Below are 52,572 nucleotides of genomic sequence, written 5' to 3' on the forward strand. Positions count from 1 at the left end.
CAGCACTACCAGGCCGACCTTCGGCAGCAGCGCATCGATCTTTTGAAAGCCCAGAAAGCGCACCCGGTCCTTCAGACCGAGGTTCTCGGCCAGCGCCAGGCATTCCTCGGCATAGGCCGGATCTTCATCGGCGGGGCCGGCGATCCAGCCTTCGGCCTCGGGCATCAGGCTGACAACGGTGCGCATGGCGCGGATGAAGGTCTTGACGTCCTTGATCGGCACCACGCGGCCGATCAGGCACAGCACCGGCGGCACGCCCGAGACCGCTTCGGTGCGCTGCGCGCGCAGTGCCGACAAGCGCGGCAGGTCGATGCCGTTCGGTACCGATTGCGTGCGCGCTTGCCGTGCGCCGTCGCGGATCTGCCGCTGCCGGTTCGCCTCATACAGCGAGATGATGCGGTCCGACGCGTCGTAGCAGGCCGCGCCCAGCGCTTCGAAAAAGCGGATCCACAAATCGCGGAAATACGAAAGCTGCGACGCATCCTTCTCGAACACGCCGCGGTTGTCGGCGATCCATTCGCTCTGGAACAGGTCGATCTTGCGTTCCTTGGTGTAGATGCCGTGCTCGGACAGCAGCAGCGGCCGGCCGGTCGCCATCTTCAGCATCGCGCCGAGAAAGCCGGCATAGCCGGTGGACACGGTGTGGTAGCAGCGCGCCGGGATCAGCTCGCGCGCAATGCGCGACAACAGCCATACCGGCGCATGCATGATGCGCACCGTCCAGAAGTAATCGACGAAGGAAGGATCGGTGCAGTGCTGCCGGTATTGCCGGGTCACGTAATCCCAGGATTCGGCGCTGCGCAGAAACGCGTCCTTTTCCAGCGGCTGGCCGGGCGCGAGCAGCGGCATCAGCTCGGCCAGCGCCGCGGCCGGGGCGCTGCCGGCATGCGGCGCGGCGCGCAGCGTCTGATGCACGCGCTCGACCAGCGCGAAGGCTTCGGCGCTGCCGCGCATGGGCTTGGGCTTCTTGCCCGCGCCTTCGGGTTCATGCAGGTAATGGTCTTCGAAATGCACCACGTTGTCCGGCAGCGCATAGCGCGCGCCGGCATAGTCGCTGCGGCGGCTGCCGAGAAAGCAGATGCCGAAACGGATCTCGGGAAAGGCGCGCACGATCTGGTTGACCCAGCTCGATACGCCGCCGGCAACAAACGGAAAGGTGCCTTCGAGCAGCAGCATCACGTCGCAGTCGGACGCGCGGCGCTGCAGCTCTGGCGAAGAAGCGCTCATGATTCGGTGTCTCTCGGAGTGTCAGTGCCGCGCCAGTAGCGCCGCATCGCCGCCACTGCGGGCAGCGTCGCGTCCGGCGGCAATTCGTTGAACATGCGCCGCACTTCGTCGTGCCGGCCCTGCAGAAAGCGCAGTTCGGCAACCCAGGGCGCCAGGCGCGCATGCGCGAAGCCGGCTGCCTCGGCGCGCTCGAGCGCCGCCTGCGCGGCATCGATGTTCCTGGCCTGCAGCTCCAGCCGCGCCAGCATGAACCACAGGCCGGCATCGTCCTGGCTGATGCGATGCGCCGTGCCGATGTGGCTTCGCACCTGGTCGGCGGCGAAGCGGCGCATGTCGCCCTGCACCAGGTCCTGGTAGATCAATTCGAAATACAGCTCGGCGATGCGCTTGTGGCCGGCATGGCGTTCGGTGTCGTCGCGCGCGGCATCGACAGTCAGCTGCGCTTCGCGAATGCGCGCCATCACCGCCTTTTCCTTGTTGTCGAGGATGCCGTAGGCCAAGAGGCGGATGTCATCGGCCGGGTCGGCCAGCAGCTTGCGCAGCAGTTCGCCGGTGGCATGCGCCGGCGTGTCCTGCAGCGCCACCAGCGCCTTCATGCGCTGGTCCAGGGGCGCCGCCGCATTGCCGAGCTGCGCGCGCACCTGGCCGCCGCGAAAGCCGGTGCCCTCGTGGTTGCGGTGCGTGGTGAAGCGCGGCGCTTCGACGCTGGCGTAATCGCGCTCGCGCGAGAAGGCCGGCAGCCACACGCCAAGCACCATGCCGAACAGGCCGCACACCAGGCTGGCCAGCGGCATGAAGAAATTGCAGGAGAACAGGAACAGCAGCACCCAGCGCCGCGGCTCGGCATAGCGGCGCGGCAAGAGCGCAAGAATCGCCGGCGCGATCAGCAGGCAGGCCGCGCCGTGCAGCGCGAAGTAGGCCAAGAGCGTGGACAGCCGCGCATCGCGCCCGACCAGCAGCGCGATCGATGCGGCTTCGAAGCCAATGGCGGGAAGAGCCAGTTTAGGCGCCACAGCGTTCCACCAGCAGCGCAAGTTCGTGCTCGGGCGCGTCGTCGCCGAGCATCGCAATGTGCGGCACCACGTGGCCGGACAGGAAGTCCACGCCATGCTGCGCATGCAGCGCAATCTCGATGCGGCGCAGATAGCCTTCCACCGCGGCTTCACCGGCCAGCGGCAGCAGCGTGATGATGATGCGGCGGTCGGATCGCTCCAGTTCCCAAGCAATGTCCACGCCGCGGCGGGTGCGCCGCACCAGTTCGTACATGTCGCGGCCCGGATCGCTCTTCTCGAACACCAGCGCCACCAGCGCCGACGCAATGTCGACCTCGGCACGGATACGCGACAGGCGCACCAGGTCCAACGCCAGCGCCGGCGGGCAGGATGGCACCAGCGCATGGACGCCGCGCACTGCCGCGCCGGCTTCGACGCCGTCGGCGTAATAACCGATCAGCACCGTCAACAGCTTCAGCAAGTCGTCGTTCAGCGCGAAGAAAGGCAGGCGCTCGACCACCAAGAGGCCGATGGCCGCGCCGCGCGACGGCGCCAGCGGCGCGCAGATCAGGTAGCGGCTGGCGCCGCGGCCTTCCGGCGTCAGGCCTTCGCTCTGCACATGCGACAGCGCTTGCCGCTCGATCGCAAAGCGCAGCAGCGGATCGTCCAGCGCCAGCGCATCGGGCGCGCCGATGGCCGCTGCCGGCGCCGGCAGCGGCCGTCCGGCGGCATCGAGCGCATGCACCGCGGCGATTTCGAGCTGGCAGCTCTGGGCCAGCAATTGCAGGAAGTCCTGCACCGCAGGCAAGCCTTCGGCGCCGGCCTTCAGGCTGTTGTCGCGCAGCCGCTGCAGGGTTTCGCGCAGCGTCAGCGGCCGGGTCAGCAGGTCCTGCTCCAGGCGCTCGTGCGACAGGCGCAGCAGGAAGTGGTTCTTGGTCAGCGTATTCAGGCGCTCGTCGAGATAGGCATTCACCGCGCGCAGGCGGCGGTTGCGCGCATTCCAGACGTCGGAGAACTGGCCGCAGACCAGCACCAGCGCCAGGCCGCCGAGGAAATACGCGTTCGGGAACGCGGCCAGCGGATCGGCATGCGACAGGCCATAACTGGGAAAGGCGAACCATGCCGCCAGGATCAGCAGCGCCGAGAACACGCCGGCGCCGCTGCCGTAGCGCATGGCCACCAGCGCCGGCATCAGCCAGACCCAGGGGAAGGACGCGGCCAGGCCGAACGGGTCGGACGGCGTCATCCAGACGGCGAAGGCCAGCCAGGCGTAGCACAGCAGGATCGCTTCGAGCGCGGCCCCGGCCCAGCCGGACGTGCCTTCCACGCCGCCGCGCCGGAACAGCCGGCGCGCAAGGCTGGAAAATCCCGCGCTCCTTCTCGGGATGGCGATGGACGGGGCCGCGGGCGTACGCATCACGCGGCCTTGCGCGGCAGGGCGAGGATGGGGCCGAGCAGCTTGCGGATGAGTTGCTGCGCCACCGCCGACAGCGCCTCGCGGCTCCATCCGGTGCGCGCGCCGGTCGCGGCCCACAGCACATCGCCGCTGGCCACGTCGAGCACCTGCAGCGTCACGCCGGCGGCCGGCTCGCCATCGACGCCGACCTTGTAGCGCCATTCATCGACGCTGCCGGTCAATGCATAGCGCACGCCGGCCTTGCGCGCCCAGGCCAGCGCGGCTTCCTGGGTCTTGCGCTCGCCCGGCTCGAACAGGGTCTCGGTGGCGATGCCGGCCGGATAGCGCTTCAGCGTTGCGGCGCCTTCGGCGCGCAACAGGTTCTCGGCGATCGCTTCGGCGCGCAGGCCGGCCTGCGGCGTCTCGGTGTGATTGGCAAACGGCAGCACCGCCCACTGGGCGTTGGCGTCGAGCTGCGGCGCGCGGCCGACATCGACGGTGGAGCAGCCGGCGAAGAAAGCGAGGAAAGCCAGGGAGGCGAGGATGGCGAGGAAGCGTGGCATCGGATGTCTCATCGTTGTGCAGTATGGGCGGTGGGGAATCAGTAGAAGGCGTCGTATTTCAGGCCGATTTCGCGGCTGCCCTGCTGGGCGGCCGGCGTGGCGGCGGTGCGGTCCAGATAGAGGCGCAGCATGTCGCCGCCGAGCACGCTGCCGGCCGCGCCGCCGCGCAGCTCATAGCCGTGGCCGGTGACAGTGTTGGTCGAGATGCCGACGGCGCCATACGGCCGCCACGCGCGGTGATAGCCGGCCTCGGCATTCGCGCCCGTGGCCAGCAGCAGGCCGACAGTGCGCGAGCCCTGCGGCAGCAGCGTCGTGGCCGGATCGGCGCCGGCGGGCAGGATGCTGGCGATCTGCGCGTCGAAGTTGCCGTTGGCGGCGAAGCGGTTGCCCGACAGGTAGGCCGACAGCGTGATGTCCGGGTAATCGATGCGCAGCCGCTGGCCGGCTTCGAGGCGCCAGCTGCGGCCGCTGCCCAGCGCCGCGCCGCCCTGCGACAGGAAGCGCTGCCAGCCTAGGTCCATGCGCAGGTAGGCGCGGCTGGTGAGCGCATAGGTGGCCGAGGCTTCGACCAGATGGCGCATGCCGCCGACCATCAGCGGCACCGATTCGATCGCCGCCTGGTTGACGCCGATGGCGCCCGAGACCTGCAGGTCGCGCAGCGGCGCGGCTTCGGCCGCGAGCTTCGCGCCCGTGGTGCCGGCCAGCGCCTGGCGCCGCTGCAGCGTGGCCGAGATGCTGCCGGTGTCGATGCTGCGCGTGACGGTGAGCGCGAGGCGGCGGTCCAGCGAGGGTGGATCGAGCAGCTGTGCGCCATCGTCGCTGCGCTGGCGCTTTTCGGAAAGCGCCATGGAAAAGCGCAGCCCGGGCGTGACCTGGGTGGCGGCGTCGATGCGGGTTTCGGTGGTGACGAGCGGCGATTCGCTGCGATGCACGGTGCCCACCGACAGCTTCGGTCCGTTCTCGGTCGTCAGTTCCACCAGGCGCTGATGCAATTGCTCATCGTCCGGCAGGCGCGCGAGCTGGTCGAAGGCCAGCGTCTGCGCCAGCGCCGGGCGCTGCGCGCGGCGCGCGGCATCGATGCGGTCGTACATCGGCAGCCAGTCGGCAAGATTGTCGAGCAGGCGGTTCAGGCTGTTGCGGTCGTCGTCCTGCAGCGCCAGCGACAGTTCGGCATACAGCGGGCGCGCCACCTGGCCGGCATAGCGCGCGGCCAGCCAGGCGCGGGCCAGGTCGCTGCCATCCGCATTCAGCGCATACGACAGCGCGACTTCGCGCGCGCCGGCGGCAAGCCGCGCGTCTTCGGTTTTCGTGCCGGCGGCAAGCAGCGTGGCGACATCGGCGAGTCTGGCGGTACCGGCAGTACTACCGGCACTACCCGCACCGGAGCCGCGCGCCTCATGCGCCATTTCCCGGTCCAGCCGCTCGATCAGTTCGCGCGGGTTCTGCGCCGGCGCTGCGATGTCGGCACCCTTGCCGGCGGCCTGCTGCGCGGCGATCTGCGCAGCGTCGGCACGCAGCAGCATCTGCATCACCCGCCACGCGCCTTCGCCGCCGGCGAACTGCGGCGCCAGCGAGGCCAGCCGCTCGCGCATCGCTTCGAACTGGCCAGGACGCAGGCGCGCGATCGTCTGCGGATCGCGGAGCAGGTCCCAGGCCTGGCGGCGGATGCGCCAGGCAAGCTCAGTGCGCGAATTCGCTTCCAGGCATTCGGCATAGGCCATCAGCCAGAGCACATCGTTGCGGCGCGATTTGAGGTCGAAGCGGCTGAACCAGCGCAGCGCCTCGTCCTGGCGGTTGAGGCTCATCGCGGCGGCGGCAAAGGCTTCCCACAGCGCGGGGCTGCGCACGGCTTGCGGCGACCACTGCCGCAACGCTTCTTTCAGCGGCTCGGTGTCGCGCAGCGCGATCAGCACCCAGACCAGCGCGGCGCGCGCTTCGACATTGGCCGGATCGATGACGAGCGCGGCGCGCAGATCGGTGCGCGCGCCGGGCAGGTCTTCGCCGCTCTGTTTCAATGCCGCGCGCTGAATCAGGAAAGCGGCGCGTTTTTCCAGCGCGGCCTGCTGCTGCGGCGACAGCCGCGCCAGGAAAGCGCGCGCCGCATTGCGCTCAGACAGGGTAGCCCACAGCGACAGCGCCTCTTCGGCCAGCGCCGGCTCGCCGCCGCGCAGATAGGCATCGGCAGCCAGCGCGGCGGCATCGCGCGGCCGGTCGTGCTGCCACAGCGCGATGAGGTTCGACACATCCGCCGGCGACTGCAAACCGGCCGCGACCAGCGCGCGATAGCCGCGTTCGGCGTCGTTGTCGCGGCCCAGCAGGCGCGCGAGTTCAGCGTAATTTTTCCAGTACAGCGCATCGTCGGCCGCAGCCGCGCCGCGCGCGGCTTCCAGCGCAGCGAAGGCCGGCTCGAGTTCGCCGCGGCGGAAATGCAGGTTGGCGATCTTCAGCGCATAGCCGGTGCGCGGGCCGAAGGCGCGCTGCAGGCCTTCCACGGTGGCCAGCGCATCGGCATCGCGCCCGGCGCGTTCCTGTATGTCGGCCAGCAGCGTCATTTCGCGTTCGCGCTCGGCGGCGGGAAGGCCGCCTCGGGCCAGCCGCTGCTGCAGCCGGGCGATCGCCCTGCCCGGCTCGCCGGACAATTCATCCAGCGCCAGCAGCCGGTTGAGCCAGTTCAATCCCATCGGCTCGCGCGCAAGCTTATGTTCCAGCGCTTCACGCAAGGCGGGACCATCGAACAGGCTGTCCGACAGGCGCAGCGCCGCATCCCAGGACGCTTCCTCGCCGCTCATGCGCGCATGCGCGAGCCAGGCATCCAGCGCCTCGCGCGGCGCGCCACTCCATTCCGAGACCTCAGCCAGTCGTTTGCGCCACAATGCCGATTGCGGCCGCTGCCGCGCCGCCGACTGCGCCACCCGCAGCGCATCGGCCAGGTTGCGGTTGGACAGGAAGATGTCATAGCCGAGGCTGTAGGCCTCCTCGTCGAACGCCAGGCCGGGTCCGTTGCCAGGTGCGGCATCGGCAATGCGCATGACACGTGCGCCAACTGCCTGCGTATTTCCATGCGGGCGTTCGCCATGCCAGGCCACGAGCCGCATGCCTTCCCATGCCCGCATGCGCTCCATCAGCGTCAATTCCAGGAAGCGCTTCGCATAGCGCTCGGCGATGTCGGGACGGTTCGCCGAGCGCGCCAGCCGGGCCAGGAATTTCAGCACGTCGGTGTCGGCGGCAAGCGGGCCGAGGCGGTGCTCAGCCTCATCCAGCGCCTGCTGCAGCAGGCCGCCGGATTGCAGGATCTTCAGCGCGGCGAGGAAATCTTCGCGACGCTCGGCGAGATCACTGGCACGCTCCATCGCCAGAAAGCGCAGCCGCGCGCTGCTGGCGTAATCGCCCACGCCGAGCGCGCCGCGCGCCGCATCCCGGTAAGCCACCGCCGGCAGCGTCGCGTCCAGCTGCGCCAGCCGCGCAAAGGCTGCGCGCGCCAGCGCCGGTTCGGCATCGGCCAGCGCATGCGTGCCGAGCGTGGCGAGCCGATGCGGGCCCAGCGGTTCCTCCAGCAGCGCAGCGAGGCGCTGGCGCAGGCGCGCCTGCGCAGCCTCGCGCGCCGGCGAATCCGGCGCCGCGGCGTAGTAGCGCTCCTCGGCCAGGGCCAGCCGTATCCACGGCGCTTCGCGGCGAATTGCCGGATCGTCCTTGGCCTGCGGCGCATCGAGCAGGCGCTCGGCGCTGTCGCTGTCGCCGGCCTGTGCCAGCTTTTTGACGAGCTGCAGCCGCATCTCGCCGGCTGATGGATCGGCCTTGACGAACACTTTCAGATATTCGATCGCCAGTGCGCCCGATCCCGCAGCGCTGTCCGCCGCCGCAAGCCGATGCTCGAGCGCGCGATGCGGATAGACGAGCGCCAGCCCCAGGCCGACCGTCAGGCCGAAGCCGACGATGGTCCATGGCGAGAACAGCTTCTGCCGTTCACTGGGCGCATCGAATGCGTGCCAGGTACCGTGTCGCTTGGACGGTGTTGGGGGCGCCGAACTCATAGTGGTCAATGGGATTGGCGTCACTATCCTTCGCGGCGGTGACGAAACGCCCGGAAATCGGGGTCGGAGCAAGCGGCTTGCCATCGATGTCGAGGCTGCAGGACTTGCCGGCGATGGCCAACAGGCCGGGGCCGTTGGCGGCGAGCGCGAAGCGCAGCTCGCGGCCGTCTGCGCTGCGGCGCAGGTCGGCAATGGCGCCGTTGGCTTCGGCGATGTAGGGCAACGCTGCAGGCTGGCCCTTTGCCACCGGCGGCGCCAGGCGGACTTCGCCGGCGGCCAGCGTCAGATAGCGCGCATTCGGGCCCGCCGTGAAGCCGGCCAGGCCCTGGCTTTTCGCCAGGTCGGGCAGCGGCGCATCGGGAGCCAGCCGCAGCGTGCGCAAATCGGCGCCGGCGCGCACGATCAGCTCGCCGCTGGCGATGTCTCGCGCGATGGTCGCGTCTTCAAAATCCAGCACCTTGCGGATGTACTGCGACGCATACACGCGCGTGGTCGGCTGGGCGCTGGCCCAGTCGTAAATACGATGCAGCGCCGCGATCGAGCCCGGCTTGCTGGCCGAGTAGACGTGGTAATAGATGTCGATCGGCTTGAAGCGGTAGGGCTCGCCGGTGAGCTGGTAGGTCTCGATCACGCGCTCGAAGCCGTAGAACGGGCCGGTCCAGTTGTTGGTGTAGACGTTCTCGTTCTGATGCGGCGCGAACACCTGGTACCAGCCTTCCTTGCGCACGCCCTGCCCGGCGATCTCGGTCCAGCTGTTGCGGCTCCTCGTGATCAGGGTGTCGCCGCCGTTTAGGTTCAGCAAGCCCTCGCGCCAGGATGCGGCGATCGCCTCGGCCGGCGGCACGCAGTCGCCGGTCCAGAAGAAGATGTCGGTGCGCTTGCCCGGCGGCAGCAGCCGATTGATGTAGTCGGCCGAGCCGCGCAGCTCGCGCTGCAGATCCAGGGTGTAGCCGGGCACCTTGAGCCGATAGGTCGGGCCGCGGTCGGCCAGCGCCTGGGCCCAGTCGAACGGATGCGAATACGAATGGCTGGCCGGCTCGACCTGCGGCAGCGCGAAGATGCGGCGCGCGATCGCCTCGGTCGCCTGCGACGATGCCGGATAGACGCCGCTGGCCGACAGTTCGCCCTCGATCACCGACACCGTGGTAGGCAGGCGGTAGCGCTCGAGGAATTCCTTCAGCATCACCTCCGACGCAAACGGCGCGCCCGGAATCTCGGCGCGCGAGGCGAAGCCGTCGCCATCCACATGCGACATCAGCATGCGCCGCCCGCCCTCGGTGGTGACGTCCGGCACCGGCAGCGCCTGCAGCGCCAGCGCGGAGCGCAAGAAGCGCATCGGCTCGACCACCCAGCGCTGGGATTCGATCGCATCGAGTTCCAGCACCGTGAACGGCGCCAGCACATAGCCGCCCCAGGCGGTGAAGGCGGCGGCGTCGAAGTAATGTTTGTCGGCATCCGTCAGACGCAACAGGCTGCGACCGCCGCTGTCGTCGGCCAGGCGCAGCGGGATCACCGCGCTGCGGTCCGGCAGCACCGGCGCTTCGAAACCCATGATGGCCGCGTCGCGCGTGGCGATCGTCAGGCGCGCGCCGTCGGTCGCTTCCTGCGCCAGACCGAGCGACGGCGGCAGGTCCGCGCCCGGCGGCAGCGCGAAGTTGCCGAACACGGCGGCGCGCATGCCGCGCGCGGTCTGGCGCGCCAGCCAGGGCGCGAATTCCGGATGGCTGGTGCCGGCGCGGAACCAGGCGACGATGCCGGCATAGCGGCCTTCGAGGATGCCTTCGGGCAGCGCTTCCTTCGACAGATCGACGATGTCGTAGGCCAGGCCGAGGTAATTGAGCTGGATGCCGAGAAAGCGCTGTGCGCCGGTGCGTGCCAGGTCAAGGCCGTAGCTGTCGGTAATCAGCAGCGCGCGCCGCGGCAGCACTTCGATCGCACCCACGCCCATCGACGCCAGGCCGCCGTCGGCGACCCAGGGGATGAAGCCGTCGGCGCGGATGCGGCGCGCGGTCTCGCGCGCGGCGTCGCGGGCATGCGGCGCGGCCGGGTCGACATAGTCGATTGCCACGGCCGGCAGGTGATAGGTGTCGCGCACGGTGCGCAGTTGCGCGGCCAGCCAGTCATGGTCGGCCTGCGGCACCGGGCGGTAGCTGTCGGAAGCGGCGTCGTAACCGGCGACCAGCGATTCGGCGGCGACCGCGTCGATGAGCGATGCCACGCGCGGCAACAGCTCGAAGCCGCGATTGGTCATCAGCCGCGCGTCGGGATAGCGGCGCTTGAATTCAGTGATCAGCGCGACCAGCGCATCGGTTTGCGCGCGGCGCTCGGCATCGGTCTTCGCGAACAAGCCATAGGAATCGAGCGTGTCGAGGAAGAAGCCGCGCCAGCCGGCCTGCCACAGCGGCGCGACGATGGCATCGAGAAAGAAATCGCGCCAGCCGGGCGCGGTCTGGTCGATCACCCGGCTGCCCCAGGCGGCATTGCCGCCGCGCAGGCTGCCCTTAGGCAAGCGCGCGTAATACGGCCGGTCGGCGCGCACTTCGCCGACCGAGACATAGGCAAACAATTGATGGCTGGCTCCCGCCGCGTTGCGCGCGCTGCGGCGCGGGTCGGCCACATGCGCCGGTTCGACCACGGCGATATCGAAAGCGGCCAGCTCGGCCAGCGGCGGATGGTCGCCGTAATAAAAGGCCACCGTCGGCCGCGGCGCGGACGTAATTGCCGGCTGCGCCATGGACGCGCGCATGCCTGCCAGCAGCAGGCATGTCAGACAAAGCGCGCGGAACAGGAGATTGAGCAATCGATGGCGTCCAGGAATGTCGGCAGGCTTGCACCGGCGCACGGCATCCGCGGCTTCGGATCAGCGATCCGGGATGGCGAAAGCCAATATTGAATTTTTGAAACTAGGTGTTTTTAAGTGCGTTTAACGCTCAGGATTATACTTTCTACTTGGAAAGTTATGCGTGCTGTACCGAGCTTTTGCAAGCGATGTTGCAGCACTGCCGCAGAAAACAGACACATTCTTTCATTCGGGCATCAAGTCCTGTGCCATCATGGCAAGGTTTTTCCTCTCCGGCCCGCGATGCGGGTCCGCGCCTTTTCCCCTTGCTTCCCCTTGCTTCCCCTTGCTTCCCCTTGCTTCCCCATTGATTGCAGCCATTGCCGCATTGGCGTGCTGCGCGCAGAAAGGAGCCCAAGCAATGTCTTCCGATATGCCATCGCATCCGGCCACGCCATCCTTGCCGCTGCAAACCGTGACCCAACGCATCCTGCTGTTGCGCGGTCAGAAGTGCTGCTCGACACCGACCTGCCGGCGCTGTATGGCGTGACGACGAAGCGCTTGAACGAGCAGATCAAGCGTAACCTGGAGCGTTTTCCCGCCGACTTCATGTTTCGCTTGGATGCCACGGAGTTCGAAAACTTGAGGTCGCAATTTGCGACCTCAAGTGCCGAGCCGACGCAACATGGCGGCCGTCGCTACCTGCCGCTGGCCTTCACCGAACACGGCGCGATCATGGCCGCCACGGTGCTCAACACGCCGCGCGCCACCGAAGTCGCGGTGTACGTGGTGCGCGCCTTCGTACAACTGCGCGAAGCGCTGCATACACACCGCGAACTCGCCGGCAAGCTCGAGGAGCTGGAGCGCAAGACCGAAGCGATGACGATGCGCCATGCCGGCTTTGAGCGTGACATGAAGTTGCAGATGCGGCAGGTCTTCGAGGCAATCCGCGAACTGATGACACCTGAACCTGATCCGCCGAAACGCCCAATCGGCTTTGTCATCCCGGAACAGAAGCGCAAAACGAAGAAGTAAAGCCCTGCCGCAAGGAAAAAATCCCAAGACGCTGTAGGACGAATCCCACACCGCCATGCGGCAAGCGCTGATACCGGAATGACAACACTGCCGCTAATCTCTCGAGAGTCTGTGCGGCAGAGAAAGGTAGCTGCAACGCGCGTGGAAACAGCCCGGTTTGGCGCCACTGCCCAGGCCCGCGGGACTACCCGGGCCTGGGCAGTGGCGCCAAACCGGGCCTGACTCCCGCGCGTTTCGCTTTGCCCTCTTCCGCTGCACAGGCTCCCAACGCCGTCTCTTACCGTCACACACCGAGAACACCATACACACGGTCCAGTCCGAGGCGGCGTCATCAATCAAACCAAGGGGAGTCAAACAAGATGGGGAAAGCCCGCGTACTGCTGGTCGCGTCGGAAGCAGTTCCGTTGATGAAAACCGGAGGACTGGCGGATGTGATTTCCGCGCTGGCCGCTGAACTCGTTGAACGTCATGTCGATGCGACAGTGCTGATGCCGGCTTATCCGGCCGCGCTGGCTGCGGCCGATGCGCTGCGGCCGCTTGGCCCCCTGCTCGAAGATCTTCCCGGCGGCGGCCCGGGCCGCCTGCTGCTGGGTACGATGCCCGGATCCGGCGTGCCGGTGCTGCTGCTCGAAACCGCGCGCTTCGCCGTGCGCAGCGGCAACCCCTATGTCGATGCCGACGGCAATGAATACCCGGACAATGCACTGGCTTTTGGCGACCTGGCCCATGCCGCGGCGCGCATCTGCGCCGGCGAGACAGTGTTCCCGGCCCCGCATGTGCTGCACGCCAACGATTGGCATGCCGGCCTGGCCCCGCTGCTGTTGCGCGCGCAGGGCATCACCGGCGTTGGCTCGGCGCTGACGATTCACAACCTCGCCTTCCAGGGCAACATGGCTATGGATACCGCCGACGCGCTCGGCGTGCCGCATGCGATGCGCGGCGCCGACGGCGCGGAATTCTGGGGCAAGCTGAGTTTCCTGAAAGCCGGCGTGGCCTATGCCGACCGCATCACCACCGTCTCCGATACCTACGCCCGCGAAATCCTCACGCCGCAATTCGGCTATGGCTTCGAAGGCATGCTCAATGCGCGGCGCGATGCGCTGGTGGCCATTGCCAACGGCGTCGATACGGCCACCTGGAACCCGGCGAGCGATGCGCTGATTGCGCGCACCTTCCATGTCGACGACATGTCGGGCAAGAGCTCCTGCAAGCGCGAGCTGCAGAAGCTGTCCGGCCTGCCGGTCGAACCGTTTGCGCCCCTGATTGCGCTGGGTAGCCGCATCACCCATCAGAAGATGGCCGATGTCGCGCTGGCCGCGCTGCCGCGCCTGTTGAACATTCATCCGCGCGCGCAGATCGTGGTGCTCGGCCGCGGCGACCAGGCGTATGAAGCCGCCTTCCGCGAACTGGCGGCCGCGCATCCGGACCGGGTCGCGGTGCACATGGGCTACAGCGAAAAGCTCGCGCATGCGCTGCACGCCGGCGCCGACATGCTGCTGCATGGCAGCCGCTTCGAACCTTATGGCCTCACGCCGATCTACTCGATGCTGTACGGCACGATTCCTGTGGCGTCGCGCGTCGGCGGCCTGTGCGACACCGTGGTCGACGCCGGTGATGGCGATGCGCCGGCCGACTCGGCCAGCGGCGTGCTGTTCGACGGCGACGATGCCGACGACATGGTGATTGCGCTGGAGCGCGCGCTCCAGCTCTACAGCCAGGGCGCGCACTGGCAGCGCATGCAGCGCAATGCGATGCGGCCGGACTTTTCCTGGAGCGGCCCGGCGCTGAAATACCTGCGCATGTATGAAGAGATCGCGCCGGAAGCCGCCAGGCCGCTGTTTGCCAACAGCCTCATGCCCCGCGCCAAGGAAGCCGACCTTGCTGCGCAGGCACTGCGTGCGCGCGCGTGATGGGAACGGGTTCGAAACCGCCCGCCAGTCGCCAGCGAGCCGCCATCCGGAACATCGAGGACGACATGCAGCAAGAGATGCCAGTAACTCCCATCCCGACGCCCGCCCCGCTCGACGCCGCCACGCGCGATGCGCTCGCGGCAGGCCGCCTGCGCGATCCGTTTTCCGTGCTCGGTCCGCATCCGGTCGGCAAGCGCATGCACATCTGCACCTGGCAGCCGGGCGCGCTGCGGGTGCAGGTCGTGGGCCTGCGCAACGGCATGCTCGGCGAACTGCCGAAGATCGACGAGCGCGGCATCTTTTCCGGCGCGCTGCCGCGCATGCGGCCCGGCCAGTTCTATCGCCTGCGCATCACCTGGCCCGATGGCAACGGCGGCGAAACGGTGCAGGACACCGAAGACCCGTACTCCTTCGGCCTCTTGCTGAACGACCATGAACTCGGCCTGTTGTCCGGCGGCGTGCATTACCGCATGGGCGTGACCCTGGGCGCGCAGCCGATGACGATCAACGGCGTAGCCGGCACCCGCTTCGCGGTCTGGGCGCCGAATGCGCAGCGGGTCTCGGTGGTCGGCGACTTCAACGGCTGGGACGGCCGGCGTCATCCGATGCGGCTGCGTCATGAAGCCGGCATCTGGGAATTGTTCATTCCGCGCATCGGTGTCGGCGAGCGCTACAAGTACGAGATGATCGGCCCGCACGGCAACCTGCTGGCGCAAAAGGCCGACCCGATCGCGCGCGCTACCGAGCTGCCGCCATCGACCGCCTCGGTCGTGGCTCCCGTCCATCTGCATGACTGGACCGACGCCGCCTGGATGGCGGCCAGGGCCGACCGCGAATCGCCGGCCGCGCCGATGTCGATCTATGAAGTGCATGCCGCCTCGTGGCAGCGCGAGGACGGCCGCAACCTGAACTGGGAAGAGCTGGCCGAGCGCCTGATTCCGTACGTGGTCGACATGGGCTTTACCCATATCGAATTCCTGCCGCTGATGGAGCATCCGTTTGGCGGCTCCTGGGGCTACCAGCCTTTGGCGCAATTCGCGCCGTCGGCGCGCTTCGGCCCGATCTCGGGCTTCGCCCGCTTCGTCGATCTGTGCCATGCGGCCGGCATCGGCGTGATCATTGACTGGGTGCCGGCGCATTTCCCGTCCGATGCGCACGGCCTGGCCCAGTTCGACGGCACCGCGCTGTTCGAGCATGCCGATCCGCGCGAAGGCTTTCACAAGGACTGGAACACGCTGATCTACAACTTCGGCCGCAACGAGGTGCGCGACTTCCTGATCTCCGGCGCGCTGGAATGGCTGGAGCGTTATCACGTCGACGGCCTGCGGGTGGATGCGGTGGCCTCCATGCTGTACCGCGACTACAGCCGCCAGCCCGGCGAATGGCTGCCGAATGTGCATGGCGGCCGCGAGAACCTGGAAGCCGTGGCCTTTCTGCGCGAATTGAACCGCGTGGTGGCCGAGCGCTGTCCGGGCGTGGTCACCATTGCCGAGGAATCCACTGCCTGGCCCGGCGTGACCGCGCCGCTCGATCACGGCGGCCTGGGCTTCACCTACAAGTGGAACATGGGCTGGATGCACGACACGCTGGACTACATCGAGCGCGAGCCCATCCACCGCCGTCATCATCACCACGAACTGCTGCACAGCATCAGCTACGCCTGGAGCGAGCGCTATGTGCTGCCGATCTCGCATGACGAGGTGGTGTACGGCAAGGGCTCGCTGCTGGCCAAGATGCCCGGCGACGATTGGCAGCAGCGCGCCAACCTGCGCGCCTATCTCGCCTTCATGTGGTCGCATCCGGGCAAGAAGCTGCTGTTCATGGGCAGCGAATTCGGGCAGCGCACCGAATGGAATCACGATCAGCAGCTGCCCTGGGAATTGCTCGACGACGAGCGCCATCTCGGCATCCAGCTGCTGGTGCGCGACCTGAACCGCGTGTATGACGCCGAGCCTTCGCTGCACACCAGCGACGCTGACCCGCACGGTTTTCGCTGGGTGGTCGGCGACGATGTCGGCAACAGCGTGCATGCCTTCCTGCGCATCGGCGACGCGGTGGCCGGCGACGAGCCTATCCTGGTGGTGCTGAACCTGACGCCGGTGGTGCGCCATCACTATCGCCTCGGCGTGCCGGCCGCAACCGACAGCGGCTCTTCCCTGTGGCGCACCATCATCAACACCGATGCCGCCGTCTATGGCGGCAGCAACGTCGGCAACCCCGAGGTGGTCAGCGCTGAAGCGCGGCCCAGCCACGGTTTCGAACAATCGCTGGAACTGACATTGCCGCCACTGTCGGCAATGCTATTGAAGAGGAGTACCTGACGCATGGCCCTGGCCAGACCGCAAGTCCGCATGTTGCCCGGATCGCCGTACCCGCTGGGCGCAACGCCCGATGGAGACGGCACCAACTTCGCCGTGTTCTCGGCGCATGCCGAAAAGATCGAACTGTGCCTGTTCGATGCCACTGGCCGGCGCGAGATCGCGCGCCATGCATTGCCCGAATGCACAGATGAAATCTGGCATGGCTATCTGCCGCGCGTGAGCCCGGGGCAGGTCTACGGCTACCGCGCCTATGGCCCCTACCAGCCCGAGCAGGGCCACCGCTTCAATCATCACAAGCTGCTGCTCGACCCGTATGCGAAGACGATACAGGGCTCGCTGCGCTGGAGCGACGCGGTGTATGGCTACCGTATCGAATCCTCGCGCGCCGATCTGTCCTTCGATCGGCGCGACAGCGCCGCCTTCATGCCCAAGGCCGTCGTCACCGAAGACTTCTACCACTGGGGCCGCGACCTGCCGCCCGAGACGCCGTGGGAAAAGACCATCATCTATGAAGCCCATCTGCGCGGGCTGACGATGCAGGCACCACACATCGACACGGAAACGCGCGGCACCTTCGCCGCGCTGGCCGACCCGCGCACCATCGATTACCTGGTCAAACTCGGGATCACCGCCATTGAGCTGCTGCCGGTACATGCGATCCTGCAGGACCGGCGCCTCATGGAAAAGAAGCTGCGCAACTACTGGGGCTACAACACGCTGTCCTTCTTCGCGCCCGAGCCACGCTATCTGTCCAATGGACAGCTCAACGAGATGCGTCATGCGATCCGGCAGCTGCATGCGGCCGGCATCGAAGTCATTCTGGACGTGGTCTACAACCACACCTGCGAGGAAAGCGAACTCGGCCCGACGCTGTCCTGGCGCGGCTTCGACAATGCCAGCTATTACCGGCTGCAGGCGGCCAATGCGCGCCACTGCGTCAACGACACCGGCTGCGGCAATACGCTGAATCTGTCGCATCCGCGCGTGCTGCAGATGGTCACCGATTCGCTGCGCTACTGGGTCGAGAAATTCCACGTCGACGGCTTCCGCTTCGATCTGGGCGTCACGCTCGGACGCGAAGCGCATGGCTTCGATCCGAACTCCGGCTTCTTCGACGCGGTGCGCCAGGACCCGGTGCTGTCAAAGGTCAAGCTGATCTCCGAGCCGTGGGACATCGGCCCCGGCGGCTACCAGGTCGGCAATCATCCGCCGGGCTTCGCCGAATGGAACGGCCGCTACCGCGACGATGTGCGCCGTTTCTGGAAAGGCGACTCGGGCGTGCGTCCGGCACTGGCCGCGCGCCTGCTGGCTTCGGCCGATCTGTTCAACCATCGCCGGCGCAAGCCCTGGGCATCGGTGAACTTCATCACCGCGCACGACGGCTTCACGCTGGCTGATCTGACCGCGTACAACGAGAAGCACAACCTCGCCAATCACGAAGACAACAACGACGGCGCCAACGACAACCACAGCTGCAACTGGGGCGCGGAAGGCCCGAGCGAGGATGAGGGCATCACCCGTACCCGCGACAAGGTGCGGCGCGCGATGATGATGACGCTCCTGTTTTCCAACGGCACGCCGATGCTGCTGGGCGGCGATGAATTCGCGCGCAGCCAGGACGGCAACAACAATGCGTATTGCCAGGACAGCGAGATCTCCTGGTTCGACTGGTCCGCGATCGAGTCCGAACCGGGCCGCGCGATGCTGGAGTTCACGCGGCGCTGCATCGCCGCGCGCAATGAATTCCCGACCTTGCGCCAGCCGCGCTTCTTCGATGGCCAGCGCGAGATCGCGCTCGGCATGCCGGACGCGAGCTGGTTCGACGAGGAAGGCCGGCCGATGGAGCCGGGCATGTGGAATTTCGCCGAGGGCCGCATGCTGACGCTGCGCCGCGTGGCGCGGCCCGAGCCGGGCGGTCCGGCATCGGCCACGCTGCTGCTGATCAATGCCTATTCCGAAGACCATGAATTCGTGCTGCCCGAGCCGCGCCTGCCCTGGCAGGTGCTGGCCGATGCCGCCGAGCCGACCGATGACGCAGGCCAGCCGGCGCCTCGCAGCGTGCAGGACAACCGCATCACCGTGGCCGCGCATGCGGCGGTGCTGTTGGGCGTGCGCCCCATCGACGAGAGCGCACGCGGCGACGGCACCGGGGCCGCGCCTGCGGCCGCGACGCAGCCGCTAGAGCAAGCCGCAGCGCCGAGCGGCGATGAGGCTGAGCTCCTGCATACGCAACAGGAGCTGCCCCCGGACGGCGAGCATGGCGAAGGCAATGAAGGCAACGAAGGCGCCGACAGCAATGCGCAAGAGCGCGCACACGACGGCGCAAGCCAGGACGGAGAAACATCGTGAGCAATGCTTCGCTGCGTCGCCTCGCCGAGGCGGCCGGCATTTCCATCGAATGGACCGATGCCTTCAATCATCCGAAGACGGTCTCCGATGACACGCTGCGCGCGGTGCTTGCCGCACTCGGTTTGCCTGCAGAAAACGATGCCGCCTGCGCGCAAAGCCTGGCCAGCCTTGCCGGCGGCGCGGATGGATGGCCGCTGCCGCCGCTGGTCACCGCTCGCGTCGATGCGCCCATCGTTTTCGATGACCATGCGGCGCTGCGCGGACAGGACTATGCGATCGAACTCGAAGGCGGCGGCCGCATCGATGGCCGCCTCGGCGATGAAGCGCCGCTGCAATTGGCCGTCATCGCCGCGCCCGGCTATCACCGCATGCGCATTGCCGGCCATGCGCTCACGCTCGCGGTCGCGCCGCCGCGCTGCTACAGCGTGCAGGATGCCGCTGCCGCGCTGAACCGGGCTGACGCGCATGCGCCGCGGCTATGGGGCATCGCCACGCAGCTGTATTCGTTGCCGCGTCCCGGTGACGCCGGCATCGGCGACTTCGGCGCGTTGGCCGACTTCGTGAAGCAAGCCGGCTTGCGCGGCGCGTCGGCGGTGGCGATCAGCCCGGTGCATGCCATGTTCTCGGATGATCTGCAGCGCTTCTCGCCTTACGGTCCATCCACGCGGGTGCTGTTCAATGTGCTGCACATCGATCTGGACGCGGTGTTGGGCGTGGATGCCTTGCGTGCCGTGCTGGCCGAGGACGGCCTGGGTGAAGAAGCCGCGCGCCTTGAAGGCAATGCCATGATCGACTGGCCGGCTTCTTCCAACTGGAAGCTGAAGGTGCTGCGCCGGCTGTACCAACGCTTCATCGACGCCGGCGGCAGCGCCGAGTTCGACGCCTTCCGCCACGACGGCGGCGACAGCGTCGAAGACCATGCGCGCTTCGAAACCATGCATGCGTGGCGGCGCGCGCAAGGCGAGAACGGCGACTGGCGCAGCTGGCCCGAGGAATACCGCGATTCGCGCGGGCCGGCCATTGCCGCATTCGCAAACGCGCATGCGGACGAAGTGCGCTTTCACGCCTTCCTGCAATGGCAGGCCGCGCGCGGGCTGCAGCATGCGCAGGATTGCGCCCGCGCCGCGGGCATGGCGATCGGGATCATCAGCGATCTCGCCGTTGGTGCCGATCCGGCTGGCAGCCAGGCCTGGAGCCGGCAGGACCAGATGATCCATGGCCTGTCGGTCGGCGCGCCGCCGGATGTGCTCGGGCCGATGGGACAGAACTGGGGCCTGGGCGCCTTCTCGCCGGTGGCTTTGAAGCGCCACGGCTACGGCGCCTATATCGAGATGCTGCGCTCGGCCTTTCGCCATGCGGGCGGCGTGCGCATCGACCATGTGCTGGGCCTGACGCGCCTGTGGCTGGTGCCGGACGGCTTTCCGGCCACCGAGGGCGCGTACCTGCGCTTTCCCTTCGACGACCTGGTGCGGCTGATCGCGCTCGAATCCTGGCGCCATCGCGCGGTGGTGATCGGCGAAGACCTGGGCACGATACCGCAGGGCTTTCCCGAGCGGCTCGCGGCCGAGCGCATGCTCGGCATCCGCGTGATGTTCTTTCAGCGCGACTGGCATGGCTACATCGCGCCGCAACACTGGTCGCCTGATGCGATGGCCACCACCACCACGCACGATCTGCCGACGGTGGCCGGCTGGTGGGCCGGGCGCGACATCGGCTGGCGCGCGCAATTGAACATGCTTGGTGAGCATGGCAATGAAGAGCGCGAGCGCGGCGAACGCGACCGCGACCGTCACGCCTTGTGGCAGGCCATGCGCGCGGCCGGCTGCCTGGGCTGGCGCGAGCATGAAGGCCCGCCCCCGCCCGAGCATGCGCCGGTCGATGAAGCGATCGCCTTTGTCGGCAAGACCGCGGCGCCATTAGCCATGATCCCGGTGGAGGACCTGCTTGCCCTGCCGGAAGCGCCGAACCTGCCGGGCACCATCGATCAACACCCGAACTGGCGCCGGCGCATGCCGCAGGCGGCGGCCTCGATCTTCGATGCCGCCGAAGTGGCGAACCGCATCCATCTGCTCAACGCCGCGCGCGAAGGAAAACCAGCATGAGCATTCCCCGCGCCACCGTGAGGCTGCAGTTCAACAGCAGCTTCACATTGCTCGACGCGATTCCGCAGGTCGACTACTTCGCCGACCTCGGCATCAGCCACATCTATGCTTCGCCCCTGCTCACCGCGCGCAAAGGTTCTACCCACGGCTACGACATCGTCGATCCGACCAGGGTCAGCGAAGAACTCGGCGGCGAACCGGCGCTGCGCGCGCTGGTGGACAAGCTGCGCTCGCGCGGCATGGGCCTGGTCATGGATATCGTGCCGAACCACATGGGCGTGGGCACGCCGGAGAACCGCTGGTGGAAGGACGTGCTCGAATGGGGCCGCGACAGCGACTATGCGCACTGGTTCGACATCGACTGGAACGCCGCCGACACCGCATTGACCGGCAAGCTCCTGCAGCCCTTTCTCGGCGAGCCGTATGGCGATGCGCTGCGCGACGGCAAGCTGGCGCTGGTCTTTGATGAGGCCTGCGGCGAATTCGATATCGGCTACTACGACAACCGCTATCCGCTCGCGCCGCAAACCTATGCCGACGTGCTGGAAGCGGACGCGGTGTTGCGCGATCCGGCCGCTGCCGCGGTCGCGGAAAAGACCGATCCGAAGGAGCGGCATGAAGCGCTCAAGGCGTTTCTGAAGAGCTATGCGCGCGATGAGGATGGCCGCGCCGCGATCGACCGCGTGCTGCAGGCATTTGATGCGAAAGCGCCCGAGGGCGCGGCGCGGCTGCATGCCTTGCTGGAGCGTCAGCACTATCGTCTGACCTGGTGGCGCAACGCCGCCGAGGAAATCAACTGGCGCCGCTTCTTCGAAGTCAGCGACCTGGCCGGCATCCGCGTCGAGCGCGATGACGTGTTCGAAGCCACGCATGCGACCATCCTGCGGCTGTATGCCGAAGGCCTGCTCGATGGATTGCGGCTGGACCATGTCGATGGCCTCGCGCATCCGGGCGCGTATTGCCGCAAGCTGCGCGCGCGTCTCACCAGCCTGGAAGACCAGCGTCCGGCCGATGCGCCGCGCGGACCCGCCTACATCGTCGTCGAGAAGATCCTGACCGGCGACGAAACCCTGCGCACCGACTGGGGCATCGATGGCACCACGGGCTATGAATTCATGAACCAGGTCGGCGCGCTGCTGCACGATCCGGAAGGCTGCTCGCCCATCCTGTCGCTATGGCATGAAGCCACTGGCGACGCGCAATCTTTCGAAACGCAGGTGCGCTCCGCGCGCCGGCAACTGCTGGCGGAAAACTTCGTCGGCGAACTCGAAGCGCTGGTGCGCGCGCTGCGCGCGGTGGCCCGCAGCGACCTGGCCACGCGCGACATCGCCGCCTCGGCGATCCGCCGCGTGCTGACCGAGGTGCTGGTGTCGTTTCCGGCGTATCGCAGCTATGTGTCCGAAGCCGGCGGCGATGCGCATGACCGCGCGCTGCTGCAGACGGCCATCGATGAAGCGCGCGCCTGCGTGCGCGCGGCCGACATGCCGGTGCTCGATGCCTTGTTCGCCTGGCTTGGCGGCGAGGCGCCGCAGGACGTGGCTGATGAGGCCGCGCGCACGTTGCGCCTGGCCGCGATCCGGCGCTTCCAGCAATTGACGCCGCCGCTGGCTGCAAAGGCAGTCGAGGACACGACCTTCTATCGCTATGGTCCGCTGTTGTCGCGCAATGAAGTCGGCGCCGATCCGGGCCGCTTCTCATTGAAGCCCGAAGCCTTCCATCGCGCCAATGAAGAGCGCGCGCGCGACTTTCCGCACAACCTGCTCGCCACCGCGACGCATGACCACAAGCGCGGCGAGGATGCGCGCGCCCGGCTGGCGGCGCTGTCCGAGCTGCCGCATGCATGGGCCGAGTCGGTGCGGCGCTGGATGGGGGCGCATGCGGCGCGGCGCGCGACCTTGCCCGATGGCCGCGTCGCGCCGACGCCCGCGGATGAACTGATGCTGTATCAAACCCTGCTTGGCGCCTGGCCCTTCGCGCTGTCGCCGGACGATGGGGAAGGCGTCAAGGCCTATGCCGAGCGCATCGCTGCCTGGCAGGAAAAGGCGCTGCGCGAAGCCAAGCGCGTCTCCAGCTGGGTGCTGCCGGACGCCGATTACGAAAGCGCCTGTCGCGCCTTTCTCGATGCGCTCTTCGCCGATGCCGGCTTCATCCGCGAGCTGCGGCAATGGGTGGACCGGCTGGCCTTGCCCACCGTGTGCAACAGCCTCGCGCAAACCCTGCTGCGCCTGGCCTCGCCCGGCGTGCCGGATCTGTACCAGGGCACCGAGTATTGGGATTTCTCGCTGGTGGATCCGGATAACCGCCGGCCGGTGGACTATGCGGCGCGCGCCGCGTCATTGCAGTCGGAAGCGGCGCAGCGCGACTTCGACGACATGCTGTGGCAGCAGGGCCAGATCAAGCAGACGCTGATTGCGCGCATGCTGGCATTGCGCGAAAAGCAGCCGGCACTGTTCGCCGATGGTGATTACCTGCCGCTGCAGGTGAGCGGCCCGCAGGCAAGGCATGTGATTGCCTTCCTGCGTCGGCATGGCGGGCAAACGCTGCTGGTGGCGGCACTGCGGTTGCCGGCGCGCGGGCCGCTGCCGGATGGCGATGGCAGCGCGTGGGATGGCACCGAGCTGCTGTTGCCCCAGGCGATGTCGGGATGGCGCGACGTGTTGTCCCCGAATGCGACGGTGGGGCTGGATGGCGAGCGCATTGCGCTGGGCAGCTTGCTGGACCGACGGCCCGTCGCGGTATTGCTGACGGGCGGGGCATGATGTCAGGCGCAGTGCCGGTGAAGCTGGACTTCTACCACGCGAGGTTCCAGGCGTAGTGCTCACTGCTGCTGCAGGGGTGCGAGCTGTGCCAGGCAAAGCTGCGTTTCCAGCAGGCGCAGCGTCGTATCCGGGGACTCGCCGGCGCAAAGCTTGATATCGGCGCGGATCAGGCTTTGTTCGAGCAGCGATGCCAATTCCGACTTAGACCAGCTCCAATTCCCAGTTCCAGTTGGTTGCCGCAATGGTTGACGCTCCGGCATTGCGGCGATGCGCACGTGACCCTGCACTCGGCATCGATTCGCTCTTGCAGCAAGCGGATGGGCGTATCGGGCTTGCCCTCGGGAGTGAGGCTCACCGCTTCCCGGCTTTGTAACGACGCGTCGAAGCGCATTCAAGCTGCCGAACAATCGTTTGAGCCATCGACGAACGGCCTCGCAGGGGATCATGCCGTTCCGGCCAGCGCATCCGATCCGTAGCCGGCCCATCCGCTGGTCTGTATCCGGAAGTACATTCCCCGGCGCCTGACTGTTACAACGGCGTCAAGCAAAATTTGCGAGAATACGGCGCATCCATTTCACCCCGCAGCGGCCGCCGCGCCGATCCGCCTCCACCGCAGACCAGCCTGTCCCCATGATTCTTCCCGCTTCGACAGACAAGCATGCCGACTATCCCGATCTCACCCAGTGCGACCGGGAGCCGATCCACATCCCCGGCGCGATACAGCCGCATGGCTTTCTGCTGTCGATTTCCGAGGACGACCTCGCCATACGCCAGGCGAGCGCGAACGTGGACGCATTGCTCGGACGGCAGCCGCAGTCCCTGCTCGGCCACCGCCTTGGCGAACTGATCGGCGAGGCCAATGCCGGTGTCGTCGCGGCGGCGCTGGCCGGCGATGCGGTGCAGGCGCAGCCAATTTATGCCGGCGCGGTGGACATCGGCGAGGCCGGCTGCTTCGATGCGATCGCGCATCGCATCGGCAATGCCACGATGGTGGAGTTCGAGCCGGCGCCCAGAAGCCACAGCGCCGACTTCCGCCTGCTGTACTCGCTGCTCGGCCGCTTCCTGAAGACCGTGGCGCATGTCGATTCGATCGATGCCATCAGCGAGTACGCGGTGCGCACGATTCGCGAGGTGACCGGCTTCGGCCGCGTCTTTCTGTATGTCTTCGATCACAACGACGATTCGCAGGTGATCGCCGAGACGCTGGAGCCCGGTTATCCGTCCTACATCGGCCAGCGCTTTCCGGCCTCGGACATTCCGGCGCAGGCGCGGCGGCTGTACGTGGACAACCCGGTGCGCCTGATCGCGGATGCGCATTACCGGCCCGCGCCGCTGGTGCCGGCGCAGGACCCGGCCACCGGCAAGCCGACCGATCTGTCCTATGCCGGCCTGCGCGCGGTGTCGCCGGTGCATGTGCAGTACATGAAAAACATGGGCACCATCGCGTCGATGTCGATTTCGCTGGTGATCAAGGGACGGCTGTGGGGCATGATCTCCTGCCACCATGCGAGCGCGAAGTTCGTGCCCTTCGAAGTGCGCTCCGCCTGCGAGCAGCTTGGGCAGATCCTTTCCTTGCGCATCGAATCGATCATCGAGGGCAAGGAATATGCATATCGCCTGGCGCTGCGCAGCAAGCTGGTGTCACTGCTCGCGGTGCTGAGCCGGGGCGATGAATTCGTCGCCAGCATGCGAAACGCGTCGCCGGACCTGCTGCGGCTGATGAATGCCTCGGGCGCGGCGCTGGTCTTCGAAGGCCAGACCATCCTGTTCGGCGATACGCCGAGCGAAACGCAGGTCGGCGCGCTGGTGGAATGGCTGGGCATGCATGCCGGCGGCGACTTGGTGCACAGCAATGCGCTGTCGCGCGAATTTCCCCCCGCTGCCCAATACGCCGCCTGTGCCAGCGGCATGCTGGCGGTATCGATATCGGGAAATTACCGGCATTACGTGATCTGGTTTCGGCCCGAGGTGGTGCAGGAAGTCGAATGGGCCGGCAACCCGGCGCACAAGGCGCTGCAGGGCAATGCCGCGCAGCCGCTGACGCCGCGCAAGAGTTTCGAAAGCTGGCGCGAGACGGTGCGCGGCACCGCCGACCCGTGGCATCAGAGCGAACTCGAGGCGGCGCTGGAATTCCGCGGCGCGATTCTCAGCATCGTGCTGGCGCGCGCCGAGGAAATGGCGGGCCTGGCCGATGAACTCGGTCGCGCCAACAAGGAGCTGGAATCGTTTTCGTATTCGGTGTCGCATGATCTGCGCGCGCCGCTGCGGCACATCGTCGGCTATACCGACCTGCTGGTCGAGTTTGAGGGACCGAACCTGAATGACCGGGGGAACCGGTATCTGAAGAACATCGGCGAGGCGGCGCGCTTTGCCGGCAAGCTGGTGGACGATCTGCTGTCGTTCTCGCAGATGGGCCGCTCGGCGCTGCATCCGATGACGACTGACATGAACCAGGTGGTGCGCTCCGCGGTGAAGCGCGCTGCCCAGGATGCCGGCGATCGCCGCATCGACTGGCATATCGGCAGCCTGCCGACGATACAGTGCGACCCGACCTTCATGGAACTGGCCGTCTTCAACCTGGTATCGAATGCCGTAAAATACAGCCGCGTTCGCACCCCCGCCGTCATTACCATCTCCTCCGAACAAACCGAAGACGAGCACATCTTCCATGTGCGCGACAACGGCGTTGGCTTCTCGATGGAATATGCGCACAAGCTGTTTGCGGTATTCCAGCGCTTGCATCGGATGGAAGAATTCGAAGGCACCGGCATCGGGCTTGCCAATGTGCGCCGCATCGTCGAGCGCCACGGCGGCCGCGCCTGGGCCGAAGGCGTGCCGGGCGAAGGCGCAGTGTTTTCCTTCGCCATCCCCAAGAAACTACCCACCTGAATCTCTTAGTCAAGGCGCACGATGCTCAAACCGATATTGCTGGTCGAGGACAATCCGAAGGACCTCGAACTGACACTGATTGCGCTGGAACGCAGCCAGCTGGCCAATGAAGTGATCGTGGTCGAGGACGGCGCCGAGGCGCTGGACTATCTGTATCGCCGCGGCGATTATGCGCACCGGCCCGAAGGCAAGCCGGCGGTGGTGCTGCTGGACTTAAAGCTGCCGAAGATCGACGGCCTGGAAGTGTTGAAGGAGATTCGCGAATGCGAGGAGCTGCGCAGCCTGCCGGTGGTGATGCTGACCTCCAGCAAGGAAGAGCAGGACGTCATCCGCAGCTATCAGCTGGGTGTGAATGCCTATGTGGTCAAGCCGGTGGAGTTTCGCGACTTCATGAAGGCGATCGCCGATCTGGGGATGTTCTGGGCGGTGTTGAATGAGCCGCCGCCGGGGCATACGAAGGTGTTGCGCAGGAAGTGAGGCGGGTGCCGGCTCGTAGGTTGGGCTGACGAAGGAAGCCCAACGTGCTCGCGGTTCGCAGGTGCCCGATGTTGGGCTTGGCAGCCCAACCTGCGCATAGCTATAGCTTTATCAGCTTTAACTTCATTTGCACGGCATTTTTTGCCAAAACGGTATCCAGGGTCGCCATGCTTGATGCGCTGGCATCCAGCGCAGCTGCCAGATGCAGGGCGTCACCCGAGCGCAGGCCGCTGTCCGCTTGCAGTGTGAGCATGGCGGCACGGTGAAAGGTAGCGGGATCGATGGGAAACAGCTGCAAATCGTGAGAGCACAAACGCTCGAATTGCTGCCAGCCATTTTGTGCTTGGGCCGATGTGATCTGGCCGGTGCGCTGCTTGATTCCAAGCGCGCTTGCGAATTCCGTCACGCACCACATCGCCGAAATCAGTTCATCGCTGCAGCGGCCATACCAGCGCGCCACATCGGAGCTCTTCGGCTCGTTGGTGCATAGCGCGACCAACACGCTGGTATCGACGTAAATCATCAGTAGCGCGCGCCGCGGCGCAATTCCTCCATCACCGACTCGCCGAGCGCCATCTCTTCGCGCGCGGCATCCAATTGGCGAGCAAAGGCTTTACGGTCCCAGGCCGCATGGCGCAGGCAAAGTCCGCCATCCACCGTGAGGCTCGCCTGAAGCTGATCGCCATCGTTCAGGCCGAATCGACGCACCAAGTCCGCCGGAATACGCACTGCCAGGCTGTTACCCCATTTTGCGACTTGCAAGTTCATGGCTTAATGTATATCCATTAACGTAGATACAGGCGATTATAGCGGCCAAGCGACGGGAGCAACTGCTCAATCCTTCCCGAACTCCTCCCCCAGCTCCCTGCCCCGCGCCGCCGCCGCATGCATTGCCTTCACGATCGCCTCCTTCACACCGCTCGCGTCCATCGAAGTCAGCGCCGCATAGGTGGTGCCGCCCTTGGAGGTCACGCGCTCGCGCAACACCGAGACTGGCTCGTCCGATTGCGCCGCAAGCTCGGCCGCGCCGGTGAAGGTGGCGATCGCAAGCCGGCGGCCCTGCTCAGCCGACAGCCCCATCTCGGAAGCCGCCTGCTGCATCGCCTCGATGAAATAGAACACATAGGCCGGGCCGCTGCCCGAGACCGCGGTGACCGGATCGATCAGGGTTTCGTCGTCCAGCCACACGGTGTCGCCGACCGCTTTCAGGATCGCATCGGCCGCATTGCGCTGCTCGCTGGATACGCCCGGCAAGGCCGCCATACCAGTGATGCCGCGGCCGACCAGGGCCGGCGTATTCGGCATCGTGCGCACGATGGCGCCATGCCCGCCGAGCCAGCGCGACAGGTCCGCGCCGCGGATGCCGGCGGCAATCGACAGCACCAGCTGCTTGCCGAGATGCGGCGCAAGCTGCGCCGCGACTTCGCGCATCTGCTGCGGCTTGACCGCCAGCACGATGACGTCGCTGGCGGCGACCTGCGCATCGATCGCATGCGCACTCGACACGCCAAAGCGCTGCGCCAGCCGCGCCAGCGCATCGGCATTGATATCCACCACATGGATGTTGGCGCCTGCGGCAAGCCGGCCGGCCAGGCCGCCGATGAGCGCGGCGGCCATGTTGCCGCCGCCGATGAAGCTGATCTTCATTTCAGTTTGCATAATCCCGTTTTCCAAAAATTGCGGTGCCGATACGCACCATGGTCGCGCCTTCGGCGATCGCGGCCGCCATGTCGGCCGACATGCCCATGGACAGCGTGTCGATGGCGATGCCTTGCGCGCGCAGCGCCTCGGCCAGTTCGCGCAGCTGCCGGAATGGCGCGCGCTGCGCCGCCTCATCCTCGGCCGGCTCGGGAATGGCCATCAGGCCGCGCAGCTTCAGTCCTGGCAGGAGCGCCACCTGCTGCGCGAGCGCAGGGACTTCCTCCGGCGTCGCGCCGCTCTTGCTGGCTTCGCCGCTGATGTTGACCTGCAGGCAGATGTTCAATGGCGGCAGGTGCGAAGGACGCTGGTCGGACAGCCGCTGCGCGATCTTGAAGCGGTCCACCGAATGCACCCAGGCGAAGTGCTCGGCGATCAGGCGGGTCTTGTTGCTCTGGATCGGGCCGATGAAATGCCATTCGGGCTGCAGCTCGGGCGCGATGCGACCGAGTTCGGCCATCTTGTCCAGCGCTTCCTGCAGATAGTTTTCGCCGAAGGCGGTCTGGCCAGCGGCCATTGCCTCGATCACTGCGTCCGCACCGAAGGTCTTCGATACCGCCAGCAGCCTGATTTCCCGCGGCTCGCGCCCGGCATTTCGCGCCGCAGCAACGATGGCGCGCGCAACAGCTTGCAAGTTCTCTGCGATTGACGACATAATTTGATGTCTTACGGAAACATTTTTACGGTTTCCCGTCTCACTCCCGGCCGATGCGGCCCGGCGATACTTTCCCAACTCTCATGCCTTGCGGGCCAGCGATTATAAATGGACATCTCCGAACTCCTAGCCTTTGCCGTCAAGAACAAGGCTTCCGATCTGCATCTCTCCGCCGGCCTGCCGCCGATGATCCGCGTGCATGGCGATGTGCGCCGCATCAACCTGCCGCCGATGGACCATGCCGAAGTGCACGGCATGATCTACGACATCATGAACGACGGCCAGCGCAAGGCGTATGAAGAAAACCTGGAATGCGATTTTTCGTTCGCGATTCCGGGCCTGGCGCGCTTCCGTGTGAACGCCTATAACCAGGACCGCGGCGCGGCCGCCGTGCTGCGCACGATTCCGTCGAAGATCCTGAGCCTGGAGCAGTTGAACGCGCCGAAGATCTTCGCCGAGCTGGCCTTGAAGCCGCGCGGCCTGGTGCTGGTGACCGGCCCGACCGGCTCGGGCAAGTCGACCACGCTGGCGGCGATGGTCAACCATGTCAATGAAAACGAATACGCGCACATCCTGACCATCGAGGATCCGATCGAATTCGTGCACGAGTCGCGCAAATGCCTGATCAATCAGCGCGAAGTCGGTCCGCACACCCATTCCTTCTCGAATGCGCTGCGCTCGGCGCTGCGCGAAGACCCGGACGTGATCCTGGTGGGCGAATTGCGCGACCTGGAAACGATACGCCTGGCGCTGTCCGCAGCCGAGACCGGCCACCTGGTGTTCGGCACGCTGCATACCTCCTCTGCGGCCAAGACCGTGGACCGCATCATCGATGTCTTCCCGGGCGATGAAAAGGAAATGGTGCGCGCGATGCTGTCGGAATCCTTGCAGGCGGTGATTTCGCAGTCGCTGTTGAAGACCAAGGATGGTTTGGGCCGTGTCGCAGCGCACGAGATCATGCTCGGCACGCCAGCGATCCGCAACCTGATCCGCGAAGCGAAGATCGCGCAGATGTATTCGGCAATCCAGACCGGCGCCAATCTCGGCATGCAAACGCTGGACAGCAATCTGGCCGACCTGGTCAGGCGCAATGTGATTTCCGCCGCTGCCGCGCGCGCCGCGGCGAAGATGCCGGAAAACTTCCCGGGCTAAGGTCCGCAACAAGGAGAAGACGCGATGGAACGCGAACAGGCAACCCGCTTCATGCATGACCTCTTGCGGCTGATGCTCGGCCGGAACGGCTCGGACCTGTTCATCACGGCAGGCTTTCCGCCGGCCTTCAAGATCGACGGCAAGATGACGCCGGTATCAAACCAGCCGCTGTCGCCCGCGCATACGGCGGAGCTGGCGCGGGCGATCATGAACGACAAGCAGGCCGCCGAATTCGAAGGCACGAAGGAATGCAATTTCGCGATCAGCCCGGCTGGTCTCGGGCGCTTTCGCGTATCGGCCTTCATTCAACAGGGCCGGGTCGGCATGGTGCTGCGGGTAATCACCACCGACATTCCCCGCTTCGAAGACCTCGGCCTGCCGCCGGCGCTGAAGGACGTCGTGATGACCAAGCGCGGCCTGGCGATCATGGTCGGCGCGACTGGCTCGGGAAAATCGACCACGCTGGCGGCGATGATCGGTTACCGCAACGAGAACAGCTACGGACACATCATCACCGTCGAGGACCCGGTCGAATATGTGCATCCGCACCGCAACTGCATCATCACCCAGCGCGAGATCGGCGTGGACACCGCCGACTGGGGCACGGCGCTGAAGAACACGCTGCGCCAGGCGCCGGATGTCATTCTGATCGGCGAGATCCGTGACCGCGAATCGATGGATTATGCGATTGCCTTCGCCGAGACCGGCCACCTGTGCCTGGCGACGATGCATGCCAACAATGCAAACCAGGCGCTGGACCGCATCATCAACTTCTTCCCCGAAGAGCGGCGCGCGCAGTTGCTGATGGACTTGTCGCTGAACCTGAAGGCGATGATCTCGCAGCGGCTCATCCCGCTGAAGGACATCAAGGGCCGCTGCGCCGCAGTCGAGATCATGATCAACTCGCCGCTGATCTCGGATCTGATCTTCAAGGGCAATGTGCATGAGATCAAGGAGATCATGAAGAAGTCGCGCGAGCTCGGCATGCAGACCTTCGACCAGGCGCTGTTCGACCTGTATGAAGCCGGCCGCATCAGCTATGAAGATGCTCTGCGCAACGCCGATTCGGTCAACGACCTGCGCCTGGCCATCAAGCTCAACGGCAAGGAAGCCAAGGAACGCGACCTGTCTTCGGGCACCGAACACCTCGGCATCGTTTGATGCATGCGGCGGCCGCGCGCCGCCGTTTCCTTTCCCGCCCCTGAGATGGCACAAGTTGAGGCTTGCACTATCTCAATCCCACCCCTCTTTCCTCGCCGCATGCTGCGCTTCGCGCATCGGGCACGTCCCTGCGCCAACCCGGCCGACTTCCACGACACGCCGGCATGTACGACTACAGAGGAGAGAAAACATGGCAGATGCTGCCAGCAAAGCAAGCGCCGGGCGCCCGTATCGTCCGAAATTCCAACACCTGGCGAAGGAAAAACCCACAAAGGTGCCGCCTGACGGCTCGGAAAGCAGCACGAGCGAGTCATCGGTGAATCTGCAGGCCATTCATGCGCAGCATGTGGCCAACGCCGATGACATTGATTGGGAAGCCCATCCGCGCCTGGAGCGCGTGATGCGCAAGCTGTTCACCAGACTCGCGGATACCACCGAAACCTTGGAGGACATGAAGGAGAAACTGAGCAAGGCCAAGTCGACAGGTGGCCCGAACACGCTGCACGCACAGCTCTACGCGGATCAGGTGGTGAAGCTGTCGGCCGACCGACGCCGCATGCAGCAGGAAGTCGCCGCGATCATGACGCTGGCCGACCCGGACGTTACGGGAACCATCCTGGACCGGGTCAAATCGGAAGACACGCGCGAAGCCGAGAATGACTTCAACACCGTGTGGAAGGATTACCAGCGCACGCAGAAGGCGAGCTGGGCCAAATACGGCTGGACGCTGGCGTCGGGCACCTGCGCCTATGCCATTCCCTTCGGCACCGGAACCATGCTGTCCCGCGGCCTGGGCATACCCTGGCTGGTGGCGCCGGTCGCCGGAGCAATGCATACGCTGTTCGAACCCTTCTGGACAGCGATACGGTCGGTGACCTGGACCAACCCGTCGGCCGAAGGCGCGCTGCAACGGCAACGCGTACGCGCGCGCGACGTCGGAGACATGTTCCGGCAATGCGCAGGCATGGAGCCGAAACTGAAGTTCATCATCCCGGATCCGGATGGCGGAGAGCCGGAAGTGGTGAGCGCGCATGAGTTCCTGCGGCGCGGTAACGACTGGGCGGAATGGGCCGAGAAACATGGCTGTTCGCCTGAGGCCGATCGATGCGGTTTTTTGAACTGGATCGACAAGGTGGCCTGGGTGCAATGGGCGGACAAGATGCTGACCGACGACATGCCATTCTTCGTGTTTACCGTTTTCTACAGCGCCAAGAACAGTGTCGTCGAATTCATGGGCATGGACTTCTACAACCAGCTCGGCCCGGAGCGGCCGATGTACAACGATACGCAGCACAATATCTGGGTCATACCTCCTAACCCGGTCTACAACGGCAAGGTCACGGGCGCGGACCTTGGCCTGCAGTTCGTTGCCGGCATGTTGTCCGGCGCGTTCGCGATGCTGATCTCGCAGGGCCTGCGGCGGTGGCTCGCTTCCCGCACCAATGGGCGGGAAGTCGTCACGAAAAGCCTGCATGTATGGGAGCTGGAAGCGCGCTTTCTGCGTTCGTACATCGATGATATCGATAAGGAACTGAACAAGAATAAGACTGCCACGCCGCGCAGCAAGTATCTGCACAAGGACAAATACCTGCTCGAACAAAAGCGCAAGGAACTCGTGACGCAGCTGGCGACCGCCCAGGCCAAGACTGGCATCCTCAGCGGTTTCTGGTACGACCTGAACGTCATGTGGCAAGGCAAGCGCCGCGCGGTCGCCACCGGGCCGGACATTTCCGGCAAGCGGCTCGATACGCTGTGCAGCATGGCCGGACGCATCACCAGCCTGGCCTGCGGCGTGGGGATATCCTATCTGGCGGCGCCCTACCAGCGACTCACCGGCGCCCGAATCGATCCGGTTGGCCGGGTGCTGCGGCACATCGCGCAGCCGCTCGCGCTGGTCGCCTGGCCCGGCTTCAATTCGCGGCTTGAATGGCAAGGCGCATATCGCGTGGCCTTCGGCGCGCTCAAGGGTATGTACAGCGCCATGGCTGCCTGCTGCTGCGCAGCGGAGGATGACGACGACGCGTACGACGATGACGATGAAGGCGCAGAAGACCATGTCACCACGGTTCCGCGGACAACTGCCAGGCGCAATCTCTTCCCCGGCGAAAACGGCCAGCCATCCAACTCATCCGATAGCCGGGCGACAGACAGTCCGTTTAACGACACGCATCACGATGAGCGCACGCGGATGGTCAAAAGCGCAAGCCGTGCCGCTAACCCGTCCCGGCTCATCGATGCGGACGACAGCGAAAGCTGAGGTGCGGCGGGAAGAATCGCCCAGGAACTGACCACAGGCCCGCGTTACTCAGGCTGGCGATCAGATTTTGGGCGTGCAATGCGGTCCGGTTGCATGCGTCCCGTATCAGGTCTGATCGCCTTCATTTCGTCTTTTCGCCCGCAACGCAACGAGTCTGGCGGGCGAAGGATATTCCTCGCTGTTGTTATTGCCCGGCTCGTCCGCTTCGGTGGGCCGTGGCTTCTCCACCGACCACCGATGACGGAAACCGAATTCAAGAACCTGTGCCGACAGTTGTCGCAGTCCCTCGGCCAGGCCGATTGCGAGTCGCTCGGCACCAGCGGGCGCGTACAGATCGACGGCATCGATCTCGCGCTTTTCTTCGATGAGCAGGACAGCCCGGACGTGCTCTACTGCTATGTCGACATGGGGCCGATTCCCGAAGAATCGCGCCTTTCCGCCTGGGAGCAGCTGCTGGTGATGAACCTGCTTTCCGGCGCCAAGACCAATGGCGTCTACTCGCTGGATCCGGCCAGTGGCCATGGCTTGTTCGTCGTGCATTTCATGCTGCCGGAGAAAATCGAGCCGGAAACCTTGGCTGCGGCATTCCGCATCTATGCACAGCAGGCCAAGGCATTCCAGGCGTCGCTGCAGGAAGACGCGGACGGTGGTGGCATGGCAGGCGCGGCGGTGAGCGAGCGTGCGCAGTTCTTCAACGGTATGGCGTAAGGAGCGGATCGTGGATGCTTCTCCAGTCGGATCTCCGGTCAAACGGCGCCACGGCGCATCGCCAGACGGGTATGCGAGTCGTGCCAATGCGGATTCATCGACCGAAACGCGCAAGCGCGGGGCCGATGAAACCAACGGTAAAACCTCCCCGTATCACAAGGCCAAGTTCAAAACGCCGAGCCGCACGCCACTCATCGACATGGAGCGCGCGGACCCGAGCATGCATGCGCCATTCGCTGAGGGCATGCGTGATCCGCTGTCAATCAAGCGGCTGAAGAAGCTGAAAACGGTTTTCCATTTCGGCAATGAGCAGGCAAGCAAGGAGCTCGCGCGCACGACGCAAGAGCTCGACACGCTGTCAGAGCGCCTGCTGCACCTGGAACAGGAACTCAAGCGCAAAGCCCCGAAGAGCATGTCAAGCAAAGGAACGAGGGAGTTTCTGCTGGAGGATGTCGATGACGACCCTCTGGAAGTGACGGCACTCAAGAAAGCGATAGCAACACTCGGGGACGAGATCGAAACGACGCAGGCGAAGCTGGAATCCATTCAAGCCCGACTCGACCGTCACGCCGAAATGAGCGACCCGGCCATCCTGCTGGACTCGGTGCATACGAACGAGACGATGGCCAAATGGCATGCCTTTGTTCAGGCCTGGAATGCCGAGCAGGATTACTACCTCAAGCCGGGAGAAGCGGGCCGCGTCACCAAGCATCTATGGACACTGGCTTCCGGCCTCGGCGGCTACTGGCTCTGCTTCGGCCCGGGCACCGTGGTTGGAACACTGTATGGACCAGCGGCCGGCGCGGCGCTGACCGCGCTGACCGGTGCGCCCCTGGCCGGCTATGCGGCGGAGCTGCTGCTGGGGCCGCTGGTGTCGACCATATCGTGGACCGTGTGCGAGCCGCTCCTGGCAATGATCCGCGCGACCTCGTGGGGCAATACAACGCTGGAAAGCTACAACGAATACGAACGATTGCGCGCACGCGCATGGCGCGAAGCGATCGATGGCACCAGCGCACTCGAGTGCAACAGAAAGTTTGAATGGCCGGATGCCGCCAGCGGTAAAACGCTGAGGCTGAACGCGGCGGAATACCTGGAAAGGAAAGGAACGAGCCTGAGCGCACTGTATGTAGCGAAGATGGGCGACAGCGATATTCCCTACGGTATTTACGCCATCTCCAATAGCATCCGCAATTGCATGCCCGACATGCTCGGCGAATCGACGCTATACCAGAGCCTGGGCTACAACCTTGGCAGCCGGCTGCTGGCCGGTACCGTCGCCGGCCCGCTCACGGCCGAAGCCATACAGTTGACGCGCGCCTGGCGCGGTACGGGCAAGGAAACGGTGACGATGTCCCGCGCTACCTGGCATTTGCTCGCCGGCTATCTGGAATCGCTGCGCAATAACTGCGATGACAGGATTTCCAAGGAAAAGGAACCGATGCGCAAGGAGCGCCTGCAGCAGGTGCGCGACGCGGTGCTGGCAATGCTGTACAAGGCGCGGCAAAAGTCCGGGGGCTTCTCATCGATTTCCTATGAACTGGAAACGCTCTGGCAGAAAAAGCGCGAAGCGGTCGGCGTGGACGTCGAAGCGCCGGGCAAGCGGCTCAACACGATTGCCACTGCCATCGGCAAGTTCACATCCCAGGTGCCGGGCGCTCTGGCTGCCGGGCTGGCAAAGCCTTTCATCGCCTCGGGCGCGTTGGCATGGCGTACTGCGGCAAGCATCGCCGCGCCAAGCGCACAAATCTATGCAGGCTTCATCTTTCGAAGGGAAGCGGAGTTCGGCGCCCGCGTTGCATTTGGCGCGCTGGCCGGACTGCGCAATCGCATTCTCCGCTGCTGCCCCAGTGAAGAAGAGCAATGATGTGCGCGCTTTTGGCGCTGCTTTCCCCGCACAGCTCGGGAACGACAATGTAAAAATCGTTACATAGCCGTCGTTCTCATCCGGAACAATTCACTCACCATGTTCAGCCACACCAGGCTGAACAGTTCGCGGCACATCCCACAGCCGATATCTTCGTCACATACGACCCGCCTGCTGACCTTGTCGACGGTGGTCCGTATGGGCGTTTTCCATCCGTACATTTGCCCATGCGGCGTCAGGAGCCATGCCGACGCCGCTGTATGGGCTTTGGCTATAGGTAAATCATGAGACCAACAGGCAATTCAGGCTTTGGCCGCGGCACGCTTGGCGCATTGTCGAACGGCGCTGCCAATGGAATGCAACAAGCCGATGACGCTAACATCGCTGGCTACGACTCAAGCGATGGTCGAGGCGTGCTGACACGGGCACACCTGCAGGCCCACGCCGATGGGCTGCGCCCGGATACGTTTCACGCCGATGCCAGCGCGCTTGAGCAATTGTCGGACGATCAGCTAGTGCGCCTGACCGTCCAGCAATCGATATGGCTCGCTGCACATCGCCGCAGCCTGCAGGCCAATGGTTCGACCATGCCCTCCGACGACACCTTGTGTGAACTGGAAAGGGTCGAGACTATGCTGGGCAAACTGCTCGGCAAGGACGGTGTCGCGCTTCTCAATGAACACTGCGACTTGCTGCTGGCCTCGGCCGAGCTCGATGCCTATTGCGCAGCGAAACTGGAGCTTGCGCACCAGCGCATCTGCGGCTTGCCGATCACCAGGAAGGAAGCATGGGATCTCGCGGCCGGAGCCTTTGCATTCACCGGCTGCTTTGGGATAGGCACCTTTTTCGCAAAGTACTACGGCAATCCATGGATATCATTCGGCCTCAATGCATTTACCTGGATGTTGTCCGAGCGGCTGATTCCGTTGATCAGGATGACGACATGGCGAAGCGAAGCGGCGGATGGGATCTATCCGAAGATTGCCCGCGCCTATGTACGGCGCGCCAAATTCGCGCTGGTTCGCAGCTGCGGATACCGGGTCAAGGCACCCAAGATCCACCGACCGGCCGCCAAGGGAGGCGATCGCATGCTGACGCAGAAGCAATATGTGCAGGAGCTGGGTGGCATGAGCGCCAGTACCAAGGCCTGGTTTGCCAAGCTGCGCACGGATGACCTTCCGTACTTTTCCTACAGCGGGCTCTACGGCCTGCGCGGCATCATTTGGGACCTGACCGTGCGCAGCCGCGAGCAACGCAACCTGCCTGGATGGCGCGCACTCAATGCAACAACGCATTGTTTAGCAGGCGTGATGGCTGGTGCGTTGACGATGTACTTCATACAGAAGGCGCGCAAGGCGCAGTGTCGGCAGACACTGCCCGAAAACCAGTACGCGGCCGCGGAAAAACTCACCGAGACGCCAGAAATTCAGCTCCTGAAACTGAAGAAGCTCCGAGCCGAAGTGGCCTTGCTCAAAGCCGAGCAGACCATGCCCATCACTATGGACAGGCATATCGACATCGAAGAAAAGCTCAAGTTCAAGCAAATGCAGATCCTGAATACGCAAGCGCGCTGTACCTTGAAAGGATGGCTCGGGGAAGAGGCAAGCGCCGGCTTCCAGACGAGTTGGACGAAGGGTTTCACGGATCAGCAATTCTTTGGCGAAGTGCCCGGCAAGCGATTCGATACCATTGCCGGCCTGCTCGGCAAGTACAGCTGCCTGCTGGTCTACATGCTGCTGATCACGCAGATTTCCTGGTTCACGATCGATACGGAGGATGACAGCACGCTAGAAATCGTGCTGAAGAATCTCGTCTCCAATCTGCTTCTGATCGCGATGCCGAACTTCATGCTCCGTACCGAGTGGACGACCCTTCATCTCTTCCTGTTGGGGATGATCGATTTGCTGACGCAGCCAGCGCGGGAATTCATCGGTTGCGGAAGCTATGTGCACCATGAGGACAACGAGCGCTTTATCGTCTCGGACCATGAAACGCGGGCGAAGCTACGGTCGCAGGCTTCCATGAGATCGCTCTCCGCAGGAGACCTTCCGCGCGTCGAAGAGGTAAATGACGAGGAGGAAGCACTCTCTCCGACGCCGACCTCAACCAATTCCCGCTTTGCACCGGTGTCATTGAAAGGCAGGACCAACTCCCCAGTGCGCAGCGCACCGGAAACGAATAACGAGGGAGACGATGGGACCGGCGTCAGACTGACTTCAGTCGTCATCGATGGCAACGATGACGACGAGGCGCAATCTTCCGAGTCGGAAGTTGAGGTGTAAATAGGAACACGCGCCGGCAATTCTGAATGGGATTGCCGGCGCGTAGCTCAACTGCGCGCGGTTCAGGCCCTGGCTGCCGCGCGCTTCATCAATGCGTCGTCGATCAGCTCGATCCAGTGTTCGACCGGCGTATCCGAACCCGACTGCAGATGCGTGATGCAGCCGATGTTGGCCGACACGATCTTTTCAGCGCCGGTGTCCTTCAGGTTCGAGAGCTTGCGGTCGCGCAGCGTATAGGACAGGTCCGGATGCAGCACCGAGTAGGTGCCGGCCGAGCCGCAGCACAGGTGGCTGTCATGGCACAGCCGCACATCGACGCCAACCGCGCGCAACAGGCCTTCGACCTTGCCGCGGATCTTTTGTCCATGCTGCAGCGTGCACGGCGGATGCCAGGCCACCGCTGCGTCGATGCCATCGCCAAGTTTGCCCTTCAGCTCGGCTTCGAAGTCCGGCAGCAGCTCGGACAGGTCACGGCATAGCTCCGAGATGCGGCGGGCCTTCTCGGCATAGGCCGCATCCTGCGCCAGCAGATGGCCGTATTCCTTCACCATCGCGCCACAGCCGGAAGCGTTCATCACGATCGCTTCCGCGCCCGCTTCCACATAAGGCCACCAGGCATCGATGTTGCGGCGCATATCGTCGCGCGCTTCCTCGTGGTCGTTCAGGTGATGACGGATCGCGCCGCAGCAGCCGGCGCGAGCAGCGGTGACGATCTGCACGCCAAGCGCATCGAACACGCGCGCGGTAGCGGCATTGATGTTCGGCGACATCGACGGCTGCACGCAGCCTTCGAGCATCAGCATCTTGCGCGCATGGCTGCGGCGCGGCCAGGCGCCGGCCGGGCGCGGCGCGGGCACCTTGTTCTGCAGGCCGCGCGGCAGGAACGGGCGCAACATCTGGCCGGCCTTCATCGCTGGCGAGAACAGCCAGCGCCGCGGCAGCGCTTCCTTCAGCGCATTGCGCTTCATGCGGTCCGCGCCTTCGCGCGGCACCTGGTCCTCGACGATCTTGCGGCCGATGTCGACCAGGCGGCCGTACTGCACGCCGGACGGGCAGGTGGTTTCGCAATTGCGGCAGGTCAGGCAGCGGTCCAGATGCAGCTGGGTCTTGCGGGTGGCGGGCTTGCCTTCCAGGACCTGCTTCATCAGGTAAATGCGGCCGCGCGGGCCATCGAGCTCGTCACCGAGCAATTGATAGGTTGGGCAGGTCGCAGTGCAGAAGCCGCAATGCACGCAGGCGCGCAGAATCGCATCCGCTTCCTGGCCTTCGGGGGTGTCCTTGATGAAATCGGCGAGATTGGTTTGCATGTCAGTCGTCTTGTAGCATCCGGCCCGGATTGAAGATGCCGGCCGGATCGAAAGCGTTTTTCAGGCGGCGGTGTATGGTTGCCACCGCCGGCTGCAGGGGATGAAATACGTCGTCGCGCGCGCCACCGCGAAACAGCGTCGCATGGCCGCCAGCCTTGGCAGCACTGGTGCGTATCGTTGCGGCATCGGCCGCGTCGGCATGGACCCAGCGCTGTGCGCCACCCCATTCGATCAGGGTCTGGCCGGGCAGCCCCAGGGGCTTGGCCACCGTCGGCACCGACAGGCGCCAAAGCGGCTGGCCATTGCCCGCGGCGAAGAAGGCATGGCGCTGCTCGCGCAGGTCTTGCCACAGCTTCTCGTCATGCGCTTCCTGGCCGCCCATGCGGCTTCGCGCTCCCTTGAGCGCGGCGGCCGCGCCCGACAGGCGCACGGCGAGCATGCCCTCATGCCACACGCTGGCCGAGATTGGCAGTGGCTGGCCGCCCCATTCATTGAGCTTGCGAATGGCGTCGCCTTCGGCAAGGTCGAAGCGCAACGTGGTTTCCTCGAACGGGCGTGGCAGCACCTTCAGCGACACCTCAAGGATCAGCCCGAGCGTGCCCATCGATCCGGCCAACAGGCGCGACACATCGTAGCCGGCGACGTTCTTCATCACCTGGCCGCCGAAATGCAGCACCTCGCCCTTCGCATCCATCAGCACCGCGCCGAGCACGAAGTCGCGCACCGCGCCCACGGCCTGGCGGCTCGGGCCGGACAGCCCTGCTGCGACCATGCCGCCGACGGTCGCGCCCTCACCGAAATGCGGCGGCTCGAAAGCCAGCATCTGGTTCTGCGCGGCGAGCACCGCTTCGACCTCGGTCAGGGGCGTGCCGCTCTTCACCGTAATGACCAGTTCGGTCGGCTCATACGACACCACGCCGCGATACGCACGGGTATCGAGCAGCTCACCGCGCGGCTCACGGCCATACCAGTCCTTGGTGCCGCCGCCACGGATGCGCAGCGGCTTGTCCTTCGTAGCCGCGAGGATGCGCTCGCGGAAATCTTGCAGTTCCTGTTCCATCGTCGTTCTTGTCTTTCCTGGCTCTATCAGAAACGCGGCAGGTCCGCGAAGGGCAGCTTGCCGGCGCGCACATGCATGCGGCCGTATTCCGCGCAGCGGCGCAGCGTCGGTATCGCCTTGTCCGGGTTCAGCAGGCTGAGCGGATCGAAGGCCGACTTCAGCGCCAGGAAGGCATCGAGCTCGGCGCGCGAGAACTGCACGCACATCGAATTGATCTTCTCCATGCCCACGCCATGCTCGCCGGTGATGGTGCCGCCCATCTCGACGCAGAACTCGAGGATCTCGGCGCCGAACTGCTCGGCGCGGTGGAATTCACCCGGGGTGTTGGCATCGAACAGGATCAGCGGATGCAGATTGCCGTCGCCGGCATGGAACACGTTGGCGCAGCGCAGGCCGTACTTTTTTTCCATCTCGGCAATCGCCAGCAGCACCCGCGCCAGGTTCTTGCGAGGGATGGTGCCGTCCATGCAGTAGTAGTCCGGCGAAATGCGGCCAGCGGCCGGGAAAGCGTTCTTGCGCCCGGACCAGAACTTCAGCCGCTCGGCTTCGTTGGTCGACACCGCGATCGCGGTCGCGCCGGAAGCGCGGAACACTTCGGTCATGCGCTCGATTTCTTCATCGACTTCATCGGGCAGGCCATCGGACTCGCACAAGAGGATCGCTTCGGCATCGGTGTCATAGCCGGCATGCACGAAAGGCTCGACCATGCGCGAGCTGGTCTTGTCCATCATTTCCAGGCCGGCCGGGATGATGCCGGCGGCGATGATGTTGGCCACCGCATTGCCGCCCTTCACCACGTCGTCGAAGGACGCCATGATGACCCGCGCCTGCTGCGGCTTCGGGATCAGCCGCACCGTGACTTCGGTGACCACGCCGAGCATGCCTTCGGAACCGATGAAGGCTGCCAGCAGATCGAGGCCCGGCGCATCGAGCGCCTCGCCGCCGAGCTCGACGACCTCGCCCTCGATGGTGACCATGCGGATCTTCAGCACGTTGTGCACTGTCAGGCCGTACTTCAGGCAATGCACGCCGCCGGAATTCTCGGCAACGTTGCCGCCGATGGTGCAGGCGATCTGCGAGGACGGGTCCGGCGCGTAATACAGCTTGTGGACGTTCGCCGCTTCGGAGATTGCCAGGTTGCGCACGCCGGGCTGGACGATGGCGGTGCGCGAATACGGGTCCATCTTCAGGATGCGCGAGAGCTTCGCGGTGGAGAGCACCACGCCTTCGGCGATCGGCATCGCGCCGCCAGACAGGCCGGTGCCGGCGCCGCGCGGCACGATTGGCACCTTCAGGTCGCGGCATACCTTCAGCGCCGCCACCACCTGGTCTTCGGAAGCCGGCAGAGCCACGACCATCGGCAACTGGCGGAATGCCGCCAGGCCATCGCATTCATAGGGACGGGTGTCTTCGGCGTCGAACAGCACGGAGCCGGCGGGCAGCACCGCGCGCAGCGCATCGACGACTTCCCGCTGGCGCGCAGGGGAAAACGCCGCTTCGGTCAAGGCATTCATTGAATGTGTCCTGGGGAGGCCGGCATCGAACGATGTCCAGCTTGTGGCAAAGACCAACAGTGTAGCGAAACTTGTATGGCGGGTCTTATGCCGGCGGGGGTTTCGCGCTGAAAAGCTTTTGTGGAAAGGATGAAAAATTTTCCGGTGAAGGAGATCTGTGGCGATGTCGGCGCAGCGCAGGGTGGAGATGTCGCGTCGGAAAATCGTAGACCGGAGGATGGGCTGTTGCCGTTGCCGTTGCCGTTGCCGTTGCCGTTGCCGTTGCCGTTGCCGTTGCCGTTGCCGTTGCCGTTGCCGTTGCCGTTGCCGTTGCCGTTGCTTTTAATCCCGTTGATCGCGCCGTGGCGCCGGGCCCTGAAGCGGATAAGGTGCGGCGTCTGTCTGAGCGCAGCGCAGCGCAGCGCAGCGTAGCGAGTTTAGCCGCGCCCCGCTTCAGGGTTCGGCGACACGGGAACCCCGCGCAGCGGGGCGCGATCTCCGGGTCGCCTTTTCTTGGTTACTTCTTTTGGCGAAGCAAAAGAAGTGACCCGGCTGCCGGGCCGGGACCCGGCTTGGTCGCCAAGCGCGATGTCCTTATTGGGTCATCGGGCCTAGAAACTTCGATCGGGCGGGCCTTTCAATCCAGGCCTCGATCAACGCGACGACGACCAAGGCAAGAGCATGCCCCCTCAACGACATCACTCCGGTGACGCAAAACGTTCAGCGCCCCCTCGACCTAGCCGGGTCCCGGCCCGGCAGCCGGCCTACTTCTTTTGACGCCAAAAGAAGTAGGCAAGAAAAGGCGACCCGGAGATTGCGCCCCGCTGCGCGGGGTTCCCGTGACGGCGATGCCCGGAGCGGGGCGCGGCTAAACTCGCTACGCTGCGCTACGCTCAAACAGACGCCGCACCTTTTCCCGCTCCGGGCATCGCCGTCACGGCGCAATCAACGGGGGTTAAAGGCAACGGCAACGGCAACGGCAACGACAAAAGCCAAAACCAACTGCAACTGCAACTGCAACTGCAACTGCAACTGCAACTGCAACTGCAACTGCAACATACCCTTACTTCGCCCAGCCAACCTTATCTCGGACTACCAACGGCCTGAAAGACAACTTGACGTCGGCTTGAAAGGGCTGGCTTGCCAGCCCAACGAGGTTCTCGATAACCTCACGGCGCCGCGCCCGAGAACAGCAGCCGCAGCCATTCCAGCATCACCACCACTTCCGGCCTGTCCTTCACCTGACGCTCGTAGACCATGTAATACGCATGCGGCGGCGTGGCGATCTGTACGTCGAACAGGCGCACTACCTGCCCGCGCGCGAGCAGGTCGCCGGCGAAATGGCGGCGGGAAAGGCCGACGCCGTAGCCCAGGCGTATTGCCTCCAGCAGCAGGCCGAGGTCGTCGACGCGCAGGCCGGCCGACGGCTCGGGCCAGTCGAGGCCGGCGGCTTCGAACCACGGCTGCCAGGGCTCGAGCGCGGAGCGCAGCAACGTCGCGCGCGCCAAGTCCGACGGCTGGCGCAGCGGCCCGACCTTTTCCAGGTAGGCCGGACTCGCCACCGCGAAGGCGGGTTCCTCGAACAGCTTCTCGGTGACGATGTTCGGGTACTTGCCGGCGCCGAAGCGCACTTCGATATCGCTCTCCGACAGCGACAGGTCGTACAGCGGCACCGACAGGAACACCTCGACCGCGATATCGGGATAGCGCTCGGTGAATTCGGACAGTCGCGGCAGGAACAAGTAGCGCGCGAAGGTCGGCGGCAGTGTGACCTTCACCCGTGGCTGCGCCGAGGCGCTGCGGTGCGGCATCGGGAAGTCCGACAGCGTGCGCAGCGCGGCGCGCACCACTTCGAGATAGCGCCGGCCGAACTCGGACAGGCCGACCGAGCGGCCGTCGCGAATGAACAGCCGCTCGCCGACGTAATCCTCGAGCAGCCGGATGCGGTGCGACAGCGCCGATGGCGTGATGCACAGCTCTTCCGCGGCCAGCGCGAAGGAATGATGGCGCGCCGCCGCTTCGAAAGCGGACAGCGCATGTACCGGGGGAAGACGTGTGGCCATGATCGATCTTTATGGTGCCTGGAAGGAACAGCCTCTGTTACCAGCGAATGATCTTGCCCGGATTCAGTATGTTCTTCGGGTCAAGCGCGTGCTTGATCGTGCGCATGACCGCAATGGCCGGCTCGCCGTGTTCCTGCACCAGGAAGTCCATCTTGTGCATGCCCACGCCATGCTCGCCGGTGCAGGTGCCGTCCATGGCCAGCGCGCGCGCGACCATGCGCGCATTCACGCCCTCGGCGCGGGCGATGTCTTCGGCATCGTTCGGATCGACCAGCATCTGCACATGGAAGTTGCCGTCGCCGACGTGGCCGATGATGGCGTGCACCAGGCCGTGCTGCTCGCAGTCGGCCTTGGTGTCGAGTATGCATTCGGCAAGGCGCGAGATCGGCACGCAGCAGTCGGTGGAAATGGCGCGCGAGCCGGGACGCATTTGCAGCAGCGCGAAATAGGCATTGTGCCGCGCGGCCCAGAGGCGCGAGCGGTCTTCCTGCCGCGTGGCCCATTCGAAGCCGATCGCATGATGTTCGGCGGCGATCTCTTGCACCAGCTCGGCCTGTTCCTTCACGCCGGCTTCGCTGCCGTGGAACTCGAACATCAAGAGCGGCGATTCCGGCAGCGACAGCTTGTCGTGGCGGTTGATCGCCTTCACGCCGGCTTCATCGAGGAATTCCACCCGCGCCAGCGGTATGCCCATCTGTATGGCCTGTATCACCGTGCGCACCGCGTCGCCGGCGCTCGGGAACGAGCAGACCGCGGCCGACACCGCTTCCGGCTGCGGATACAGCTTCACCGTGATCTCGGTGACGATGCCCAGCGTGCCTTCGCTGCCGACGAACAGGCGGGTCAGGTCGTAGCCGGCTGAGGATTTCTTCGCGCGGGTGCCGGTGCGGATGATGCTGCCGTCGGCGGTGACGACAGTGAGCGCCAGCGTGTTTTCGCGCATCGTGCCGTAACGCACGGCGTTGGTGCCCGAGGCGCGGGTGGCGACCATGCCGCCGAGCGAGGCGTCGGCGCCCGGGTCGATCGGGAAGAACAGGCCGGTGTCGCGGATCTCGGCATTGAGTTGCTTGCGCGTGACGCCCGGCTCGACCGTGACCGTCAGGTCTTCAGGATGCACCGACAGCACGCGGTTCATCTGCGACAGATCGATGCACACGCCACCGCGCAAGGCCAGGATATGGCCTTCCAGCGAGGTGCCGGTGCCGTAGGGAATGATCGGCACTTCATGCGCGGCGCAGAGCTTGACGACATCGGCGACTTCTTCGGTGGTCTGCGCGAAGACCACCGCGTCGGGCAGCATCGGGTCGTATGAGGACTCATCGCGGCCGTGATGCATGCGCATCGCCTCAGTGACGCTGACCCGGTCTTCGAAAAGGGATTGCAGCGCGGCTAACAGGGAATCGGGCAGCGGCTTCTTCAGCGCCGCCATCTGGACGGAATCATTCATGCTTGGCGTCTCCTCGGGGTAGTGGATTCTACCCGCTGCGGGGGAGGAGCGCTGTGCGATGGCGCTTGTAACGGTTCCATGCGGCGTATGAGCGCGCCGGCGATGCCGCGCCGCCGTCACACAGGCGGCCGGCGCGACGCCGTAGGCTGGCCTCGCAATTCCTGTGAGGCGCAGCCGCTTACAGAGAGTTGATGTATTGCTGAGTGAAGAAATGCTCGAACTCGGTCCGCCGCGCTTCGGGAACAAAATCGATGGCGCTTTGCCCCTTGCGGTTCTTCTGCTCCGGGTCGGCGCCGAATCTAAGCAGCAGCTTGATGATCTCATCCGAACACTTTGTCTTGCAGGCATGCATCAGCGGCGTGATGCCCTCTCTATCGGGTTCGTTGATAACCAGATCGCCGTACTGGAGCGCATCAAACACGCGCTGGAAGTTGCTGCTCGCAATGGCATCAAAGAGCGTCTTCCTGTCCTGATTTTCGGGCTGTCTCCCCGCCTCGGCGTTGCGTGCGCGTCCTGCCGCATCGCTGCTCTTGCCTTCGAACTTATCGAAAAGGGCTTTGTAACGACCACTGTCTTGCGCGTTGGCCATGGAGATTGGGCTTCGCCCCTTGCGGTCTAATATGTCCGGTTTAGCGCCTGCATTAAGCAGCGCCTCGATAATCTTGTCAGGACAGCCTACCTTGCAGGCAATGAATAGCGGCGTCTCGCCTTTGTGATTGCGCTTGTTGACGTCCGCTCCGCTCTCAATGAGCAAACTCACGATGTCGGGAGCACGATTCGAAATGGCATGGAAGAGCGCGGTTTCGTTGTTTTTATCGCGCTGATCCACCTTCACATTCGCTTCAAGCGCTACCCGCACGGCATCGATCTTATTGCTACAGACTGCCGAAATCAGCAGTCCCTGGTGCTTGTTATCCTTCTGACCCAGCTTTGATTCGAGCCGTGTCAGCGTCTGCATGCACTTCGCATTACCCTTCTCTGCGGCCATGAGCAGCGCGTTCTGCCCTCTTCCATTCACGATGTTGGCATTCAGTTCTAGCCGCTGCAGACTGATGATGCACAACTGCCCCTCGTCGTCGTCACTGTGCTGTGCGAAGTTCATCAAGGCCGTATTGCCCTTGTAGTCCTTCGCATTGATATCGGCGCCGCGCTGGGCGAGCAAAAGGACCAGATCGAGGTTGCCCTGAAAGGCCGCGCCGGTGATATGCGGTGTACCGTCATAAGCGCCGCCCGCATGGGCGCCAGCATCTAGCAAAGTCTCGACGAGGGATCTCCGTTCGTCGCGTTTCAGACTTCTGTCGAAGACCATGCGGGCCATCAGGATATTCCTGCAGTCGGCGCTGACGTATTTCGCAGCGCCCTGTTCGATCATCCCTGCGAGGACATGGATGTCTCCTCGCGGCGCCTGTCGTTCCACCATGCCTATCGTCTCTGGTTTGCTGAAGTCCAGCCTCTCCGGCCCTGTCCGTGCCGGAGGTGTCGATAGCGCACTCGATGATGCGGATGAAGAAGACGGCGCAGCCTTTGGCTGCGTAGCTCCGTAAGCCGGCGAGTGGTTTTTAAGTTTGGGGACGGATGTCACAACGCGTGGCTGCGTGGAAGTGCTCGTCGTTGAGCTTTCGTCGATGAGTCTGGTGGCCTTGATACCACCCGTCACTGCATCGGCTCTTGAACGTGCCGACACCAACGGGCCATTACCTTTGTCTGCCGTTTTGGAATCGTTTGGCGGGGTATGCTGGGATGGAAACGTCGGTAGCTTCGAAGAAACTTTTGCGTCACTCATGATGACCAACTCCGGGGGCTAATTGTTCGTTTAAAGGAATTTTGATACTTGCAATTGGTGGCAAGCATCGCTGTTCCGTTGCATCAGCCTTAGCGATTACACAAGGCTTATTAGTTGATTGCTTGCATTGCGACAGAATGCGAAACCGGTCAAATGCAAGCGTTCCGGACATGCCGCGCCTTCCCCAGCGCCCACGACCGCCGCCGTTTTGCCGTATGCTCCCCAGCCACGATCAATCACCGCAAACGAGCATGGGCAACCGACTTTCAAAAATCGCGACCCGCACCGGGGACAACGGCAGCACCGGACTGGGCGATGGCAGCAGGGTGGACAAGGACAATCTGCGGGTGGGGGCCATGGGCGATGTGGATGAAACCAATTCCCATATCGGCCTGCTGCTGTGCGAGGACATGCCGCTGCCGCTGCGCGAGGAACTCGTCACGATTCAGCATGACCTGTTCGACCTCGGCGGCGAGCTGTGCATCCCCGGTTATCAGTTGATCCGGGAAGCGCACGTGGCGCGGCTCGATGCGCTGCTGGCGAAGTACAACGCCGATTTACCGGCGCTGGCCGATTTCATCCTGCCGGCCGGCTCGCGCGCGGCGGCCCAGGCGCATGTGTGCCGCACCGTGTGCCGCCGCGCCGAGCGCGCCATCGTCGCGCTGGGCAAGGCGGAAAAGCTCAACGAGGGTCCGCGTCATTACATGAACCGGCTGTCGGACCTGATGTTCGTGCTGGCGCGGGTGCTGAATCGCTACGCCGGCGGCGGGGATGTGCTGTGGGAGAAGGAGCGGGACCGCTCGGCCTGAACCGCTGCCGTGCAGCCCGCGCGGGCTCAGAGCCGGATGGCGGCCCGGTCCTCCATATCCGCGATGGCGGCTTCGGGAATGCCGTCGAACAGGTTTTTCACCGTGACCGGGAGCGCCATCACGCACGCGTCGTTGATGCCTGCGGTCATCCGGTCGAGGTCGGCTTCGCTCAGCATGCTGGCGCGGTAGGTGAGCAGCAGCGCATAGGCATCGATCTTCTCTTCCGCAATCGGGATCGCGGCATCCCGCGCAGCCTGCGCCAGCAGGATGCGCCGAAACGGATAGCCGCCGGCGCGCATAATGCGCGGCAACAGTTCGGGGTCGCTTTCGAAAACGGCTTTCAGATCGGCGGGCACTTCTCTAGTCTGGGTCATCGATGTTCTCCCTTCGATACGGGCTGGTGGGCTTGCTGTCGGCTGGGGTGGCTGCATGCTCACCATACCCCGGGCGGTCTCGGACAATTTTTGCAGTTGAATCAGCAGCGGGATCGTGGCTCATCGTTGGTAACCCGACCCGCGATCGCATTGCATGTCTGTGCGCGGCATCAATCCGGCAAAGCTATGCGCATGCCCTTGCCTTTCCGGCGCGCAAAAAGAGAACGGCGCCGCAGCGCCGCTTTTACGCTTCTCCCGAAGCGGGATCAGATGTTGTTCACTACCAGCCGCGGCTCCGTCTTGCCCAGCCGCTGCCGTATCGACGCGGCAATACCGGCGGCGTCCAGTCCGCATTGCGCCAAAAGCGTGGGCGCATCGCCATGATCGATGAAGCGGTCCGGCAAGCCGAGCTGCAGCAGCGGCTTGACCACGCCTGCCGCGGCCAGCGCCTCGGCCACCGCGGAACCGGCGCCGCCCATGATCGCGCCCTCTTCCACCGTGACGATCAGATGGTGGCTTGCGGCCAGCTCGAGCACCAGCTCGGTGTCGAGCGGCTTGACGAAGCGCATGTCGGCCACCGTGGCATTCATACCCTCGGCCGCTCCCAGCGACGGCGCCACCATGGTGCCGAAAGCCAGGATCGCGACGTCGCGGCCCTTCCTGCGCACGACGCCCTTGCCCAGTGGCACGGTATCAAGCGCCTTGTCGACCACCGCGCCCACGCCGGCGCCACGCGGATAGCGCACTGCGGCGGGACCCGGATAGACATAGGCAGTAGAAAGCAGCTTGCGGCATTCGCTCTCATCTGACGGCGCGGCGATCACCATGTTCGGAATGCAGCGCAGATAGGCCATGTCGTAATTGCCGGCATGGGTTGCGCCGTCGGCGCCGACCAAACCGGCGCGGTCGAGCGCGAAGGTGACGTCGAGGTTCTGCAGCGCCACATCGTGGATCAATTGGTCATAGCCGCGTTGCAGGAAGGTCGAATAGATCGCCACCACCGGCTTCAGGTTTTCGCAGGCCATGCCGGCGGCGAAGGTCACCGCGTGCTGCTCGGCAATGCCGACGTCGTAGTAGCGCTCGGGAAAGCGCTGCTCGAATTCCACCATGCCCGAGCCTTCGCGCATCGCGGGCGTGATGCCGATCAGGCGCTCGTCCTTCTGCGCCATGTCGCACAGCCAATCGCCGAAGACTTGCGTGTAAGTCTTTTTCGCCGTGGTCGCCGGCTTGATGCCTTCGGCCGGATTGAACTTGCCCGGGCCGTGATACAGCACCGGGTCGGCTTCGGCCAGCTTGTAACCCTGGCCCTTCTTCGTGACCACGTGGAGGAACTGCGGGCCCTTCAGGTTGCGCAGGTTCTGCAATGTAGGCACCAGCGCGTCGAGGTCGTGGCCATCGATCGGGCCGATGTAGTTGAAGCCGAATTCCTCGAACATCGTCGCCGGCATCACCATGCCCTTGGCATGCTCCTCCAGGCGCTTGGCCAGCTCGAGCATCGGACCGGGCAGCACCGACTTGCCGACGCTGCGCGCGGCGGCGTAGAAGCGGCCCGACATCAGGCGCGCGAGATAGCGGTTCAGCGCGCCGACCGGCGGCGAAATCGACATGTCGTTGTCGTTCAAGACCACCAGCAGGTTGATGTCTTCATGCACGCCGGCATTGTTCAGCGCCTCGAAGGCCATGCCCGCGGTCATCGCGCCGTCGCCGATCACGGCCACCGCATGGCGGTTCTCGCCTTTGGTTTTCGCGGCCAGGGCCATGCCCAGCGCGGCCGAGATCGAGGTCGAGGAATGCGCGGTGCCGAAGGTGTCGAACTCGCTTTCGTCGCGGCGCGGAAAGCCCGAGACGCCGTTCATCTGGCGCAGCGTGTGCATGCGCTCGCGCCGGCCGGTGAGAATCTTGTGCGGATAGGTTTGATGGCCGACGTCCCAGACGATGCGGTCTTCCGGCGTGTTGAACACGTAGTGCAGCGCGATCGTCAGTTCCACCGTGCCGAGGTTCGACGACAGGTGGCCGCCGGTCTTGGACACCGAGTCGAGCAGGAAGGCGCGCAGCTCGTCGGCCAGCGGTTTCAACTGCGTGCGCGAGAGTCGCCGCAAATCGGACGGCGCATTGATGTTGTCGAGTAGGTCCATGCTAGGTTTTCCGCAGCACGATCAGGTCCGCCAGTTCGCGCAACCTTCGTGCCCTGTCTCCAAATGGAAGCAGCGCGCGATGCGCTTCCTCCCTCAATTTCTGCGCCAGCGCGCGGGATTGTTCCAGGCCGAGTATCGATACATAGGTGGGCTTGTTGTCGGCCGCGTCCTTGCCGGCAGTCTTGCCCAGCGTCGTGGTGTCCTCGGTCGCGTCGAGCACGTCGTCGACCACCTGGAACGCCAGGCCGATTGCGGCCGCATAGGCATCGAGCGCCGCGGCTTCCCGCGCGTCCGGCAGCTTGCCGCAATAAGCCCCCAGCAGCACGGAGGCACGCAGCAGCGCGCCGGTCTTCTGCCGGTGCATGCGTTCCAGCTCGGCCAGCGACAGCGTGATGCCGACGCTGGCCAGGTCGATGGCCTGGCCGCCGCACATGCCGGCCGAACCCGACGCCTCGGCCAGCAGCCGCAGCATGGCCACGGTGCGCACGGCGTCGCCTGCGATTTGCGACAGCACCAGGAAAGCCTGCGACTGCAGCGCGTCGCCCACCAGCAGCGCCGTGGCTTCGTCATATTTCACATGCACCGTCGGCTTGCCGCGGCGCAGCGCATCGTCATCCATGCAGGGCATGTCGTCATGCACCAGCGAATACGCATGGATCATCTCGACCGCGGCGGCCGCGCGCGCGAGAGCATCGCGGTCGGCGTCATGCAGTTCGCCGGCGGCGTACACCAGGAGCGGGCGTACCCGCTTGCCGCCGTCGAGCGCCGCATAGCGCATCGCCTCGTGCAGCCGCGCCGGCGGCTCGCCCGCCTGCGGCAGCAGCGTGGCCAGCGTGTCCTCGACGCCGGCCTGCACCTGGCGCATCCATGTGTCGAATGGCTGGCTCATTCGTCTTCCTCGCCGGCATCGCCGTCGGCGAAGGGTTTCAGCAAATCGCCTTCGAGCACCTTGACCTGGCTGTCGATGCGGTCGAGCTGGCCAGCGCAGAACTTCACCAGTTCCGAGCCGCGACGATAAGCGGCAACCGACGCTTCCAACGGCAGTTCGCCGGCTTCCATGCGCGCGACCAGCTCTTCGAGCTCGGACATGGCTTCTTCGAACGAAGCGGGCTGCTGGCTGGAGACGGGTGTGCTTGCCATAGGGCTGATCGGGCTTTCTTCAGGATTCAGGGGGGACGGGCGCGGCGCTCGATTACGCCGGGCGGACATGCAGTTTGACTCGGCATTCTAAAACAAACTCGCTGACCGGGCACCGATATTGTCCCGGAACAAGCTCTGGCGGTGATAGCAGCGCGCAGATTGCGTTCCAAAATGACATCGAATGGAGCGGAGCCGGCATTAATGGCACTCATGCCTGGCCAACTATTAAGAGCCTATTCCAGTAGGCCAATTGCACGCCAGGTAATAACAGCGCACGCCAAATGAAGAAACGCAAGATAGGTTTTCGCCAGCTTTTCCCAACGAATCAGAACGCGGCGGAATCGGTTCATC

At 65.0% G+C, this 52,572-nt stretch carries 37 protein-coding genes and 1 pseudogene (1 of these 38 cut by a window edge); 16 read left to right on the forward strand and 22 right to left on the reverse strand.

The annotated features are described in order from the left end of the window. The 6 genes in view from pelF to JJB74_RS26720 are tightly spaced (at most 38 nt apart) and all read right to left on the reverse strand, a layout consistent with a single transcriptional unit that may run on beyond the window. A protein-coding gene (gene pelF, locus JJB74_RS26695) for a GT4 family glycosyltransferase PelF (RefSeq protein ID WP_200597252.1) crosses the window boundary here: on the reverse strand, positions 1 to 1,227 show its 5' portion. Its footprint begins 375 nt before the window's first position; the window shows 1,227 of its 1,602 coding nt (coding positions 1–1,227); its start codon is at positions 1,225 to 1,227; the stop codon falls past the left edge of the window. Next, the gene (locus JJB74_RS26700) at positions 1,224 to 2,240 is read right to left on the reverse strand and encodes a tetratricopeptide repeat protein (protein ID WP_200597254.1); all 1,017 of its coding nucleotides are present in this window, start codon (positions 2,238 to 2,240) and stop codon (positions 1,224 to 1,226) included. The genes pelF and JJB74_RS26700 overlap by 4 nt, the downstream gene beginning before the upstream one ends. Next, complete coding sequence (locus JJB74_RS26705) at positions 2,230 to 3,636, reverse strand: PelD GGDEF domain-containing protein (protein WP_234484896.1); 1,407 nt, start codon at positions 3,634 to 3,636, stop codon at positions 2,230 to 2,232. Before JJB74_RS26705 ends, JJB74_RS26700 begins: the two co-directional genes overlap by 11 nt. Next, positions 3,636 to 4,178: a penicillin-binding protein activator LpoB gene (locus JJB74_RS26710; protein WP_234484887.1), complete on the reverse strand. Its 543-nt coding sequence runs from the start codon at positions 4,176 to 4,178 to the stop codon at positions 3,636 to 3,638. Before JJB74_RS26710 ends, JJB74_RS26705 begins: the two co-directional genes overlap by 1 nt. Before the next feature lie 38 nt (positions 4,179 to 4,216). Continuing rightward, positions 4,217 to 8,209, reverse strand: coding sequence for a tetratricopeptide repeat protein (locus JJB74_RS26715; protein ID WP_200597260.1), 3,993 nt, complete (start codon positions 8,207 to 8,209; stop codon positions 4,217 to 4,219). Next, the gene (locus JJB74_RS26720; RefSeq protein ID WP_200597261.1) at positions 8,142 to 11,009 is read right to left on the reverse strand and encodes a bifunctional glycoside hydrolase 114/ polysaccharide deacetylase family protein; all 2,868 of its coding nucleotides are present in this window, start codon (positions 11,007 to 11,009) and stop codon (positions 8,142 to 8,144) included. The genes JJB74_RS26715 and JJB74_RS26720 overlap by 68 nt, the downstream gene beginning before the upstream one ends. Before the next feature lie 159 nt (positions 11,010 to 11,168). On the opposite strand from JJB74_RS26720, the gene JJB74_RS26725 reads away from it, so the two are divergent. The 6 genes from JJB74_RS26725 to treY all read left to right on the forward strand — a co-directional run bounded on the left by JJB74_RS26725 (position 11,169) and on the right by treY (position 23,464). Continuing rightward, a complete protein-coding gene (locus JJB74_RS26725; protein WP_234484888.1) occupies positions 11,169 to 12,023 on the forward strand; it encodes an ORF6N domain-containing protein in 855 nt (284 codons plus the stop codon). A 359-nt stretch (positions 12,024 to 12,382) separates the two neighbouring features. Beyond that, positions 12,383 to 13,933 (forward strand): glycogen synthase GlgA, encoded by a 1,551-nt coding sequence (glgA, locus tag JJB74_RS26730; RefSeq protein ID WP_200597263.1) that lies wholly within the window; start codon positions 12,383 to 12,385, stop codon positions 13,931 to 13,933. Positions 13,934 to 14,010: 77 nt separating this feature from the next. Then, complete coding sequence (gene glgB / locus JJB74_RS26735) at positions 14,011 to 16,254, forward strand: 1,4-alpha-glucan branching protein GlgB (RefSeq protein WP_200597265.1); 2,244 nt, start codon at positions 14,011 to 14,013, stop codon at positions 16,252 to 16,254. 3 nt (positions 16,255 to 16,257) lie between these two features. Further along, positions 16,258 to 18,603 carry a glycogen debranching protein GlgX gene (glgX, locus tag JJB74_RS26740; protein WP_200597267.1) on the forward strand — a complete coding sequence of 782 codons (2,346 nt, stop codon included), beginning with the start codon at positions 16,258 to 16,260 and terminating at the stop codon, positions 18,601 to 18,603. Next, complete coding sequence (gene malQ, locus JJB74_RS26745) at positions 18,600 to 20,705, forward strand: 4-alpha-glucanotransferase (RefSeq protein ID WP_200597270.1); 2,106 nt, start codon at positions 18,600 to 18,602, stop codon at positions 20,703 to 20,705. Before glgX ends, malQ begins: the two co-directional genes overlap by 4 nt. Continuing rightward, entirely contained in the window at positions 20,702 to 23,464 is a 2,763-nt protein-coding gene (gene treY, locus JJB74_RS26750; protein ID WP_200597272.1) for a malto-oligosyltrehalose synthase, read from the forward strand. The genes malQ and treY overlap by 4 nt, the downstream gene beginning before the upstream one ends. 59 nt (positions 23,465 to 23,523) lie before the next feature. Here treY and JJB74_RS26755 read toward each other — a convergent pair whose 3' ends face one another. Continuing rightward, on the reverse strand, positions 23,524 to 23,739 hold the full coding sequence (locus JJB74_RS26755) for a hypothetical protein (protein WP_200597274.1): 216 nt from the start codon (positions 23,737 to 23,739) through the stop codon (positions 23,524 to 23,526). Between the two features lie 355 nt (positions 23,740 to 24,094). On the opposite strand from JJB74_RS26755, the gene JJB74_RS26760 reads away from it, so the two are divergent. Both JJB74_RS26760 and JJB74_RS26765 read left to right on the forward strand, forming a co-directional pair. Continuing rightward, entirely contained in the window at positions 24,095 to 26,353 is a 2,259-nt protein-coding gene (locus tag JJB74_RS26760) for an ATP-binding protein (protein ID WP_200597275.1), read from the forward strand. Positions 26,354 to 26,374: 21 nt separating this feature from the next. After that, on the forward strand, positions 26,375 to 26,830 hold the full coding sequence (locus tag JJB74_RS26765) for a response regulator (RefSeq protein WP_200597277.1): 456 nt from the start codon (positions 26,375 to 26,377) through the stop codon (positions 26,828 to 26,830). Between the two features lie 100 nt (positions 26,831 to 26,930). On the opposite strand, the gene JJB74_RS26770 is transcribed toward JJB74_RS26765, so the two are convergent. The 4 genes from JJB74_RS26770 to JJB74_RS26785 all read right to left on the reverse strand — a co-directional run bounded on the left by JJB74_RS26770 (position 26,931) and on the right by JJB74_RS26785 (position 29,183). Continuing rightward, complete coding sequence (locus tag JJB74_RS26770; protein WP_200597279.1) at positions 26,931 to 27,353, reverse strand: type II toxin-antitoxin system VapC family toxin; 423 nt, start codon at positions 27,351 to 27,353, stop codon at positions 26,931 to 26,933. Then, a complete protein-coding gene (locus JJB74_RS26775; RefSeq protein ID WP_200597281.1) occupies positions 27,353 to 27,598 on the reverse strand; it encodes an AbrB/MazE/SpoVT family DNA-binding domain-containing protein in 246 nt (81 codons plus the stop codon). Before JJB74_RS26775 ends, JJB74_RS26770 begins: the two co-directional genes overlap by 1 nt. A gap of 66 nt (positions 27,599 to 27,664) precedes the next feature. Then, positions 27,665 to 28,489: a pyrroline-5-carboxylate reductase gene (proC, locus tag JJB74_RS26780; RefSeq protein WP_200597283.1), complete on the reverse strand. Its 825-nt coding sequence runs from the start codon at positions 28,487 to 28,489 to the stop codon at positions 27,665 to 27,667. Further along, positions 28,479 to 29,183: a YggS family pyridoxal phosphate-dependent enzyme gene (locus tag JJB74_RS26785; RefSeq protein WP_200597284.1), complete on the reverse strand. Its 705-nt coding sequence runs from the start codon at positions 29,181 to 29,183 to the stop codon at positions 28,479 to 28,481. Before JJB74_RS26785 ends, proC begins: the two co-directional genes overlap by 11 nt. A 108-nt stretch (positions 29,184 to 29,291) precedes the next feature. Between JJB74_RS26785 and JJB74_RS26790 the strand changes: the two genes are divergently transcribed. The 6 genes from JJB74_RS26790 (at position 29,292) to JJB74_RS26815 (ending at position 38,610) form a co-directional block, all read left to right on the forward strand. Further along, positions 29,292 to 30,335, forward strand: coding sequence for a type IV pilus twitching motility protein PilT (locus JJB74_RS26790; RefSeq protein WP_200597286.1), 1,044 nt, complete (start codon positions 29,292 to 29,294; stop codon positions 30,333 to 30,335). A gap of 24 nt (positions 30,336 to 30,359) precedes the next feature. Continuing rightward, positions 30,360 to 31,496 (forward strand): PilT/PilU family type 4a pilus ATPase, encoded by a 1,137-nt coding sequence (locus JJB74_RS26795; protein WP_200597288.1) that lies wholly within the window; start codon positions 30,360 to 30,362, stop codon positions 31,494 to 31,496. Between the two features lie 190 nt (positions 31,497 to 31,686). After that, the gene (locus tag JJB74_RS26800) at positions 31,687 to 33,753 is read left to right on the forward strand and encodes a hypothetical protein (RefSeq protein WP_200597289.1); all 2,067 of its coding nucleotides are present in this window, start codon (positions 31,687 to 31,689) and stop codon (positions 33,751 to 33,753) included. 237 nt (positions 33,754 to 33,990) lie between these two features. Next, complete coding sequence (locus tag JJB74_RS26805; protein WP_200597291.1) at positions 33,991 to 34,461, forward strand: CesT family type III secretion system chaperone; 471 nt, start codon at positions 33,991 to 33,993, stop codon at positions 34,459 to 34,461. Between the two features lie 10 nt (positions 34,462 to 34,471). Further along, a complete protein-coding gene (locus tag JJB74_RS26810; protein ID WP_200597293.1) occupies positions 34,472 to 36,328 on the forward strand; it encodes a hypothetical protein in 1,857 nt (618 codons plus the stop codon). A gap of 284 nt (positions 36,329 to 36,612) precedes the next feature. Beyond that, positions 36,613 to 38,610, forward strand: coding sequence for a hypothetical protein (locus JJB74_RS26815; protein WP_200597295.1), 1,998 nt, complete (start codon positions 36,613 to 36,615; stop codon positions 38,608 to 38,610). Positions 38,611 to 38,672: 62 nt separating this feature from the next. Here JJB74_RS26815 and glcF read toward each other — a convergent pair whose 3' ends face one another. From glcF to JJB74_RS26830, 3 genes are read right to left on the reverse strand one after another with little or no spacing between them, the layout of a single operon-like run. After that, the gene (glcF, locus tag JJB74_RS26820) at positions 38,673 to 39,917 is read right to left on the reverse strand and encodes a glycolate oxidase subunit GlcF (RefSeq protein ID WP_200597297.1); all 1,245 of its coding nucleotides are present in this window, start codon (positions 39,915 to 39,917) and stop codon (positions 38,673 to 38,675) included. A gap of 1 nt (position 39,918) precedes the next feature. Beyond that, entirely contained in the window at positions 39,919 to 40,977 is a 1,059-nt protein-coding gene (gene glcE / locus JJB74_RS26825) for a glycolate oxidase subunit GlcE (RefSeq protein ID WP_200597298.1), read from the reverse strand. Between the two features lie 26 nt (positions 40,978 to 41,003). Beyond that, on the reverse strand, positions 41,004 to 42,491 hold the full coding sequence (locus JJB74_RS26830) for an FAD-linked oxidase C-terminal domain-containing protein (protein ID WP_200597300.1): 1,488 nt from the start codon (positions 42,489 to 42,491) through the stop codon (positions 41,004 to 41,006). Positions 42,492 to 42,620: 129 nt separating this feature from the next. Here JJB74_RS26830 and JJB74_RS26835 point away from each other — a divergent pair, with 129 nt between their 5' ends. Continuing rightward, the gene (locus tag JJB74_RS26835) at positions 42,621 to 42,902 is read left to right on the forward strand and encodes a hypothetical protein (RefSeq protein ID WP_200597302.1); all 282 of its coding nucleotides are present in this window, start codon (positions 42,621 to 42,623) and stop codon (positions 42,900 to 42,902) included. 737 nt (positions 42,903 to 43,639) lie between these two features. On the opposite strand, the gene JJB74_RS26840 is transcribed toward JJB74_RS26835, so the two are convergent. The 3 genes from JJB74_RS26840 to JJB74_RS26850 form a co-directional block, all read right to left on the reverse strand. Further along, entirely contained in the window at positions 43,640 to 44,533 is an 894-nt protein-coding gene (locus JJB74_RS26840) for a LysR substrate-binding domain-containing protein (protein ID WP_200597304.1), read from the reverse strand. Between the two features lie 37 nt (positions 44,534 to 44,570). Then, positions 44,571 to 45,980 carry an FAD-binding oxidoreductase gene (locus JJB74_RS26845; protein WP_200597306.1) on the reverse strand — a complete coding sequence of 470 codons (1,410 nt, stop codon included), beginning with the start codon at positions 45,978 to 45,980 and terminating at the stop codon, positions 44,571 to 44,573. Between the two features lie 178 nt (positions 45,981 to 46,158). Continuing rightward, positions 46,159 to 47,763 carry an ankyrin repeat domain-containing protein gene (locus JJB74_RS26850; RefSeq protein ID WP_200597308.1) on the reverse strand — a complete coding sequence of 535 codons (1,605 nt, stop codon included), beginning with the start codon at positions 47,761 to 47,763 and terminating at the stop codon, positions 46,159 to 46,161. Positions 47,764 to 48,014: 251 nt separating this feature from the next. Here JJB74_RS26850 and JJB74_RS26855 point away from each other — a divergent pair, with 251 nt between their 5' ends. Continuing rightward, entirely contained in the window at positions 48,015 to 48,572 is a 558-nt protein-coding gene (locus JJB74_RS26855; protein ID WP_200597310.1) for a cob(I)yrinic acid a,c-diamide adenosyltransferase, read from the forward strand. A gap of 26 nt (positions 48,573 to 48,598) precedes the next feature. Here the strand turns inward: JJB74_RS26855 and JJB74_RS26860 are convergent, their stop codons facing one another. From JJB74_RS26860 to JJB74_RS26880, 5 genes and pseudogenes are all read right to left on the reverse strand, one after another. Beyond that, positions 48,599 to 48,928, reverse strand: a complete 330-nt coding sequence (locus tag JJB74_RS26860) for a hypothetical protein (RefSeq protein WP_200597312.1) — start codon at positions 48,926 to 48,928, stop codon at positions 48,599 to 48,601. A gap of 284 nt (positions 48,929 to 49,212) precedes the next feature. Continuing rightward, positions 49,213 to 51,081 carry a 1-deoxy-D-xylulose-5-phosphate synthase gene (gene dxs / locus JJB74_RS26865; RefSeq protein WP_200597314.1) on the reverse strand — a complete coding sequence of 623 codons (1,869 nt, stop codon included), beginning with the start codon at positions 51,079 to 51,081 and terminating at the stop codon, positions 49,213 to 49,215. Position 51,082: 1 nt separating this feature from the next. Next, entirely contained in the window at positions 51,083 to 51,970 is an 888-nt protein-coding gene (locus tag JJB74_RS26870; RefSeq protein ID WP_200597316.1) for a polyprenyl synthetase family protein, read from the reverse strand. Further along, positions 51,967 to 52,221, reverse strand: coding sequence for an exodeoxyribonuclease VII small subunit (locus JJB74_RS26875; RefSeq protein ID WP_200597318.1), 255 nt, complete (start codon positions 52,219 to 52,221; stop codon positions 51,967 to 51,969). The genes JJB74_RS26870 and JJB74_RS26875 overlap by 4 nt, the downstream gene beginning before the upstream one ends. 233 nt (positions 52,222 to 52,454) lie before the next feature. Then, positions 52,455 to 52,572: pseudogene (locus JJB74_RS26880) on the reverse strand (IS5/IS1182 family transposase); the annotation flags it as partial.

The organism is Noviherbaspirillum pedocola (genome assembly GCF_016632335.1).
GTDB classification, from domain to species: domain Bacteria; phylum Pseudomonadota; class Gammaproteobacteria; order Burkholderiales; family Burkholderiaceae_D; genus Noviherbaspirillum_A; species Noviherbaspirillum_A pedocola.

Bases quoted from the DNA above. Each gene is read 5' to 3' on its own strand.
- JJB74_RS26705 (WP_234484896.1), bottom strand. From the start codon at position 3,636: ATGCGTACGCCCGCGGCCCCGTCCATCGCCATCCCGAGAAGGAGCGCG.
- JJB74_RS26710 (WP_234484887.1), bottom strand. From the start codon at position 4,178: ATGCCACGCTTCCTCGCCATCCTCGCCTCCCTGGCTTTCCTCGCTTTC.
- JJB74_RS26715 (WP_200597260.1), bottom strand. From the start codon at position 8,209: ATGAGTTCGGCGCCCCCAACACCGTCCAAGCGACACGGTACCTGGCAC.
- JJB74_RS26725 (WP_234484888.1), top strand. From the start codon at position 11,169: ATGCGTGCTGTACCGAGCTTTTGCAAGCGATGTTGCAGCACTGCCGCA.
- glgA (WP_200597263.1), top strand. From the start codon at position 12,383: ATGGGGAAAGCCCGCGTACTGCTGGTCGCGTCGGAAGCAGTTCCGTTG.
- glgB (WP_200597265.1), top strand. From the start codon at position 14,011: ATGCCAGTAACTCCCATCCCGACGCCCGCCCCGCTCGACGCCGCCACG.
- glgX (WP_200597267.1), top strand. From the start codon at position 16,258: ATGGCCCTGGCCAGACCGCAAGTCCGCATGTTGCCCGGATCGCCGTAC.
- treY (WP_200597272.1), top strand. From the start codon at position 20,702: ATGAGCATTCCCCGCGCCACCGTGAGGCTGCAGTTCAACAGCAGCTTC.
- JJB74_RS26760 (WP_200597275.1), top strand. From the start codon at position 24,095: ATGATTCTTCCCGCTTCGACAGACAAGCATGCCGACTATCCCGATCTC.
- JJB74_RS26765 (WP_200597277.1), top strand. From the start codon at position 26,375: ATGCTCAAACCGATATTGCTGGTCGAGGACAATCCGAAGGACCTCGAA.
- JJB74_RS26770 (WP_200597279.1), bottom strand. From the start codon at position 27,353: ATGATTTACGTCGATACCAGCGTGTTGGTCGCGCTATGCACCAACGAG.
- JJB74_RS26775 (WP_200597281.1), bottom strand. From the start codon at position 27,598: ATGAACTTGCAAGTCGCAAAATGGGGTAACAGCCTGGCAGTGCGTATT.
- proC (WP_200597283.1), bottom strand. From the start codon at position 28,489: ATGCAAACTGAAATGAAGATCAGCTTCATCGGCGGCGGCAACATGGCC.
- JJB74_RS26785 (WP_200597284.1), bottom strand. From the start codon at position 29,183: ATGTCGTCAATCGCAGAGAACTTGCAAGCTGTTGCGCGCGCCATCGTT.
- JJB74_RS26790 (WP_200597286.1), top strand. From the start codon at position 29,292: ATGGACATCTCCGAACTCCTAGCCTTTGCCGTCAAGAACAAGGCTTCC.
- JJB74_RS26795 (WP_200597288.1), top strand. From the start codon at position 30,360: ATGGAACGCGAACAGGCAACCCGCTTCATGCATGACCTCTTGCGGCTG.
- JJB74_RS26800 (WP_200597289.1), top strand. From the start codon at position 31,687: ATGGCAGATGCTGCCAGCAAAGCAAGCGCCGGGCGCCCGTATCGTCCG.
- JJB74_RS26805 (WP_200597291.1), top strand. From the start codon at position 33,991: ATGACGGAAACCGAATTCAAGAACCTGTGCCGACAGTTGTCGCAGTCC.
- JJB74_RS26815 (WP_200597295.1), top strand. From the start codon at position 36,613: ATGAGACCAACAGGCAATTCAGGCTTTGGCCGCGGCACGCTTGGCGCA.
- glcF (WP_200597297.1), bottom strand. From the start codon at position 39,917: ATGCAAACCAATCTCGCCGATTTCATCAAGGACACCCCCGAAGGCCAG.
- glcE (WP_200597298.1), bottom strand. From the start codon at position 40,977: ATGGAACAGGAACTGCAAGATTTCCGCGAGCGCATCCTCGCGGCTACG.
- JJB74_RS26830 (WP_200597300.1), bottom strand. From the start codon at position 42,491: ATGAATGCCTTGACCGAAGCGGCGTTTTCCCCTGCGCGCCAGCGGGAA.
- JJB74_RS26835 (WP_200597302.1), top strand. From the start codon at position 42,621: ATGAAAAATTTTCCGGTGAAGGAGATCTGTGGCGATGTCGGCGCAGCG.
- JJB74_RS26840 (WP_200597304.1), bottom strand. From the start codon at position 44,533: ATGGCCACACGTCTTCCCCCGGTACATGCGCTGTCCGCTTTCGAAGCG.
- JJB74_RS26845 (WP_200597306.1), bottom strand. From the start codon at position 45,980: ATGAATGATTCCGTCCAGATGGCGGCGCTGAAGAAGCCGCTGCCCGAT.
- JJB74_RS26850 (WP_200597308.1), bottom strand. From the start codon at position 47,763: ATGAGTGACGCAAAAGTTTCTTCGAAGCTACCGACGTTTCCATCCCAG.
- JJB74_RS26855 (WP_200597310.1), top strand. From the start codon at position 48,015: ATGGGCAACCGACTTTCAAAAATCGCGACCCGCACCGGGGACAACGGC.
- dxs (WP_200597314.1), bottom strand. From the start codon at position 51,081: ATGGACCTACTCGACAACATCAATGCGCCGTCCGATTTGCGGCGACTC.
- JJB74_RS26870 (WP_200597316.1), bottom strand. From the start codon at position 51,970: ATGAGCCAGCCATTCGACACATGGATGCGCCAGGTGCAGGCCGGCGTC.
- JJB74_RS26875 (WP_200597318.1), bottom strand. From the start codon at position 52,221: ATGGCAAGCACACCCGTCTCCAGCCAGCAGCCCGCTTCGTTCGAAGAA.